Source organism: Sulfitobacter sp. F26169L (assembly GCF_026410285.1).
In the GTDB taxonomy this organism is placed as follows: domain Bacteria; phylum Pseudomonadota; class Alphaproteobacteria; order Rhodobacterales; family Rhodobacteraceae; genus Sulfitobacter.
This window is the reverse complement of sequence record NZ_JAPMLP010000003.1, coordinates 339196-395821: the sequence shown is the minus strand read 5'-3', so window position 1 is coordinate 395821 and position 56626 is coordinate 339196. Positions and strand designations below refer to the sequence as shown.

56 protein-coding genes and 1 tRNA gene (2 of these 57 running past the window's edge) are annotated in these 56626 nt (G+C 57.6%); 33 read left to right on the top strand and 24 right to left on the bottom strand.

Annotated features, from left to right (window positions below; all coding sequences use genetic code 11):
* The 3 genes from OS189_RS08780 to OS189_RS08770 all read right to left on the bottom strand — a co-directional run.
* A protein-coding gene (locus OS189_RS08780; RefSeq protein ID WP_267166917.1) for a TadE/TadG family type IV pilus assembly protein crosses the window boundary here: on the bottom strand, positions 1–183 show its beginning. It extends 357 nt beyond the left edge of the window; only the first 183 of its 540 coding nucleotides appear in the window; it begins with the start codon at positions 181–183; its stop codon lies beyond the left edge, outside the window.
* Positions 180–1727, bottom strand: coding sequence for a pilus assembly protein TadG-related protein (locus OS189_RS08775; RefSeq protein ID WP_267166916.1), 1548 nt, complete (start codon positions 1725–1727; stop codon positions 180–182). The genes OS189_RS08780 and OS189_RS08775 overlap by 4 nt, the downstream gene beginning before the upstream one ends.
* Positions 1728–1998: 271 nt before the next feature.
* A complete protein-coding gene (locus OS189_RS08770; protein WP_267166915.1) occupies positions 1999–2472 on the bottom strand; it encodes a YbaK/EbsC family protein in 474 nt (157 codons plus the stop codon).
* 197 nt (positions 2473–2669) lie between these two features.
* Here OS189_RS08770 and OS189_RS08765 point away from each other — a divergent pair, with 197 nt between their 5' ends.
* The 11 genes from OS189_RS08765 to ribD all read left to right on the top strand — a co-directional run bounded on the left by OS189_RS08765 (position 2670) and on the right by ribD (position 13616).
* Positions 2670–4100: a Glu/Leu/Phe/Val family dehydrogenase gene (locus tag OS189_RS08765; protein ID WP_267167018.1), complete on the top strand. Its 1431-nt coding sequence runs from the start codon at positions 2670–2672 to the stop codon at positions 4098–4100.
* 1 nt (position 4101) lies between these two features.
* Positions 4102–4494 (top strand): SH3 domain-containing protein, encoded by a 393-nt coding sequence (locus OS189_RS08760; RefSeq protein WP_267166914.1) that lies wholly within the window; start codon positions 4102–4104, stop codon positions 4492–4494.
* 64 nt (positions 4495–4558) lie between these two features.
* On the top strand, positions 4559–5305 hold the full coding sequence (locus tag OS189_RS08755) for a bifunctional transcriptional activator/DNA repair enzyme AdaA (RefSeq protein ID WP_323380224.1): 747 nt from the start codon (positions 4559–4561) through the stop codon (positions 5303–5305).
* 417 nt (positions 5306–5722) lie between these two features.
* A complete protein-coding gene (locus tag OS189_RS08750) occupies positions 5723–6058 on the top strand; it encodes an isocitrate lyase/phosphoenolpyruvate mutase family protein (RefSeq protein WP_323380226.1) in 336 nt (111 codons plus the stop codon).
* Between the two features lie 287 nt (positions 6059–6345).
* Positions 6346–6648, top strand: a complete 303-nt coding sequence (locus OS189_RS08745; RefSeq protein WP_267166913.1) for a hypothetical protein — start codon at positions 6346–6348, stop codon at positions 6646–6648.
* Positions 6649–6707: 59 nt separating this feature from the next.
* The gene (gene dnaG / locus OS189_RS08740) at positions 6708–8684 is read left to right on the top strand and encodes a DNA primase (RefSeq protein WP_267166912.1); all 1977 of its coding nucleotides are present in this window, start codon (positions 6708–6710) and stop codon (positions 8682–8684) included.
* 167 nt (positions 8685–8851) lie between these two features.
* The gene (rpoD, locus tag OS189_RS08735) at positions 8852–10840 is read left to right on the top strand and encodes an RNA polymerase sigma factor RpoD (RefSeq protein WP_267166911.1); all 1989 of its coding nucleotides are present in this window, start codon (positions 8852–8854) and stop codon (positions 10838–10840) included.
* Between the two features lie 164 nt (positions 10841–11004).
* Positions 11005–11427, top strand: coding sequence for a hypothetical protein (locus OS189_RS08730; protein WP_267166910.1), 423 nt, complete (start codon positions 11005–11007; stop codon positions 11425–11427).
* A 2-nt stretch (positions 11428–11429) separates the two neighbouring features.
* Positions 11430–11840: a hypothetical protein gene (locus OS189_RS08725; protein WP_267166909.1), complete on the top strand. Its 411-nt coding sequence runs from the start codon at positions 11430–11432 to the stop codon at positions 11838–11840.
* A gap of 211 nt (positions 11841–12051) precedes the next feature.
* Complete coding sequence (nrdR, locus tag OS189_RS08720) at positions 12052–12525, top strand: transcriptional regulator NrdR (protein WP_267166908.1); 474 nt, start codon at positions 12052–12054, stop codon at positions 12523–12525.
* 14 nt (positions 12526–12539) lie between these two features.
* A complete protein-coding gene (gene ribD, locus OS189_RS08715; RefSeq protein WP_267167016.1) occupies positions 12540–13616 on the top strand; it encodes a bifunctional diaminohydroxyphosphoribosylaminopyrimidine deaminase/5-amino-6-(5-phosphoribosylamino)uracil reductase RibD in 1077 nt (358 codons plus the stop codon).
* On the opposite strand, the gene OS189_RS08710 is transcribed toward ribD, so the two are convergent.
* From OS189_RS08710 to OS189_RS08700, 3 genes are all read right to left on the bottom strand, one after another.
* A complete protein-coding gene (locus OS189_RS08710) occupies positions 13613–15643 on the bottom strand; it encodes a capsule polysaccharide biogenesis protein (protein WP_267166907.1) in 2031 nt (676 codons plus the stop codon). The genes ribD and OS189_RS08710 overlap by 4 nt on opposite strands.
* On the bottom strand, positions 15643–16773 hold the full coding sequence (locus OS189_RS08705) for a polysaccharide biosynthesis/export family protein (RefSeq protein WP_267166906.1): 1131 nt from the start codon (positions 16771–16773) through the stop codon (positions 15643–15645). The genes OS189_RS08710 and OS189_RS08705 overlap by 1 nt, the downstream gene beginning before the upstream one ends.
* Before the next feature lie 191 nt (positions 16774–16964).
* Positions 16965–18257, bottom strand: a complete 1293-nt coding sequence (locus OS189_RS08700; protein ID WP_267166905.1) for a capsule polysaccharide biogenesis protein — start codon at positions 18255–18257, stop codon at positions 16965–16967.
* 118 nt (positions 18258–18375) lie between these two features.
* On the opposite strand from OS189_RS08700, the gene OS189_RS08695 reads away from it, so the two are divergent.
* From OS189_RS08695 to OS189_RS08675, 5 genes are all read left to right on the top strand, one after another.
* On the top strand, positions 18376–18966 hold the full coding sequence (locus OS189_RS08695) for a riboflavin synthase (protein ID WP_267166904.1): 591 nt from the start codon (positions 18376–18378) through the stop codon (positions 18964–18966).
* 72 nt (positions 18967–19038) lie between these two features.
* Positions 19039–20160, top strand: coding sequence for a 3,4-dihydroxy-2-butanone-4-phosphate synthase (gene ribB / locus OS189_RS08690; protein ID WP_267166903.1), 1122 nt, complete (start codon positions 19039–19041; stop codon positions 20158–20160).
* Positions 20161–20164: 4 nt separating this feature from the next.
* Complete coding sequence (locus OS189_RS08685; RefSeq protein WP_267166902.1) at positions 20165–20716, top strand: 6,7-dimethyl-8-ribityllumazine synthase; 552 nt, start codon at positions 20165–20167, stop codon at positions 20714–20716.
* Positions 20713–21201 carry a transcription antitermination factor NusB gene (nusB, locus tag OS189_RS08680; protein WP_267166901.1) on the top strand — a complete coding sequence of 163 codons (489 nt, stop codon included), beginning with the start codon at positions 20713–20715 and terminating at the stop codon, positions 21199–21201. Before OS189_RS08685 ends, nusB begins: the two co-directional genes overlap by 4 nt.
* Before the next feature lie 397 nt (positions 21202–21598).
* The gene (locus tag OS189_RS08675; RefSeq protein ID WP_267166900.1) at positions 21599–21808 is read left to right on the top strand and encodes a hypothetical protein; all 210 of its coding nucleotides are present in this window, start codon (positions 21599–21601) and stop codon (positions 21806–21808) included.
* 210 nt (positions 21809–22018) lie between these two features.
* Here OS189_RS08675 and OS189_RS08670 read toward each other — a convergent pair whose 3' ends face one another.
* Together OS189_RS08670 and OS189_RS08665 are read right to left on the bottom strand one after the other, a co-directional pair.
* A complete protein-coding gene (locus OS189_RS08670) occupies positions 22019–22762 on the bottom strand; it encodes a COG3904 family protein (RefSeq protein WP_267166899.1) in 744 nt (247 codons plus the stop codon).
* Positions 22759–24036, bottom strand: a complete 1278-nt coding sequence (locus OS189_RS08665) for a hypothetical protein (RefSeq protein ID WP_267166898.1) — start codon at positions 24034–24036, stop codon at positions 22759–22761. The genes OS189_RS08670 and OS189_RS08665 overlap by 4 nt, the downstream gene beginning before the upstream one ends.
* 108 nt (positions 24037–24144) lie before the next feature.
* Between OS189_RS08665 and OS189_RS08660 the strand changes: the two genes are divergently transcribed.
* Positions 24145–24600 (top strand): MmcB family DNA repair protein, encoded by a 456-nt coding sequence (locus tag OS189_RS08660; protein WP_267166897.1) that lies wholly within the window; start codon positions 24145–24147, stop codon positions 24598–24600.
* Here OS189_RS08660 and OS189_RS08655 read toward each other — a convergent pair.
* The gene (locus tag OS189_RS08655) at positions 24597–24797 is read right to left on the bottom strand and encodes a DUF6324 family protein (protein WP_267166896.1); all 201 of its coding nucleotides are present in this window, start codon (positions 24795–24797) and stop codon (positions 24597–24599) included. The genes OS189_RS08660 and OS189_RS08655 overlap by 4 nt on opposite strands.
* 84 nt (positions 24798–24881) lie before the next feature.
* On the opposite strand from OS189_RS08655, the gene OS189_RS08650 reads away from it, so the two are divergent.
* Both OS189_RS08650 and OS189_RS08645 read left to right on the top strand, forming a co-directional pair.
* Positions 24882–25364, top strand: coding sequence for a GNAT family N-acetyltransferase (locus OS189_RS08650; protein WP_267166895.1), 483 nt, complete (start codon positions 24882–24884; stop codon positions 25362–25364).
* A gap of 103 nt (positions 25365–25467) precedes the next feature.
* Positions 25468–25544, top strand: a tRNA-His gene (locus OS189_RS08645).
* Positions 25545–25666: 122 nt separating this feature from the next.
* Here OS189_RS08645 and OS189_RS08640 read toward each other — a convergent pair.
* Entirely contained in the window at positions 25667–25951 is a 285-nt protein-coding gene (locus OS189_RS08640) for a DUF6476 family protein (protein ID WP_267166894.1), read from the bottom strand.
* Between OS189_RS08640 and OS189_RS08635 the strand changes: the two genes are divergently transcribed.
* Together OS189_RS08635 and rpoH are read left to right on the top strand one after the other, a co-directional pair.
* A complete protein-coding gene (locus OS189_RS08635; RefSeq protein ID WP_267166893.1) occupies positions 25950–26984 on the top strand; it encodes an RluA family pseudouridine synthase in 1035 nt (344 codons plus the stop codon). The genes OS189_RS08640 and OS189_RS08635 overlap by 2 nt on opposite strands.
* A 171-nt stretch (positions 26985–27155) precedes the next feature.
* Positions 27156–28052: an RNA polymerase sigma factor RpoH gene (gene rpoH, locus OS189_RS08630; protein ID WP_267166892.1), complete on the top strand. Its 897-nt coding sequence runs from the start codon at positions 27156–27158 to the stop codon at positions 28050–28052.
* A gap of 136 nt (positions 28053–28188) precedes the next feature.
* Here rpoH and OS189_RS08625 read toward each other — a convergent pair whose 3' ends face one another.
* A complete protein-coding gene (locus OS189_RS08625; RefSeq protein ID WP_267166891.1) occupies positions 28189–29364 on the bottom strand; it encodes a dipeptidase in 1176 nt (391 codons plus the stop codon).
* A gap of 99 nt (positions 29365–29463) precedes the next feature.
* Between OS189_RS08625 and OS189_RS08620 the strand changes: the two genes are divergently transcribed.
* Positions 29464–29733 carry a DksA/TraR family C4-type zinc finger protein gene (locus tag OS189_RS08620; RefSeq protein ID WP_267166890.1) on the top strand — a complete coding sequence of 90 codons (270 nt, stop codon included), beginning with the start codon at positions 29464–29466 and terminating at the stop codon, positions 29731–29733.
* Between the two features lie 154 nt (positions 29734–29887).
* Positions 29888–30310, top strand: coding sequence for a ClbS/DfsB family four-helix bundle protein (locus OS189_RS08615; protein WP_267166889.1), 423 nt, complete (start codon positions 29888–29890; stop codon positions 30308–30310).
* Positions 30311–30313: 3 nt separating this feature from the next.
* Here OS189_RS08615 and OS189_RS08610 read toward each other — a convergent pair whose 3' ends face one another.
* The 7 genes from OS189_RS08610 to OS189_RS08580 form a co-directional block, all read right to left on the bottom strand.
* Positions 30314–30799 carry a GNAT family N-acetyltransferase gene (locus OS189_RS08610; protein ID WP_267166888.1) on the bottom strand — a complete coding sequence of 162 codons (486 nt, stop codon included), beginning with the start codon at positions 30797–30799 and terminating at the stop codon, positions 30314–30316.
* Positions 30796–32637, bottom strand: coding sequence for a M3 family oligoendopeptidase (locus OS189_RS08605; RefSeq protein WP_267166887.1), 1842 nt, complete (start codon positions 32635–32637; stop codon positions 30796–30798). The genes OS189_RS08610 and OS189_RS08605 overlap by 4 nt, the downstream gene beginning before the upstream one ends.
* 90 nt (positions 32638–32727) lie before the next feature.
* On the bottom strand, positions 32728–33603 hold the full coding sequence (locus OS189_RS08600; RefSeq protein WP_267166886.1) for an amidohydrolase family protein: 876 nt from the start codon (positions 33601–33603) through the stop codon (positions 32728–32730).
* Positions 33596–35194 (bottom strand): ATP-dependent DNA ligase, encoded by a 1599-nt coding sequence (locus tag OS189_RS08595; RefSeq protein WP_267166885.1) that lies wholly within the window; start codon positions 35192–35194, stop codon positions 33596–33598. Before OS189_RS08595 ends, OS189_RS08600 begins: the two co-directional genes overlap by 8 nt.
* A complete protein-coding gene (locus tag OS189_RS08590) occupies positions 35191–36216 on the bottom strand; it encodes a ligase-associated DNA damage response exonuclease (RefSeq protein WP_267166884.1) in 1026 nt (341 codons plus the stop codon). The genes OS189_RS08595 and OS189_RS08590 overlap by 4 nt, the downstream gene beginning before the upstream one ends.
* A gap of 38 nt (positions 36217–36254) precedes the next feature.
* Complete coding sequence (locus OS189_RS08585) at positions 36255–37202, bottom strand: alpha/beta fold hydrolase (protein ID WP_267166883.1); 948 nt, start codon at positions 37200–37202, stop codon at positions 36255–36257.
* Between the two features lie 14 nt (positions 37203–37216).
* The gene (locus OS189_RS08580) at positions 37217–37507 is read right to left on the bottom strand and encodes an SCP2 sterol-binding domain-containing protein (RefSeq protein ID WP_267166882.1); all 291 of its coding nucleotides are present in this window, start codon (positions 37505–37507) and stop codon (positions 37217–37219) included.
* 35 nt (positions 37508–37542) lie between these two features.
* On the opposite strand from OS189_RS08580, the gene OS189_RS08575 reads away from it, so the two are divergent.
* From OS189_RS08575 to OS189_RS08555, 5 genes are all read left to right on the top strand, one after another.
* On the top strand, positions 37543–38145 hold the full coding sequence (locus OS189_RS08575) for a tetratricopeptide repeat protein (RefSeq protein WP_416237467.1): 603 nt from the start codon (positions 37543–37545) through the stop codon (positions 38143–38145).
* 18 nt (positions 38146–38163) lie between these two features.
* Entirely contained in the window at positions 38164–41064 is a 2901-nt protein-coding gene (locus tag OS189_RS08570) for a helicase-related protein (RefSeq protein ID WP_267166881.1), read from the top strand.
* The gene (locus tag OS189_RS08565) at positions 41061–41450 is read left to right on the top strand and encodes an RNA-binding S4 domain-containing protein (RefSeq protein WP_267166880.1); all 390 of its coding nucleotides are present in this window, start codon (positions 41061–41063) and stop codon (positions 41448–41450) included. The genes OS189_RS08570 and OS189_RS08565 overlap by 4 nt, the downstream gene beginning before the upstream one ends.
* A gap of 54 nt (positions 41451–41504) precedes the next feature.
* Positions 41505–41840, top strand: a complete 336-nt coding sequence (gene fdxA, locus OS189_RS08560) for a ferredoxin FdxA (RefSeq protein ID WP_267166879.1) — start codon at positions 41505–41507, stop codon at positions 41838–41840.
* A 260-nt stretch (positions 41841–42100) separates the two neighbouring features.
* Positions 42101–42619 (top strand): CarD family transcriptional regulator, encoded by a 519-nt coding sequence (locus tag OS189_RS08555; RefSeq protein WP_267166878.1) that lies wholly within the window; start codon positions 42101–42103, stop codon positions 42617–42619.
* A gap of 41 nt (positions 42620–42660) precedes the next feature.
* Here OS189_RS08555 and cobS read toward each other — a convergent pair whose 3' ends face one another.
* Complete coding sequence (cobS, locus tag OS189_RS08550) at positions 42661–43410, bottom strand: adenosylcobinamide-GDP ribazoletransferase (RefSeq protein WP_267166877.1); 750 nt, start codon at positions 43408–43410, stop codon at positions 42661–42663.
* Positions 43411–43489: 79 nt separating this feature from the next.
* Here cobS and cobT point away from each other — a divergent pair, with 79 nt between their 5' ends.
* Positions 43490–44500 carry a nicotinate-nucleotide--dimethylbenzimidazole phosphoribosyltransferase gene (cobT, locus tag OS189_RS08545; protein WP_267166876.1) on the top strand — a complete coding sequence of 337 codons (1011 nt, stop codon included), beginning with the start codon at positions 43490–43492 and terminating at the stop codon, positions 44498–44500.
* Positions 44501–44579: 79 nt separating this feature from the next.
* On the opposite strand, the gene OS189_RS08540 is transcribed toward cobT, so the two are convergent.
* Together OS189_RS08540 and OS189_RS08535 are read right to left on the bottom strand one after the other, a co-directional pair.
* Complete coding sequence (locus OS189_RS08540) at positions 44580–46484, bottom strand: cation:proton antiporter domain-containing protein (protein ID WP_267166875.1); 1905 nt, start codon at positions 46482–46484, stop codon at positions 44580–44582.
* A 29-nt stretch (positions 46485–46513) separates the two neighbouring features.
* The gene (locus OS189_RS08535) at positions 46514–46969 is read right to left on the bottom strand and encodes an Lrp/AsnC family transcriptional regulator (RefSeq protein ID WP_267166874.1); all 456 of its coding nucleotides are present in this window, start codon (positions 46967–46969) and stop codon (positions 46514–46516) included.
* Positions 46970–47110: 141 nt separating this feature from the next.
* Between OS189_RS08535 and hppD the strand changes: the two genes are divergently transcribed.
* A complete protein-coding gene (hppD, locus tag OS189_RS08530) occupies positions 47111–48205 on the top strand; it encodes a 4-hydroxyphenylpyruvate dioxygenase (RefSeq protein WP_267166873.1) in 1095 nt (364 codons plus the stop codon).
* 112 nt (positions 48206–48317) lie between these two features.
* Here the strand turns inward: hppD and OS189_RS08525 are convergent, their stop codons facing one another.
* Entirely contained in the window at positions 48318–51176 is a 2859-nt protein-coding gene (locus tag OS189_RS08525; RefSeq protein WP_267166872.1) for a hypothetical protein, read from the bottom strand.
* Between the two features lie 152 nt (positions 51177–51328).
* Positions 51329–52609, bottom strand: coding sequence for an O-acetylhomoserine aminocarboxypropyltransferase/cysteine synthase family protein (locus tag OS189_RS08520; RefSeq protein WP_267166871.1), 1281 nt, complete (start codon positions 52607–52609; stop codon positions 51329–51331).
* A gap of 255 nt (positions 52610–52864) precedes the next feature.
* On the opposite strand from OS189_RS08520, the gene OS189_RS08515 reads away from it, so the two are divergent.
* On the top strand, positions 52865–53473 hold the full coding sequence (locus OS189_RS08515; protein ID WP_267166870.1) for a hypothetical protein: 609 nt from the start codon (positions 52865–52867) through the stop codon (positions 53471–53473).
* A 77-nt stretch (positions 53474–53550) separates the two neighbouring features.
* Here the strand turns inward: OS189_RS08515 and OS189_RS08510 are convergent, their stop codons facing one another.
* A complete protein-coding gene (locus tag OS189_RS08510) occupies positions 53551–54555 on the bottom strand; it encodes a GT-B fold glycosyltransferase domain-containing protein (protein WP_267166869.1) in 1005 nt (334 codons plus the stop codon).
* A gap of 116 nt (positions 54556–54671) precedes the next feature.
* Here OS189_RS08510 and OS189_RS08505 point away from each other — a divergent pair, with 116 nt between their 5' ends.
* Both OS189_RS08505 and OS189_RS08500 read left to right on the top strand, forming a co-directional pair.
* Positions 54672–55247 carry a hypothetical protein gene (locus tag OS189_RS08505; RefSeq protein WP_267166868.1) on the top strand — a complete coding sequence of 192 codons (576 nt, stop codon included), beginning with the start codon at positions 54672–54674 and terminating at the stop codon, positions 55245–55247.
* Between the two features lie 256 nt (positions 55248–55503).
* Positions 55504–56626, top strand: partial view of a class I adenylate-forming enzyme family protein gene (locus OS189_RS08500; protein ID WP_267166867.1) — the 5' portion only. The gene runs 335 nt beyond the window's last position; the window shows 1123 of its 1458 coding nt (coding positions 1–1123); the start codon lies at positions 55504–55506; its stop codon lies beyond the right edge, outside the window.

The following is a 56626-nucleotide window of genomic DNA, read 5'->3' as shown; positions in this document are numbered from 1 at the left end:
CCGTGTGGTGACCTCCAGGCCGCGATCCAGTTGGAATTGACGGTTCGAGTAGGTGGTCAGTTCGATACCGAAAAGAAAGGTAACAAACAGGATCGGCAACATTAGAACGAATTCGATTGTGTATACGGATCCGGCCTCTTCTTTGCGGAACCGCTTGAGCGGGTTTTTAAGAAGCGTAATCATTGTGTGAGCCTCAGCTGGTTAATTTGGCGCGCGATTGCTTTGAACGCCTCCTGGATTTCGACGCCCTCAACCCTGAAAAAATGGCTGGGTGATGAAGCGCAATCGCGCATCACGTTTGCTCCGTGGTCTTCAACTTCAAAGCCGATGGACCAGATGACAATATTCTTGGCTTTCGCAGCCGTGCAGACGCTGCTGAGCAGGTTGTCACCCTTGCTGCCCCAGTACTTTGTGTACTTCAGCTCGCTAGAGGGGCGGTTCCAGTACCGGGCGATATAATAATCAAGGTTGTAACGGTTCCAGTGCGACCTGTGGCTGTAGTTTGCGTAGTATCTGCTGGGAATACGGTAGGACGAGGTGTTTTGTCCGTCCGTCATCAGAATTACGGTTTTCAGCGTCTCACGATCTTCAAAAGCGACAGGGCGGTTGGAAAAGACCGGATCGCTATCGCCGTTCGCCGCCATCGCCGCGTTAATCGGTTTGAATGAAGGGTCGAGCAATGCAGCGGCCCATTTCATGCCCAGAAAGATCGAGGTGTTACCGCGTGGCTCCAGCTGACCGATCTTGCGTTTCAGTTCGGTAGTATCCTGACTGAAGGCAACAATGCTTTCGTCGTCGCCATAAAGACAAACGGGATTGGTCAGACTGTTGCGGTAGGTGCTACCACCCCAATAAAAGTGCTGTACTTGATCGTACTGCTGCGACTGGCTGATTGTGGTATCGTTGAAATCGCTGTCATCGAACTCCACACAGTTACTATAGCTGTGCATCCAGTTGATGTTCATTTCGTTCATAATCTCCGGACCGGCACTCACGTTTTCGGAGTAGGGGACGATCGACAGCGATACGAGGTCTTCTGTTTCGGGCCGGATGACCGTGTCCACAAAAACCGATGCGGCATCGCGCAGGTTTTTCATTTTGTTATCACCCCAACCCATTGAGCCGGAGATGTCGAGAACCATGGAGATTTCAACATTGTTGATACGCTCTTCGGCTTCTGCAAAGGCATTCAGTTCGACAAACTTGGTTTCGGTGCTAAAGGTCTGTTCAACCGCAGCGACCAATTCTTCTTCGGTCATATCGGGATTCTGCTGGCGCGCCCGTTCTTTTGCTTCAAGATAGGCATTACCGTTCAGGATAACCTGACCGTCCATTTCCTCACCGATTGTGGCCGCCTCGACCAAGCCGCCGACATCCACCGATACTGTGCGGTAGTTCATGCCGTTATCCACAGTCACAGCCGCGACAAGGTCCGGATAACCGGCTTTTTCAAAGTAATCTTTGACAACTTCCTGGGGGGGGCGCAACTGGTCCAGATCAGCGGCGGCCAGAACAGCAGCATCCGCAGTGTGCTGAATCTTTACGCGGTGAAATTCATGGCTGTTCATGTCCCACGCGATACCGGCCAGAAGCCCCAGCGCAGCAATCAATGCAAGAGACAGAATTGTTACGTTTCCCTCCTCCTTGTACGCAAAATGGCGCAAGAGGGGGGATTTCTTGAAGCCCGCACTAAACGGGATGCAAGTTGTCGAAAATAGTTTTTTCATCATCGTCACCTTTCAAGCCCGGACGAGTCAGAGTGACCGCATCTATGGCTAATTCCAGCGTCTTTTATGCCTGATGAACGTGGCTAAAATGGGGCAGATACCCGCCTTAAAGTCATATTTTAAAGGGATTTTAGATATAATGATTGCAAATCGTAGGCAGTGTTTCTCTGCTGTGAACAGTGGCGGGGTCGCGGCACGTTAAAGACACTTTTCGATGAGGTGAGTCGTAGGTAATGCCGTGGCATCGAGAGCGGACATGATTCCGTTAACGTTATGTTAAGGGATTCGAGAATACGGTGGCGCCGGTCACGGCGAGCAGATCGTTCGGTTCGATCTCGAACACTGTCTCGGGAGCGCCACCGGCACCCCACACGGTTTTATAGGCCAGCAGTGCGTCATCCATGAACGTCGGCATCGGGCACATATGCCCGATCGGAGCAACCCCGCCAATCGCAAAACCCGTTTGTGAACGCACGCGTTTCGGGTCGGCGCGGCCCAGTGGCTCTCCGAAAAGGGCTTCGGCGTTATTAAGGTTTAAGTCATGCTTGCCGCTTACAAGAATCAGCATGAGTTTTCCTGTTCGTTGTCCTTCGAACAACAGTGATTTCACAATCTGGCCAACGTCACAGTTGCAGCTTTCTGCGGCCTGCGCAGCTGTGCGTGCGCTGGTGGGAAGCTTTATAATATCTATTTCAAGCCCTGCGGCCTCTGCTGCCTGCCTGACGCGGGTTATGCTTTTGCCCATCCGGCGCTCCTGTCGTTGGTTCGTGGCATTTGGCACAAAGGTTTCGAACAAGGTCAAGATGCTGCATGTGTAAATGTCGGAAGCCTGTTAAAAAAGTGGCGCTTTGAAATCTGCATGCCTAGGCTACGTACAAGGGGGGACTCCCCGATCCCGAATTGAAAACCATTCTGATTTGACAAGAGGTGAATTTCGCTATGATCCAATCCGCTAACGAACCGACATTTCGCGAAAGCGTTGATCTGATGTTTAACCGTGCGGTAAACCTGATGGACCTCAAACCCGGACTTGTAGAGAAAATTCGCGTTTGCAATGCCACCTATACCGTTCGCTTTGGCGTCAGGCTGCGCGGGGACATCAAGACATTTACCGGTTATCGCTCGGTCCACTCCGAGCATATGGAGCCTGTGAAGGGCGGTATCCGCTTTTCGCTGGGGGTCAATCAGGACGAGGTGGAAGCGTTGGCCGCATTGATGACGTTCAAATGCGCGCTGGTCGAGGCGCCGTTTGGCGGATCAAAAGGGGGGCTGTGTGTCGACCCGAAGGAATATGACGAACACGAGATGGAGCTGATCACCCGCCGTTTCGCCTACGAATTGATAAAACGCGATCTGATCCATCCCAGCCAGAACGTACCCGCGCCCGATATGGGCACCGGTGAGCGTGAGATGGCGTGGATCGCCGATCAGTACAAGCGGATGCACACCACCGATATCAACGGCGCGGCATGTGTGACGGGTAAACCGACCAACGCAGGCGGCATCCAGGGCCGCACAGAGGCGACGGGTCGCGGTGTGCAATATGCACTGCGTGCGTTTTTCCGTGACAGCGAAGGCGTAAAAAAAGCGGGGTTGAGCGGCAATCTTAACGGCAAGCGCGTGATTGTGCAGGGGCTTGGTAACGTCGGCTATCACGCCGCCAAATTCCTGAGTGAAGAAGATGGCGCGCCCGTTATCGGGGTGATCGAGTATAACGGTGCGATCATGAACAAGGATGGCATCGACATTGACGCCCTCAAGCAGCACATCACTGCCGAAGGCACCCCCGAAGGATTTTCCGGCGGCAAATTCGTCAAGGACGGGGCCAGCCTGCTCGAAGAAGATTGCGATATCCTGATCCCCGCCGCGCTGGAGGGAGTGATCAACCTTGAAAACGCAAGAAATGTGACGGCAAAGCTGATCATCGAGGCGGCGAATGGTCCGATCACTGCGGGTGCTGATGATATTCTGCGAGAGAAAGGCACCGTGATCATTCCCGATATGTACGCCAATGCGGGTGGTGTGACCGTCAGTTATTTCGAATGGGTCAAAAACCTTAGCCATATTCGGTTTGGCCGCATGGGGCGACGCCAGGAGGAAAGCCGCCATCAACTGATTGTGGACGAACTGGAGCGCATCAGCCGCGATACCTCCATCAACTGGACCTTGTCGCCGGACTTCAAGGAAAAATACCTCCGCGGCGCTGGTGAGCTTGAGCTTGTGCGTTCGGGGTTGGATGACACCATGCGTATCGCCTATGACTCCATGGCAGAGGTCTGGCACCGCCGTGATGATGTGACCGATCTGCGCACTGCCGCCTACCTAGTCTCGATTGCAAAAGTCGCGGCAAGTTATCAGGCAAAGGGGCTCTGACATGCGTTACGTTCTGACGCTGATTGCCCTGTTGACCGCACCCCCTGTCATGGCAGAGCGGGGGGACTATGGCTACGTTACCCTGAACGGTCTAGCGCGCGATATCTGGCCACAGGTGCCCAATCTCGGGGCGTGGCGGGCCATGGTGTGTAACGTAAACGGACCTGACGGCTTTCTCAGCGTCCGCTCGGGTCCGGGAACTGATTTCAAGGTGGTACGCAGCTTTAACCGGCTGGCGGTCATCGAACTCGACGCGAGCGAGCGGCGCGGACGATGGGTGCGGGTAACGGGCGCATTCCGGCACATGACACCGGAGGGCAGGCCGACCAGCCAACGGAACCTGCCTGTGCAGGGTTGGGTGCATAACGGATACCTCTGCGCCTTCATCGCTTGAAGATTTTTGAATAGACGCCTGATGAGCGGCGGACAGCAACAGGCGATCCGGTTAGATTGCTTGCATGATGTTTGAACTACCGGATGATGAGGTTCTTTATGCGGCGCTGCTTGCGCGGGATGCGGCATGGGACGGACGCGCGTGGGTTGGTGTATCCTCCACAGGTGTATTTTGCCGCCTGACCTGTCCGGCAAGAAAGCCCAAGGCCGAAAACTGTACCTTCTTCGACAGTATCGGGCGCGCGATAGAGGGGGGATATCGCGCTTGCACGCGATGCCATCCGATGGCACCCGCCGCCGAGGGCGAACCTGCGGTCAAAGCTTTGCTCGCCGCGCTGGAGGCCGATCCGGCACGGCGCTGGGCGGAAGGGGATATCGCAGCGCTCGGGTTTGATCTGTCCACCGTGCGGCGTGCGTTCAAGCGGCATTTCGGCATGACGTTTCTTGAAATATTGCGGCTTGCACGGTTGCGCGCAGGCGCGGCAGAGATGGCCGGTGGCAGCCGTGTTATCGAGGCGCAGCTTGAGGCAGGCTACAGCTCGGCTTCGGCATTCCGCGCGGCTTTCGCAGGCTGGACGGGTTTGCCGCCCGGTGCGTTTTGCAAAAACGCGTTGCTGCGCGCTGACTGGATTGAAACGCCGCTTGGCGCGATGGTCGCGGTGTCCTCCGATAGCGCGCTGCATCTGCTGGATTTTAGCGAGCGGCGCGCATTGCCTGCGGAACTGCTGGCGCTGCGGCGGGATGCAAAAGGCTCGCTCGGGTTTGGCCGTTTTGCCCCGACCGATCGTATCGAGCGTGAGATGGCAGCCTGACGGGGTATGGCGGGGGATTGTGGCGCAAACAAAAACTGATCGAACTGGAGCGCGGGTTTGCCGCGCAGAAGCAGAAAGAGGCACCATGACAGGGTATTCATCAGCGCGAAAAGCAACAGTATTTTCAGCGTTAAAAGTAAACGGTGCCGGTTGGTCTGTATAACTGCTGGGACAGGGGATCAGCCGCAGTAATCGTGACCGGCAATTGGGCTGTAGCCGCAGCCCAGGGTTTCGATGACGGCGAGGCACCGCACATGGCGCAGCTTTTGTCGCTGGTGAACCGTATTGCGGCGGCCAATACGCTTCCGGTCATGTGGATTTCGAACGTGCATATGCGCAATGCCTGCGCTGGTCGGCGACAACGCCAAAACCGTGACGCAGTCAGGTGTGATCGGTATGAATTTTTAAGACCGCCATATTCAAGCTGCTGGCCTGTTTTCAACCGAAGATCAATGCGCACGGATTTCCGCCATCCGTGTGGCTGTCGGTGCTGGCTTCTTCATAAACGCCCATACTGATGTGTTTATGCTAGCTGGTGCTGCCGATCATTGCGGTTTAATAGGCGATGTTGTTGCACGGGGGCAGGCCTATGCAGCCGCTGGCGCGTCCGGATTATTTGTGCTGATTATGAACGATATCGCATTGATCAAACAGGTCTGCGCGCAGGTTCCATTGCCGGTAAATGTGATGATGCACGGCACCTTGCCGGATCGCGCGGACCTGCAAACCGCAGGGGTAGCACGGATCAGTTAAGGCCCGTGATCCTATCTTGCCGCGATGCAAGCCGTGGCTGAGGTGGCGTTGTTGTTGGCCAATAAGCCGGCAGCATGAACAGCTCTGCCCCGCTTGTGTCTCTGGCAAAACCTTCAGACGTAAACACAGGTGGGCCTGTGAAAAACGAGCATGACGCGCAAGAAGCGATCCCGAGTGCGGTTTTTCGCTCAGGGGCTGCATTTGCTGTTCACGATTTGGCGACAGGACTGGAAGCAGCGGCAGGCCGGAGATAAGTTGGCAGCAAGTTCGAAAATTTGGAGCGTTATATGATCCGTGTGATGAGTATTGTTGTGTGTGCCGCGCTGGCTGGACCGGCGGTTGCGGCAACGGCCAAGGAAAAAGACTGCACTTACCAGAGTGATGTGGTTGCATCCGTGCAGGCCGCGCGTGTCGCGCGGGTGGGTGAAGGTAAGGTAGCCACCCATGTCGCAGACACCTCTCCTGCGTGGCCTGAGAAATATAACGCAGTGGTTCCGCTGGTGACGCCGTGGATTTACAGCATGAAAATGGCCGAAGTGAAAAAAGCCGATCTGGCAGCGGCGTGGAAAGAGCTGTGCCTGTCCCAATAAACTGTGTCTTGTCACGGTGGCCTTATGGACTCTGACGGCTCGCTGCCCATATTAGAGGTATGAGCCTCCCACCCGGTTTCCTTGATGAATTGCGCACACGCTCCAGCCTGTCACAGGTTGTGGGCCGTAAAGTCATGTGGGATGCGCGCAAGTCCAATCAGGGCAAGGGTGATATGTGGGCGCCGTGCCCGTTTCATCAGGAAAAATCCGCCAGCTTTCACGTCGATGACCGTAAAGGGTTCTATTACTGCTTTGGCTGTCATGCCAAAGGGGACGCGATCTCTTTTGTGCGCGAGACAGAGAATGTGGGCTTTATGGAGGCGGTCGAAATTCTGGCGCGTGAAGCCGGAATGCCGATGCCCGAGCGCGATCCGCGCGCGCAGGAAAAGGCCGACAAGCGCACCGAACTTGCCGATGTAATGGAGCTGGCCGTCAAGTGGTTCCGCTTGCAGTTGCGCACAGGCGGGGCATCCGCTGCGCGTGAGTATCTTGAGCGGCGCGGATTGCGTCAGGATGTCTGCGACCGATGGGAAATCGGGTTCGCGCCCGACAGTTGGCAGGGGTTGTGGGATGCCCTGAAGGGTAAAGACATTCCCGATGAGTTGATCATCGGGGCAGGGCTGGCAAAGCCATCATCCAAGGGCGGCAAGCCGTATGATACCTTTCGAGGCCGGATCATATATCCGATCCGCGATGCGCGGGGCCGCGCAATTGCGTTCGGGGGCCGCGCGATGGACCCCGACGACAAGGCAAAATATTTGAACTCTCCGGAAACGGAATTGTTCGACAAGGGGCGAAGCCTCTATAATGTGAAAAACGCGCGGGTCGCTGCGGGCAAAGGTCAGCCGTTGTTGGTGGCCGAGGGATATATGGATGTAATCGCGCTATCAGAGGCGGGGTTTGGTGCATGTGTTGCCCCGCTGGGAACGGCAATTACCGAAAGCCAGTTGGCGATGCTGTGGCGGATCAGTGACGAGCCGATCATCACTTTGGATGGCGATACCGCAGGCCAGCGTGCGGCACTGCGGTTGATTGATCTGGCGCTGCCGCTGCTGGAGGCAGGGCGTTCGCTGCGCTTTGCCATGATGCCAGAGGGGCAAGATCCCGATGACGTGCTCAAATCCGCAGGACCGGCAGCGGTGCAAAGCCTGCTGGATGCAGCGGTGCCGATGGTGCAATTGCTGTGGCAGCGCGAGGTTGAAGGCAAGGTGTTTGACAGCCCCGAGCGCAAGGCCGCGCTGGATAAATCCCTGCGTGAGAAGATAATGCTGATCAAGGATCCCGGCATCCGCAGTCACTACGGTCAGGCGATCAAGGACATGCGCTGGCAGTTGTTCCGTGCCAAGTCGGGCGGTGGTGGTGGGACACAACCGCGCAGGCAACGGGGCCAGCCATGGGGCAGTAAGGCGCCTCAGGGTCCATCAGCGGGGGCCAAATCCTCCATGCTGGCGACATCAGGTGATGCACGCGCCACCGAACACCTGCGAGAAGCGGTCATTCTTGCCGCCTGCATCAGCTGTCCAGAAGTGGTTGAAGCGTTCGAGCACGGGTTGGAAAGTATGACCTGTATGGACCGTGAACACGACCGCCTCCGCGATCTAATCCTGCGTCACGCCTCAGAGGGGGCGCAAGTGCTCCGCGACCGTATCAGAGATGCAATCGGGCCGGACGGGCTTGAAAACCTGATGTCGCAACGCCATGTCGCCATTACACCGTGTATTCGAAAACCCGGCAATGTAGACATCACCACCATGACAATTGCCGAAGAACTGGCGAAACTGTCGGCGGTGCGTGGATTGATGGATGAGGTGAATGATGCCGCCGATGATCTGAGCGGCGAGGCCGACGAGGGCGTAACATGGCGCTTGGCCGAAGCTGCACGCGCTGCCGAGCTTGCGCAGCGCTCCGGTCAGGAGGATAAGGCGGAATACGTTATCGCTGACAACGGTGCGCGCCTTGATCGTGATCAGGTTGCAAAAAGCCGGAGCATGTTTGATCAGATCGACTTTTCCAAGGGTGGCAAGAAGAGCCACTAAGGGCGGTTTCGGTAGAGTTTTTGCGGTTTTGTGGCGCTTCGGTGACCAAATCACCGCATTTAGTGGAAAGTTGAGGATGCGGGTTTAAGAATCACCATAAACCCCGCATGATTCGAAAAAGCGAATCATTACCAGATGATTCGCATAGGGATGTAGAGGATCTTTTGATGGCTGCTAAAGACACCAACGAAGTCGCCAAGAACGACGATCAGGATTCAGGGCACTCGCTGGATATGAGCCAGGCCGCCGTCAAGAAGATGATCGGTGATGCCCGTGAAAAGGGTTACATTACGTATGACCAGCTGAACACGGTACTCCCACCTGATCAGGTATCTTCGGAACAGATCGAGGACGTGATGTCGATGCTGTCGGAAATGGGCATCAACATAATCGAGGACGAAGAGGCCGAAGAGGAGGAGGCAAAGGGCGGTACGGAGCTTGCCACCACCGAAGGCGCGCGCGAGATCACGCTGGGTTCGGGCACCTCTGAAAAGCTGGACCGCACGGATGATCCGGTGCGCATGTACCTTCGCGAGATGGGCAGCGTCGAATTGCTGTCGCGTGAAGGTGAAATTGCAATCGCCAAGCGGATTGAGGCGGGTCGCAACACAATGATTGCAGGGCTGTGCGAAAGCCCCCTGACATTTCAGGCGATCACAATCTGGCGTGATGAATTGTTGTCAGAAGATATTTTGCTGCGTGATGTCATTGATCTGGAAGCGACATTCGGCACCCAGATGGGCGAGGAAGAGTCGACCACTCCGGTTGTGCCGGTCGGTGGCGCACCTGCGAGCGAGCCCAAGTCAGACAGTCAGGCGGAACTGGACGCGGATGGCAATCCCATCACAACCGAAGACGACGATGACGATGAGGATGAACAGGCCAACATGTCGCTTGCCGCGATGGAAGCCGCGCTGAAGCCGCAAGTGCTGGAAGCGCTGGACCTGATTGCTGATGACTACGTCAAGCTGAGCCAGATGCAGGACAACCGCATTTCGGCCACCCTGAACGAGGACGACTCATTCTCCAGCACCAACGAGGCGACCTATCAAAAGCTGCGCGCAGAGATTGTGTTGCTGGTGAATGATCTGCACCTGCACAACAACCGTATCGAAGCGTTGATTGACCAGCTGTACGGTATTAACCGCCGGATCATGCAGATCGACTCGGCGATGGTAAAGCTGGCGGATCAGGCGCGGATCAACCGCAAGGAGTTTGTGGACGCATATCGCGGGTACGAGCTTGATCCGAACTGGATGGAGCGGATGGGCGAAAAGTCCGGCCGAGGCTGGCAGATGTTCATCGAGCGCTCAAGTGATAAGGTGGACGAACTACGCTCGGATATGGCGCAGGTCGGCCAGTACGTCGGACTTGATATCTCCGAATTCCGCCGGATTGTGCAGCAAGTGCAAAAGGGTGAGAAAGAAGCCCGTCAGGCCAAGAAAGAAATGGTCGAGGCGAACCTGCGTCTGGTGATTTCGATTGCGAAGAAATACACCAACCGTGGCCTGCAATTCCTTGACCTTATTCAGGAAGGTAATATCGGCCTGATGAAGGCCGTGGACAAGTTCGAATACCGCCGCGGCTATAAGTTTTCTACCTACGCCACGTGGTGGATCAGGCAGGCGATCACGCGGAGTATTGCGGATCAGGCCCGCACGATCCGTATTCCGGTGCATATGATCGAAACGATCAACAAACTGGTGCGCACAGGCCGCCAGATGCTGCACGAGATCGGACGTGAGCCGACGCCGGAAGAACTGGCTGAAAAGCTGCAAATGCCGCTTGAGAAGGTGCGCAAGGTGATGAAAATCGCCAAGGAGCCGATCAGCCTTGAAACACCAATCGGTGACGAGGAAGACAGCCAGCTGGGCGATTTCATCGAGGACAAGAATGCCGTGCTGCCGTTGGACAGTGCCATTCAGGAGAACCTCAAGGAAACCACCACACGGGTACTGGCAAGCCTTACCCCCCGCGAAGAGCGGGTGCTGCGGATGCGTTTCGGCATTGGCATGAACACCGACCACACGCTCGAAGAGGTTGGCCAGCAGTTTAGCGTGACCCGCGAACGAATTCGCCAAATCGAGGCGAAAGCGCTGCGCAAGCTGAAACACCCGAGCCGCTCGCGCAAATTGCGCAGTTTCCTCGACCAGTAACTCCGGCAGATTATTGCGAAGCCCCGTCCGATGTATCAATCGGGCGGGGCTTTTCGTTTGTCAGAACACGCCTTGCGTCCGGGAAGCTTGCGCTAATTGCGCCGCTCTGCGTTTGACCTGAGCGTTTCGGTGCCTATCTGTTAGGTGTACCGGAGGAAACATTTATGCGTCGTCTTTTACTTGCTGCCGCTGTTGCTGCTGCACTACCCGCCACGCTGAGCGCGCAGGGCTATCGGGCGGTGAACGATCTGATCGTGATCGGCGTTAACCGCACCACATTCGAAGTCATTGAATCCCGCGGCGAGGGACCACGTGGCATATGGTGTGCCGCCGCCGACTATGCCGAGCGCAGGTTGGGCGCAAAAGGGCGCATCTATATCCGCGAAGGGCGCGGGGCCTCGCGCCGTGTGTCCGGCAGCACATCGGTGGTATTCACCACAGATGAAAACACACTTGCGCAGGGCCCGTCCAGATCCATATCGCTCACAACATCTGTGGTCGGCGTGGGGCTGCCTGTGGCCCATGCGATCCAGTTTTGCCGCCCTGAAGAATTTGAATTAACCAATCATTTGCCAAGAAGGAATTGAGAATGCGAGGATTTATTGCAGGGCTAAGCTTCATGGCGTTGATGGCAGGGCCTGTCGCCGCTCAGGGGTTCAAAGCTGAAAACGGTGTTATTGTCTTGCCCGTTGCTGGCGGGTTTTCGGTGACGGGGGATGCAGGACTGGGCGCGCGTGGCATGTGGTGCGCCGCTGCCGATTACGCGCGCAAGCGTGAAGGCGCCCGCGCTTCCCAACGTCTTTACATCGCGCAGGGGCGCACGGCCGGGCTGGGCCAGCGCGATCCAGTGACATTCACGCTCAGCGCGCAGGGCCTGACGCCGGTTGGCGTAATTGTCCTTGGATCATCGCTTGCCCGTGCGGGCGCCAACCTCAGCGTTGGTCACGCCTATGGCTTTTGCGCAGACAGCAAGCTGGTGCGGGACGGACATCGCCCGTAGGTGGAGAAGTAATCTCATTATCTGCACCTTTCGCCCATTCTCGGGGACAACAATTGGAAGTGGGTTGAAACGCGTCGCAAATAAAACAGACACCGCATCATCTAGCGGTGAAATTCTGGACTACCCAAAACCTATGGGTTCCCCTATACCTGTGGATAAGTGGGGCGGTGATCCCACAAAAGAGGCGGATCAGAAATAAGGGGACAGGCCAATGCGCTGCCCGTTTTGCGGAAATATCGATACCCAAGTAAAAGACAGCCGGCCAGCGGAGGATCATGTTTCGATCCGGCGTCGCCGGTTTTGCCCTGCCTGTGGCGGGCGGTTCACCACCTATGAACGTGTACAGTTGCGCGATCTGGTGGTCATCAAGACCTCCGGCAAGCGTGAGGATTTCGACCGCGACAAGCTGGAGCGTTCTATCCGTATCTCCATGCAGAAACGTCCGATTGAGCCCGAACGTATTGACCAGATGATCAGCGGCATCGTGCGGCGACTGGAAAGTATGGGCGAGACCGATATCGGCTCCAAGCAGATCGGCGAGATCGTGATGGAAGCGCTGGCGCGGATTGATACTGTCGCCTATGTGCGTTTTGCGAGTGTGTACAAAAACTTCCAGCAGGCTGACGATTTTGACAAATTCGTTCAGGAACTGCGCCCAGACACGCCGCCCGACGCCGAAAGTTGAGCGATACACGCTATATGGACCTCGCGCTGTCCTTGGGGCGGCGCGGGTTAGGCACAACGTGGCCCAACCCTGCGGTGGGCTGCGTCATTGTGCGCGCTGGCCATGTTGTCGGGCGTGGGTGGACCGCGCCTTCGGGACGGCCACATGCGGAAACGCAGGCGCTAGCTCAAGCGGGAGAGGCGGCAAAGGGTGCCGATGTCTTCGTAACACTTGAGCCGTGCGCCCATCACGGCCAGACACCGCCCTGTGCGCAGGCGCTGATTGACGCGGGCGTGGCGCGTGTTGTGGTCGCCGTGGGCGACAGTGACGGACGTGTTGCAGGACGCGGATTGGCAATGCTGCGCGACGCGGGCATCGAAGTGGTGACAGGGCCGGGCGAAGCGCAAGCGCGCGCGGACAATATCGGATTTTTCAGCCGTGTAGAGCAGGGCAGACCGATGGTAACGCTGAAACTGGCCAGTTCGTTTGACGGGCGTATTGCCACGGCCACGGGCGAGAGCAAATGGATTACGCAGGCCCCTGCGCGCCGCTTGGTCCATGCAATGCGCAGCCGTCATGATGCAGTGATGGTGGGCGGCGGCACTGTGCGCGCTGATGATCCATCCCTTGATGTGCGCGATTTGGGTGTGGCGCGGCAACCGGCGCGTGTCGTTGTTTCCCGTCATCTGGATATTCCGCTTGGCGGCAAACTGGCGCAGACAGCCACGAAAATTCCGCTGATCCTGTGTCACGGGGCGGATGCACCAGCCGAACTGGTGCAGGTGTGGAAAGGACTGGGCGCTGTGCTGCTGCCTTGCGCGGTGCGCGGCGGACAACTCGACATGGGCGATGTGCTGCACCAACTCGGCGCGCATGGTCTGACGCGTGTTTTCAGCGAAGGCGGATCTGCCATCGCGGCAAGCCTGCTAAAGCTTGATCTGGTGGATTTTCTGGTCGGGTTCACTGCCGGTATGGTGATCGGGGCCGAAGGGGTAGCGGGTATCGGGGCCATGGGCCTTGGCCGACTGACGCAAGCGCCTCGGTTCAATCTGGCAGAGACACAGGCCGTAGGGCCGGACGTGATGCACACCTGGGTACGCAACAGGGTCTAAAGCCTGGGCGGCTTGCGCCACAGGTGCGCCTTGCTTGCAAACAGGCCTTGCAGTTTTGACAATATGCGGTTGCTGCGGCTTGGCGCGGGAACATCCCCTTGGGACAATCGCGCCAGCGCAACCTCGACAGGGCAGGGCAGTTGCGTTTTGGGATCGAAATAGCGCGGATAGTCGATCAACGCCGCATGTACCAACCCCTCTAGCGTAGGCGTGGCGCGGCGGCGTGGTGGCACATCGCACATATCCGTGGTCAGCCCCCAGCCTGCATAAAACGGCGCGCCGTAGGTGGTGACGGGGATACCGCGCAACAGCGCTTCGAACCCCATAAGCGAGGTCATGGTGTGTACTTCGTTAACCTGCGCCAACAATGCGGCAGGATCAGTGCCGCGTATGATGTGATCTGCGGCGGCAGAATTTTTCAGCGCGCCTTCGCGTAGCCCCGCCTCTACATCGGGATGCGGTTTGAACAGGATCACCGCATCGGGATTGGCGCTGCGAACAGCATCCACAAGCGCTTGATTGCTTGAAATGTCCGATGTTCCGGTGAGGATAGAGGCGTCATCCGCCACTTGCCCGCAGACAAGAATACGGTGTCCATCGGTCATTGGCGCAGGGTCTGCGCCAATGTTGTATTTACTCAGCCCCGATCGGATCAGAGTGCGGATTAGACGGGCGGCGCGTGCTTCCTGATCGGGCCGCAAAGTGGCGCGCTTTTCAATCCAGCTTTCCAGACGGGAGGGGCGCGCGGGATCGTAGTAAATTCCCAGATCATCGCTGACCAGTGACAGCGGCGGGGTCAGGGCCGCCCCCAACCCGCGCGAACGCAAGAACCCGTCTTCGATCCGCGTGACGTTTGCGCTGGCAGGCGCTTTCCCGGCCCAGATCATCTGCGGGCGGTCCGAAATGTCGGACGGGCTGTCCTGAAAAGTGACAGGCGTGTAGCGGCCGTAGAATTTCTGCAGATGCGGCCTTTTCCAAAGGCTCATGCCCGATGCGGCCCAGCCGCGGCAGTCCTCACGCCAGCAGCGCGCCTGCGCTTCCAGTGTGTCGATCACAGTTTCCAATGGGCAAAGCGTGTCGTGGTAGGGATCATACCAACGCGGATAGAGGATCATCGCGGCCGCGAACAGTTGCGCGCGGGTCAGGCTGCGCTGACGGCGCTGCACTTCAAAGGCGTCAGCGGTCAGACCCCAGCCTGCGTAATACGGTTGGCCGAATACGCGCGGCTTGTGACCTGCAAAGATTGCTTCGAACCCCAGACCGGAGGAAACGGTGTAGACGCCCAATGCCCCCTCGAACAGGGTGTAGGGGCTGATCGGATCGCTCAGAAACTCAATCCGGTCGCTCAGGTCTTCGTCGCGGAAGTATCCCTTGCGGTGGCCTGCAATGGTTTCGGGGTGGGTTTTAATCAGGATACGCGCGCCGGGATGCTCTTCTTGCGCAAAGTACAGCATTTCCAGAAAACGCGCGCGATCGGCACCCGATGCGGTGACAGAGGCATCGCCAAAGGTTTGATCAATCACTACCACATAGCCGGGGGCGGGGGTAGGAGTATCGAGCGGGATGGCTGCATATTTGCTGAGATGCGCCTCTTGTATACGCGCGATGCAGGCACGGGCACGATCTAACAGGGCGGTGTCATCAAGTGGGTGCGTGGCAAGCAGGACCTCAAGATCAGACGGTTTTGAGGGATCGAAATGCACCACGCGGTGATCAATCACCAGCCCCAGCGGCGGTTCGCTCTCACGACCGGGGAAAAGCGATCGCAGCGGCGCGTCCTCGATACGCACAATCGGGGCATCCCGTGCCGCCGCGACACCTTCACCGCGGTGCGCGGTGGGGGAGTTGCCCCAGACGGCCACTGCATCACCGTCTTGCGTGGGCAGACCGACATGAATCGAGTAGCCCGACAGTTGCAATATGCGCCGGATGCGCCCTTGGGTCAGAAACCCCCCGTTATACACAAAAAGCCGCCGGTCCCTCTCGGAGCCGGCGGCGATGTCATAAGTCTCTGGTCCGAGGGCCATTAGCCGCCTGTAACGGATGTCAGGCTAGAGGCCGAGCTGGCGGTGCCGGTGATCGCGGAGATAACTTTGCTCCACTGTGTAAACGGCGCCTCGGTGACGTATATCGTGTCACTGTCGCGGATGACGAAATCACGGGCCATGAACATGCCGTTCGGCTCGGTCAGATTGAGAACATATACCAGACGTTGCGAGCCTTGCAGATCGTTGCGGCCCAGCACCTGTTCGGCAACCTCTTCGGGTTCGTTGCGCATCACAAATACACCTGTCGGATCGGCGGAGGAGGCAAGGAGGCCGCCCACTTGTGCAATCGCCTCAATCGCGGAGAGGTTCTGACTTTCGAACGGTACGCGCGCCTGTGATCCTGTCGCACCGAGTGCTGTGAAAGAGCGGGTATCCTGCTCTACGAGAATTTTGTCACCGCCACGCAGGGCAATGTCCAGTTCGGGATGCTTGTACAGGTCCTCAAACCAGATTTTGCCGCGTGCTTTGCCACGGATCACAGTGATCTGTGCAATTTCAGGGGCGATGGTGATGCCGCCGGAGCGCGCAAGCATTGTTGCAAGCGAACGGGTGGGGCGCTCGATCGGGTAAACGCCCTGACCGCCAACAGCACCGACAAGGGAAACGGTTGATCCGTCACCGGCTGCGCGGCGCACTTCGACTTGCGGGTCGGGCGTCTGATCGGCCAGTTTGTTGGTGATAATGCGGCGGATCGCTTCGGGTGAATTGCCCGCAGCCTTGATGCGCCCGGCGTAGGGGATGAAGATGAAACCCGCCCCATCGACCTGCACTTCCTCAAGAGTTGCAGGCGCGCCTTCCGAGCCAAGCAGGCTGTCGTCGACGTTTTCATAAATGGTAATGCCCAGAACATCACCCGCGCGGATGGTATCAGAGCCAAGTGTGCCCGCGTTCTTGAACTCGGATGAAAAGCCGAGCGCGGGAACCACTGCGGTGGCACGTGTCACACGGTCGTTCACCGCAACGATAAAGGCATCGCCTTCCCGCTGTACAGAACCTGCAAAGATCTGGCGTTTGTTCGGGCCTACCTGCGGCAATCCGCAGGATGCCAGCACGGAACAAGCCGCAACGATTGCGATGGGATGCGCCCATCGGATGCTCAGGGTTTTCACTGCCCGGTCTCCTCGACCTATTTTCTGCCTCAAATCGCCGATTGTTTCGGCGTATTACGTCCGAGCGTAGCGGAGTTGTGCGACAAAATCTACCAAGGCGACTGTTTTAGATATTTGGAAACCGGAAATGTGTGGCATTGCTGCCGCGATACGGATGAATCTTTGACAGATAGCACAAGGGGTTGTGGCCGTCAGGTCACCAGACGCAACTGCTGGCGCGGGGGGGCCGTGCCGGAATCAAGCGCTTCATAGGGGTCATCCGGCCCTAGCATCATATCGGCGACCTGACGCATCAGTTGTCGGCGGCCACGCGCCGAATAAAACCCGCCGGGCAGCTGGCTTGTCTCCAGCAGGTAGCGGCGGAAACCCTTGTAGGCGCGATTGTCGGGTCGTGCAGCGTTCTGGAAAAACTCCGGCAGTGGTTGTTCCGAGACGAATTCGGGCTTGGCATAGACCGCGCTGCCAAACACCCGCAGGGGAATGCCGCGCCAAAGAACCTGTTGGCCTGCCGTGGAATTAACCGTGACGGCGGTGCGCGCATCATTGAGAAGTTGGGCCAGCTTGCCACCTCGCACAAAATGCACGCGGCTTGCAACGCCATAAGCTTTGGCCAGACGCTTGATCTCGCGACGCACGGGCACGCGGCCATCTTCCAACGGGTGCGCTTTTACAACCAGATGATGATGCTGTGGCGCGCCCTTGGCAAATCCGTCTATAACCAACTCCAGAAAATCGCTCATCGTGGTGAAGGGGGAATGCATCTGGAACGAGCTGTCATGTTCCAGCTGTAATAGGGCAAGATGATAAGGGAAGCCGCCCAAGCGGATGCGCAATGTGGCCAGACGCCGCTCGACAGCTTGGACAGGCATCAGAAACAGGCGTTTCAGGTAGAGCTGAAATTCTTTGGTGACAGGTAAATCACGGTGCGGGCGGAAATTGCGATAGTCACCGTTTCGAAACATCACGAACCAGTGATACAGCGCACCGTAGAAAACGTGCTGGCGCATGTCCCCCCAATGTCCGGGGGGCAAGGGGGCCTCCATGTCGGACTTTTCCAGCGCCTTTTGCATCTGTGCGATCGACATATTCATCAGTCGCGAATTGCCGTTGGCTCCGCCCCGCTCATAGGTCACCCAATATGGGCGCATGTACCCTTCTTCAAAGACGTGAACAGTCAGCCCGCGCGCACGGGCTTCTGCAACAGCTTGGGCGTGAACAGGGCGCGTGTCGCCATACAATACAATGTCGGTGACGGATTTTTCCGTGATCAGGTCGCCAAACGCTGTGCGCCATCCGTCTGCCGTGCCGCGATAGGGGATATAGCTGGCAGGGTGGAACCAGAACGCACGATCCCCTGCATTGAACCCCACACGCCAAACGTCTGCCCCCGCCGCGCGAAGCATCTTGCCCAGCCGGTTGAAAAAGGGTCCGTGCGGCCCCTGAAGGAACAAAAATACCCGTTCATCGGGTGTCTGCGGTGCCATGACGCGCTTTCTGTGGTTGCTCTTCGCGGTATTAGGTCTCAAAACCTTGTCCATATTATGACTTTGGACAAATTATGGTCTAACGTCGGGGCGCTCAATGTAAATCGAGAGGGATTTCATGTTCACGGGGATAATTACCGATATCGGCACCGTATCAACGCTGACGCAAGAAGGCGATCTGCGCGCAAGGATCATTTGCGGCTATGATACAGACACAATCGACATGGGCGCGTCCATCGCCAGTGACGGGGTGTGCCTGACGGTCGTTGATCTGGGTCCGGACTGGTACGAGGTGCAGGTCAGCCGCGAAACCGTTGATTTGACCAATCTGGGCGATTGGCGTGTGGGTCGCCGTGTGAACCTTGAGCGCGCGCTCAAGGTCGGTGACGAACTCGGCGGGCATATCGTGTCGGGCCATGTGGATGGCGTGGCCGAAGTGACAGAGATGCGAGACGAAGGTGACAGCACCCGCGTTACCCTGCGCGCCCCGCGCGCGCTTGCCAAATTCATTGCGCCCAAAGGGTCTGTTGCGTTGAATGGCACGTCATTGACGGTGAACGAGGTTGACGATTGCGATTTCGGTATCAATTTCATTCCCCATACCAAGGTTGCAACCACTTGGGGTGACGTAAAAGTAGGTGATCGCGTGAACCTCGAAATTGATACGCTGGCGCGTTACGTGGCGCGACTGGCCGAGATGCAGCAGTAACGGTGCGGCGGTTGCACTGGTCATGCCCGTGCGGGTGGGCTAGATCATCGGTCAGAAACAGGAGAGCCTCAGATGAGCTTTGAAACACCCGGCCCCGTCGAGGCGGAACTTGCCAACGCGATCTCACCCATCGAAGACATTATTGCTGCGTGCAAAGCAGGCGAGATGTATATTTTGGTCGATCACGAGGATCGTGAAAACGAAGGCGATCTGGTCATTGCCGCAGAATTTGCCGATGCGGATGCGATCAACTTTATGGCGACCCACGGGCGCGGTTTGATCTGCCTGCCGATGACGCAGGCGCGGGTGGATACGTTGGAACTGCCGATGATGGCGACAAACAACTCATCCCGCCATGAAACAGCATTTACAGTCAGCATCGAGGCGCGTGAGGGCGTGACCACAGGTATTTCGGCGGCCGATCGCGCGCTTACTGTTGCAGTTGCGATTGATGATGCCAATGGCGCGGCGGATATCGCCACCCCCGGACACGTGTTTCCGTTGCGTGCGCGTGATGGTGGTGTGCTGGTGCGCGCGGGCCATACGGAGGCGTCTGTTGATATCAGCCGTCTGGCGGGGCTGAAGCCTGCCGGTGTGATTTGCGAGATCATGAAACCTGATGGTACGATGGCCCGATTGCCTGATCTGGTTACGTTCGCCGCCGAGCACAATATGAAAATCGGCACGATCAGCGATTTGATCGCTTACCGCAGCAAGCATGACAATATGCTGGTGCAGCGCGATGACCGGATGGTTACCTCGGCCTATGGCGGTGAATGGCGGATGCGGGTGTTCGAAGACCAGATCTCCGGCACCGACCATGTTGTGCTGAGCAAGGGAGACATCGGCGACGGCGCACCTGTGCTGACGCGCACCCACGCTCTGAACGCGCTGGAAGACGTTCTTGGCATCGGCTCTGCCGCGCCGGATGAATTGCCGCGCGCGATGGAGATCATCGCAGAGGAAGCGCGTGGTGCTGTTCTGCTGTTCCGTGAACCCAACCCGCGGTTGCGTCTGGACAAAGAGGATGATGCACCGCGCACGATCAAACGCACAGGACTGGGCGCGCAAATCCTTGCTACGCTGAATGTGCATGAGCTGGTGTTGCTGACAGACAATCCACAGACGAAATACACGGGGTTGGAAGCCTATAACCTCGAAATCGTGGGCACCAGACCCATCACCAAGGAGTAGCACAATGGCCGCAACCGAAGAACACACTGTTCTGCCTGCCCCGACCTTTGACAAGCCGGTAAAAGTGCTGATCGTTGTGTCGCCCTATTACAGCGATATTGCCGCCGGTTTGCTGAGCGGCGCCAAGGCCGCGCTGGAGGATGCAGGCGCAACCTATGACGTTGTCGAAATGCCCGGAGCCTTGGAAATTCCAACGGCCATCGGTATCTCGGACCGGCGCAGCAATTTTGACGGTTATGTCGCGCTGGGCTGTGTTATTCGCGGCGAGACGACCCATTACGAGACAGTTTGCAATGACAGCTCGCGCGCATTGCAGTTGCTGGGGCTGCAAGGGCTGTGCATCGGCAATGGCATCCTGACTGTTGAAAATAAAACACAGGCCGTAGTTCGCAGTGATCCCGAAGGGCAGAACAAAGGTGGCGGCGCTGCGCTGGCGGCCTTGCATCTTATCGCGCTCGCCCGTAAGTGGACGTCCACACCCGCGGGCATCGGGTTCAAGCCAAAAGGCGAGGACACTCTGATGGCCGGAGATCTGGACGGAAATACCACCGCATGAGCACCCCATCGCGCACCGACAACATGACCGGCAACATGAAACGCAAGATGCGCTCCGCGTCGCGTCTGTATGCGGTGCAGGCGCTGTTCCAGATGGAACATTCCAACCTGACGCTGGACAAGGTGCGCATCGAATTCCTCGATCACCGCTTTGGCGAGTTGCTCGATGGGGAGGAGATGCTGGACGGGGACGAGGCGCACTTTACGCGGGTGCTTGAGGATGCGGTGAACCATCAGGCTGCAATTGACCAGATGACAGACCGCGCCTTAGTGGCAAAATGGCCCATCGCGCGCATCGATCCAACATTGCGCGCGCTGTTCCGTGCCGCAGGGGCCGAACTGAAAGACCCATCAACACCGCCGAAAGTTGTGATATCGGAATACCTTGATCTTGCTGCTGCGTTCTTTCCGGATGGAAAAGAAGCGCGATTCGTAAACGCAGTTCTGGATCACATGGCCCGCGAGACGCGCCCCGAAGGGTTCTGATCACACCCTGCCCAGTGTTCCAGTCTGCGAAAAAAGCGTTACCGTGAAATGTCGCCGGTCGTAGATAGTGGATTTATTGCAACAATCCGATTGGGCATTCCCTAACGTCAGGCAGGGCAGTGCTTTCGAGCTTGTGTTTGGTTTTGTCAAAAATGTAAACCTGTTAACCTTTTGTTAACTGGGTGATAATTTCAAAAATATCTTGATCGGTCGTGATGATGAGGTCGCGTCACGCGAAAGTGTGGAAAAGATCAGCTTGGTGACGCGCAGACCCAAAATTCTCGCATTAAGTGAAAATTCGTTGATTCTGTTCCGTCACCTACTACTACTTTTGGTTGATAGGCGCTGCCATTGCCATTGGCATCAGAGGAATACGGTAGTTATGTTTTTTGTACGAGTGATACTATTTTTTATGTCGCGTAAGGCTGACGATGCGTTGGTGCCAACAGTGCGGCACCGCGCTGATAAAGCGCAGACAGACTACCCTACGTCGCCCCGTCACAACGAAATTGCCCCGACTCATATGCCTGATCTTGCGCAGGCCGAGGGCGGTGTAACCCGTGAGGAAATTATCAAGCTGTTCGGGGGTGCATTGCGCGTCCGCTAGCGCAATGTGGGTGTGGCGGGACCGCCGTTGCCGGTCAGTTGTATTCCCGAGGACCTGTATGTACAGGTGGGCGCCAGATAAATTAACCAGGGCTAAAACAGAGCCAGCTCCCTCGGATTTGCTTAAGGCCACTGGAATGTAACGTCTATCGAACAGGGCAGAGCCCGCCACCCCTCATAGGTAGGGCTGCGGCAGGCCCAGAACAAGGGCCTACTGCGCCGCTTTCTCAATAAATCGGTAACGCTCCAGTTCTTCGGGCAGCAATACATAGATTTCGTTGGGCGGCGTGACGAGTGCGTGTTGCATGACGAGCGGATCAATCCCCATCTGGTCCAGATAACGCATCACTTGCCCTTGACCTCGCTGGATGTCCTCTACGGCGGCAAACGCAGGTAATATCGTGCTTTTTCCGAAATAATGTTGATGCACGCCGACAAAGGCATCGTTTGGCACTGTGCGCGTTACACCCGCGGCCAGCAGGTAGGGGCAGGCGGAATAACAAATATCGCCGCTGCGCATTTCGGTTTCCAGACCCGCCAGCCGCAAAGCGCGGCCCAGTTCCAGCGCGTCCTGCACCGACCCGCCCGGCGAATTCAGGATCACGCGGTCGGGGGCTTCGCGCAGGTCTTCGATTTGTTTGCTGATCCGCACGGCGTCGCCGTTTTCAATTGCGCCTTCCAGCAAAACGGCAGCCCCGCCGGAAACCACGGTCAGGGTCAACCGCTCGGGCAGGGGCGTGTCGCTGCCCGGAACAGCGCGTTTGGGGGAAAAGCGGCGGGTCTGGTCGCCGGGGCGGACAGGCTCTGTCAGCGCGGGGGCTTTGGGGCCCATGCGCGGCAGGCTGAAGCCGTTTTGCAGATCACCGACAAACAGCAACGCGGCCAGCAGCAACTGGAATGCCAGCACACCCACCAGAACGCGGCCAATGGGGTTTCGTTTGGGCTGCACGTTCATTCGGCTGCGGTCTTTGTTGGTAATGGCGTGGGGGGCGTCACCACTACTTCGGCTTTCATGGCACTATCCATTTCCTTCATTACGGCCACGGCAGCGCGCAGTTCTGCCAGTGTCAGGCGGTCTTCGACCTCAGTGCCTTCGCGGCCTGAGCGAATGGCTCCTTGGGTAATGGCGAGGATAAACACCAGAACCGCAGGCAGCAGATCAATGGCGATGGCACCGGCCCAAGAGGGAATGAAATTGCGCGCATAAAGGATCACCGCATCAGCGGAAGAGATTGGCGTATAGGTCGTTTCAGGGGGCGCGGGCATCGCCTGCACCGCTTGGGCGGCGCGTGCCAAAGTTTGGGCGCGCTGCGACAACACCTCCAGCACCGACGTGATGGTTGCCGCCTGATCGCCGCGCGTTTCGGCAGACCGCCCGTCCAGTTCGGGCAAAACAACAGAGGCCGACAAATCCTGCGCCGCGCGCTCTACCAGCGAGGCAACCGACAACTGCCGCATCTGCGTAATCAGGCCCGCCAGACGCACCGCCTGTTCGGAAAACTCGACTGATCGCGCCTCGACCGGGCCGGCTTCAACCGTAAGGGCGCGCATCCGACTCAGAATCGCGTTGCCTTCGGAAAACGCCGATTGCACCAGTGGCGTTTGCGAGGCAATCTGCGCCTCAAGCCCTGCCAACTCGCTTGATTTTTGCCGCAGCACTCGAAACACGGCACCGCGCCCCGCAAGACCGGACAGATTGCCGGTGGCTTCCTGCTCGCTCAAGTCTTCGAAAGACTGACGCACACGGGCAACATCGCGTTCAAGCCCCTGGGCGGATAGCGCGACTTCGTGCGCGCGCTCAAGCGATACCTGATAATCCTGAACGGTTTCGGCCAGATGCTGCTCGACGGCGGCAGACCCTGCCAATGCCGCAGCGTTCAGCCAACTGGACATAGCGATAATCGCAATCGAGCCGAGCGCCATCGTGCCCATCAGCGCAACCCGCGCCCTTGCGCCACGCACGGCGGGGAACAGGCGCAGCATGTAGGACCAGAACACAAATATCCCCACCGATACCGCCACCGAATAGGCAATCGCGGCAAAAGCTGTCATCGCGCCGTTGTCGTCCAGCAGCGAGGACACGCCGAGATAAGTATATATCCCCGACGCCACCGCCAGCACCCCCAGCGCAGAGCCGGAGAACGTATCAAGCCAACTCAGGTGATCTTCCAGTTCGCGGGCATAGCGAACGCCGCGGGCACGTTTGGACGGGTCTTCGAGATCGCTCATGCGGGTATCCTTGGATTGGTTAGCGTTAAAGATAGGCAGCTGAGGGCAAAAGGCCAAGATGGCGCAGAAAGGGTTGTGTATGTTCACTATATGTTCATAATTTGGTGTATGAACGAAGCACCCGTTATCCTCCAGCCCGGCCAGCTTTTGCAGCGCGGCGTGTCACGGCATCTGGCAAGCTACGGCTTTGCGTGTGTGGAGGAACTGGTGCCGGCACGTGGTTTGCGTGTGGATGTGATCGCGTTGGGGCCAAAGGGCGAAATCTGGATTGTTGAGTGTAAATCAAGCCGTGCCGATTTTACCTCTGACAGCAAATGGCATGGCTATCTGGAGTGGGCGGACCGTTTCTTTTTTGCGGTAGATGAGCATTTCCCAACAGAGCTTCTGCCGGATGATCAGGGGCTGATTATTGCCGATGGATACACCGCCGAGATTTTGCGCATGGCGCCGGAAACCAAGCTGGCACCGGCGCGGCGCAAGGTTATGGTGCAAAAGTTTGCCGTGACGGCGGCGCGGCGGTTGCAGCTGATGCGTGATCCCGACATGCACCCCGAATGGGATTAGCGGCGTTTCTTGCCGCCCATCTGCGCGGCGGCTTTCGCAGCGGCCACAATTTCCTCGGCAATTTCGCGTGCTTCGTCAGGGGTGAAATCCATCGGAATTTCAACGCCTGCACCTTCGACAAACAGACGCACCATGCCCAGATCTGTCGGAGCGATTTGCAGGTCGGCCTCGATATCACGTTCGTCGTTAATGCCCATGGTCTGTTCCTTCGGATTTTCAGGTGCGTATCGCTACCGCTGTGTGTCTTGAAAAGCAAGCGGTTGTGCGGTTAGCATCCTTGGATGACACAAATTGATCTTCATCCGTTTACACCCGCTGACCGCGATTGGACAGTTGCTGTGCATATCGAGACTTACGAGCAGGGGGAGGGGTTTGACGCGACTTTTGGCCGGACCGTGGCGCAGATTTTGGATGATTTCAGTGCCAATCAGGATTTCGCGTGCGAGCGAGGGTGGGTTGCGTGGCGCGGTGACGCCCGACTGGGCACAATCTTCTGTATGCGACTGAATGAGCAGACGGCAAAGCTCCGCCTGTTTCAACTGGTGGCACAGGCGCGGGGCCACGGATTGGGGCGGTGTTTGCTGGAGGAATGTACCGGATTCGCACGTGCAAAGGGCTATCGCGAAATGCAGCTGGCAACGCACAAAAGCCATGAAGCGGCTGTTGCGCTCTATCAGCGCAACGGGTGGCAGGTTACAGAAGAAAAGCCTGTCGTTGCCTATGGTCTGCCGCTGGTTGAGCAAACCATGCGCCTGAAGCTTTGAACGATTGGCGGACGGCAATCGACGCCCATAGGCACAAACCTTCAAAAAACTGTAACGATAGGAGTTGACGCGCGCGGCTGCGCAATCTAATCAACGGCGCAGTGCCGGGGTAGCTCAATTGGTTAGAGCGCGTGGTTGTGGTCCACGAGGCAGTTGGTTCGAAACCATCCCCCGGTACCACTTACAACAAATTCAAAAATTTCCTGTAAGATTTGGGCGATAGCCTTTTTGAACAAAAGGCGTGGTCCGGTTGGATTTGTCGGAAATTGCCGTTCAGGCCTTTTGCAGAACTGTCGCCGAACTCAATCCACAATCACTGTCTGTTTTATTTTGCCCGTCATCCGGTCAAAAATCAAAATCTCGTTCCGGTCCGTCACAATCGCGTACCAATCCGGTCCTTGAGTGAATGCGGTGGCCGTTGCGCCGTCAGGCAGGGTGATTTGCGCGGGTAAATCGGGGGCTTTGCTGCCGAGGCGGGTGACAAGCAGGCCGATAACGATTACCACGCCAAAAATCATCACTGTCGTTAGCACCGTCACCATCCGCCGCAAAAAGCGCAGGTTTGCCGGCTCAGAAAGTTCATCCATGTCGCACCGCCGTATTACATTCATTCTGGGCGAAACGCCGCCTCCGCGTCTTGATAAGGCGCTTGCGCGAGATGTGCCAGAGGATGCATCGCTATCGCGTACCCGTCTGGCGAAACTGATCGAGCAGGGCGCTGTCTATGTGAACGGGGAAATAATGCGTGATCCGCGCGCTGTCGTGGGCGAGGGCGCCAAGGTCGACATCGATGTGGAAGAAGCGCAGGACAGCCATATCCTGCCCGAAGATATTGCGCTGGATGTCGTGTACGAAGATGACGACCTGATTGTGGTGAACAAACCTGCGGGTATGGTGGTGCATCCGGCACCCGGATCGCCATCGGGGACATTGGTTAACGCGCTGCTGGCGCACTGCGGCGATGATTTGTCTGGTGTGGGGGGCATGAAACGGCCCGGAATTGTACACCGGATCGATAAGGAAACATCGGGGCTGCTGGTGGTGGCAAAGTCGGACGCGGCGCACCACGGACTCGCCAAGCAATTCGAAGCGCATACTGTCGAGCGGTATTATCGCGCGCTTGTTTACGGTGTGCCTGATGCCAATGATCCGCGTTTGCGCGGAGTGAAGGGCGCAAACTTCGAATCAGGTAACATCCTCAAGCTGACAACACAGCTTGCCCGCCACAAGACGGACCGGCAACGGCAGGCGGTGCTATTTCAGGGTGGGCGTCATGCTGTCACGCGCGCGCGTACGGTCGCGCGCTTCGGCACGCCTCCGGTATTGGCGCTGATGGAGTGCTGGCTGGAGACCGGGCGCACCCACCAGATCAGGGTGCACATGGCCCATGCGGGGCACGGGCTGGTCGGTGATCCGACTTACGGAGGCAAACGCAAACTGGCGCGCACAGCGCTGCCAGAGCCGCTGGCCCAGGCAGTGAAGGATTTTCCACGTCAGGCGTTGCATGCGGCAGTTTTGGGGTTTGTCCATCCTGTTAGCGGGGATGCCATCCGCTTTGAGGCGCCGTTGCCGCCAGATATGGCCAGACTTCTGGATGCGTTGGAGCCGACCCGCGCCTGAAGCGGGTGTCACAATCTGCACAAAGCGGTGATGTGCCGTTTTGAAGCATACCAAGTTTACCTCTGGTGTGGGAGTACTAGCTTAACGGTAACGCATGATCTTGTATCTGGAACATTGCACACCCATATGGATGTTAAGCTCTGTTACATGAGCGCAGGGAAAGGACAAATAATGGCTAACTATGCAAATCTGCCGGCCCCGACGCCGGAGGGCGGTTTGAACCGCTATATGCAGGAGATACGCAAATTTCCCCTGCTTGAACCGGAAGAGGAATATATGCTCGCCAAGCGCTGGGTCGAGCAGGAAGATACTGAAGCTGCGCACAAAATGGTCACCTCGCACCTGCGTCTGGCGGCCAAAATCGCTATGGGGTATCGCGGCTATGGTCTGCCGCAGGCCGAGGTCATCTCCGAGGCGAATGTCGGCTTGATGCAGGCTGTCAAACGATTTGACCCTGAAAAGGGTTTCCGCCTTGCCACCTATGCAATGTGGTGGATTCGCGCATCTATTCAGGAATATGTGCTGCGGTCGTGGTCAATGGTGAAACTTGGCACAACGTCGGGTCAGAAGAAGCTGTTTTTCAACCTGCGTAAGGCCAAGAACAAGATCGGCGCGTTGGAAGAGGGCGATTTGCGCCCTGAAAACGTGAAAACCATCGCGACGCAGCTGGGCGTGACCGAAAAAGAAGTCATTTCGATGAATCGGCGGATGTCGGGGGGGGATGCTTCGCTGAACGCCACTGTCGGCTCCGAAGGTGAAGGCACCATGGAGTGGCAGGACTGGTTGGAGGATGACAACGCGGATCAGGCCGGAGACTATGAGGCCCGTGACGAACTGGAAACCCGCCGCGAGATGCTGGCCGAAGCGATGGATGTGCTGAATGAACGCGAAAAGGACATTCTGGTCCAGCGCAGATTGTCGGACGAGACGGTCACACTGGAGGATTTGAGCGGACAATATGACGTGAGCCGCGAACGGATTCGACAGATTGAAGTGCGTGCGTTTGAAAAGCTGCAAAAGCGTATGCGTGAACTGGCACAGGAAAAAGGCATGGTGACCGCGGAATAGCGCAATGACCAATAGTCTGATTGAAAGCCGCTCCCGATCGGGGGCGGCTTTTCGGATTCAATGGGGTCCGGGGGCCAGCCCCCGATTTCGCAAATGCGAAATCTCCCCCGGGATATTTAGGGCCAAAAGAAACAGGTTATTTCAGGCGTGCGCGCAGCACCCGGAGCATGTTTTCGCCCATCACTTTGCGAATTTGGGTTTCAGTGAGGTCGATGTCCATCAGGGCGTTGGTCAGTGCGGCGAGTTCGGATGTGTCAAATTCGGTGCCGACCGATCCGTCGAAATCTGAACCGAGAGCAACGTGATCTTCGCCAACAAGTTCGATTGCGGCTTTGATCATTTTTGCAATGCCGCGCGGGGTGCTGTCGCCGCAGGTGACTTCATCCCAGTAGCCCATGCCGATGACACCGCCTGTGGCTGCGATCCTTTTCATAAGGGGATCGGGATAGTTGCGTTTGACATCGCAGTGGGCTTGTACACCCGTGTGGCTGACGATGAGGGGGATATCGGTGAGGGCCATCACGTCTTCTGCGACTTGCGGGCTGGAGTGGGCGATGTCCAGGATCAGATCACGCGCGGCAACTTCTTGCACCACCTGCTTGCCGAAGTCGGTCAGGCCCTGATTTGAGGTGCCGTGCAGCGAGCCACCCAGCGCATTGTCGAAAAAGTGCTGGAGCGCGATGACGCGGTAGCCGGCGGCGACGATGCGGTCAAGATTTCCTATGTCACTTTCCAGTGGATGTGCGCCCTCGATGCCGAGTATCCCGCCGGTGATTTCGGTGCCGTTTGCGCGTGCTGCAAGAACTTCTTCCAGATCGGCGCGGGTTTTAATGATCTTCAAGCGGCCGTTTGAAGCTGCCTCTACATCGTGCAACTTTTTAGCCTGGTGTTCGGCGCGGGCCAGCAGGCTGGTCCAGGTGGCGATTGGCCAGCGTTGGCCGAAGGCAAGTGCGGTAATGTTGTCAAATGCCTCGGCGGAATTTTCTTCGTAGTTCTGACCGGCAGGCGATTTTGTCACAGCGGAGAATACCTGTAGCGCGACGTTGCCTTCGATCAGGCGCGGGATATCGACCTGACCACGGTTGCCGCGTACGCTGAGGTCGCGGGACCATAGCAGGGGATCGGCGTGAAGATCACCGATGATCAGGGTTTTGTGGAGGGCTGCAGCGGCATCACTGACGGGATAGGGGCCGCCAGTACCCACCGGATTTGATGATTTTTCCACCATGGCCGGAACAAATGCCCAGAATATGATCAACGCGAAGGCGGCCAGCAGGACAAGCGTGAGGATAGTGTTTCTGAGCAAGCGCATGGTGGATCTCCCTTTATGGTACTCCAACACTTGTCGGGTAAACTTGGCAAGAGGGGGCGGGATGCTTAAGTTGGAGGGTGAGTAATGATGGAGAGCGATATGGCTGGAGGTTGGGCGCGTGATGGCGCGGTAGCAGAGCAGATTGAAGCATCGATCAATGATGAACTGGCACGTTTGAAGTCACGGCGCGCACCTGTCGGGGAAAGCCTGACCCATTGTGCGGAGTGTGAAGAACCGATCCCGCAGGCGCGGCGTGATGCCTTGCCGGGGGTCAAGCTGTGCATCGACTGTGTGCAGGAGCGGGACGCCGGGTTTAAGGCGCGGGGCGGGATGAACCGGCGGGGCAGCAAGGACAGCCAGCTGAAGTAGGATCGCGGTAGGCCGGGCACTGGAGTATCGAAGCTAGCAGCGACCCGTTCTTCTGTGCCCGAGAGGTGTGCGCATGACAATCCCTGCGACCAAGACAGAGCTGCTGAATGCGATCACCGGATCGTTCGACAAGCTGATGGTCGATTTGTAGCGGGTGCCGGACAGCCGGAGCCGTGAGACTACGTTGCAAGGCCATGCTAGAGGGACAAGTATGAGTGCCGCCGATCTGGCGGGCTGGAACGAGCTGGTTTTGAAATGGCTTGAACTGGATGATCAGGGCTGCGCCGTTGATTTCCCTGAAACCGGTTTCAAGTGGAACGAGTTGCGCAGACTAGCCCGCAAATTTTATGCGGATTACGAAACGCTCGGCTATGCTGGGTTGGGGCGCAGGTTGAAAACGGCCAATGCCGATATTGCCCGAACGGTGTCACAGCGCAGCGGTGAAGAGTTGTACGGTGCGCCTTGGTACGGGAAGTGGACGAAGGGGCGGATGATACAGTTCAATACATCTTCGCCCTACACAAATGCGCGGGGCAGGATCCGCAAATGGCTGAAGGCGCAAGATGTGAAACGGTGAGATTCAGGGGCATGTTGAAGGCGGGCAGGGCAGATGCATGATATGCTGTGGCCCTGCGCTTCCCTTGGTCCAGATGCCGCCTGTATCAATAAATCCGCCCTTGAGGTAACAGCGGATGGCTGCCGGATTGGCTTTGTTCACGGTTAGATAGACATCGCGCGCAGGGTAGTGATGCGAAAGATACTGCGGCAGCAGTCTGACCGCTTGGCTGGCAATCCCGCGTCCTTGGCAAGTGCGATCGATCATAAAAGCGCGCAGTCCCAGTGAGCCGGCTGTAGCGAAGGGGTATTCAATCGAATAGGCAGTGTCGATTTTGAAAAAGCCGACGGGATGATCCCGCTCTAGAATCGCATGAAGATCTATGTTCTCTTCATTTTTTTCAAATGCTTCTGCCACGGTGCCGGAAAATTTGATCTGCTCGGGCGCCACTTGTATGTGGGCAACCCGAGGCAGATCGTCTTTGTGCAGTCTTTCAAGACGCAGTGTCACTCTTCCATGGCTTCCAGCTCGTCAATGAAGCCGGAAATCATCGACAGGCCCTTGTCCCAGAATGCGGGGTCGGATGCATCAAGGCCGAAGGGGGCGAGCAGCTCTTTGTGGTGCTTGGAACCGCCTGCGCGCAGCATATCGAAGTATTTGTCCTCGAAACCGGGCTTGCCTTCTTCGTAAACCGCATAGAGCGCGTTCACGAGGCCATCACCGAAGGCATAGGCGTAAACGTAGAAGGGGGAGTGGATGAAGTGGGGGATGTAGGCCCAGAAAGTTTCATACCCCTCCATGAACTCGAAATTCGGACCCAAGCTTTCGGCCTGAACGGACATCCACAGGGCGTTGATGTCATCGGGCGTCAGTTCTCCGCCACGGCGGGCCGCGTGAAGCTTGCATTCGAAATCATAGAACGCGATCTGGCGGACAACGGTGTTGATCATGTCCTCGACTTTGCCAGCCAGCAGGATGCGCCGCTCGGATTTGGTTTTGGCGCCTTCCAGCATTTTGCGGAATGTCAGCATTTCTCCGAATACAGACGCGGTTTCTGCCAGTGTCAGCGGCGTAGAGGATAGCATTTCACCCTGACCGGCGGCCAGAACCTGATGCACGCCGTGCCCCAATTCATGCGCGAGGGTCATTACATCGCGCGGTTTGCCGAGGTAGTTCAGCATCACGTAGGGGTGAACATCTGTCACTGTGGGGTGGGCAAAGGCACCGGGCGCTTTGCCCGGCTTTACGCCTGCGTCGATCCAGCCCTTGCGAAAGAACGGCTCGGCCAGTTCGCCCATACGCGGATCAAACGCGGAATAGGCGTCCATGACGGTTTTTTCGGCGGTGGGCCAATCGACGGTTTTGGGGTCTTCCATAGGCAGGGGGGCGTTGCGGTCCCAGACCTGCATCTTGTCCAACCCCAGCCATTTCTGCTTTAGCGCATAATATCGGTGCGACAGTTTAGGGTAAGCGTTTACCACGGCATTACGCAGGGCCTCCACCACTTCCGGTTCTACCTGATTGCTCAGATGGCGGGCGGTCTGGGCGGTTTCCATGCCGCGCCAGCGGTCCATGATTTCCTTTTCCTTGGCTTGCGTGTTGTGGATACGCGCAAAAGTTTTGACGTTTTCGCCAAACACCTCGGCCAATTCGCGTGCGCCTGCTTCGCGGTTGTCGCGGTCGGGGTCGGTCAACAGGTTCAGCGTGCCCTCAATGCCCAGCGTTTCACCGTTCACGTCGAATTTCAGGCCCGCAATTGTTTCGTCGAACAGCCGCTCCCATGCGTCACCGACAACGCCTAGATCGTGCAGAAACTTCTCCATCTCGTCGCTGAGCTGGTATGGCTTCATCGCGCGGATACGGTCAAAAACGGGTTTGTAGCGCGCAAGATCGGCGTTTTTGTTCAGCAGATCGTCCAGATGTTCGTCGTCCAGCGTGTTCAGTTCCAGTGTGAAGAACACCAGCGGCGTGGTGAAATTGGTCACCTTTTCCTGCACATCCGACATGAACTTTGCGCGGCCCGCATCTGTGGTCAGCTGGTAGTAGCGCAGACCGGCGAAAGACATGATGCGCCCTGCGATCTGGTTGATCTTTTCGTTGCGCAAAACACATTCGAGCAGGCCGGCGGCGTCCAGCGTTGCCAGTTTCCCCTCGTAATCGGCAGCGAAGCTGGCGCAGGATTGCTCCAGCCAGTCAAGATCCCGTTTCAGTTCGGGCGCGTCCTCGCCTGTATACAGGTCATCAAGGTTCCATTCCGGCAAATCGCCGAAAGGTGTGTCAGAAGCCGCTGCTGCGTTTGCATCCCGTAGTGGACGGGGGGCGTTAGGAAGGGAAGAAATGTCAAACATGGAAAAGTCCTTTGATCGTTTGCAGCATAGGTAGGGATGCATGCACGCATGGGCAAGCGGCAGTGCCGTTTCGTCAAGAGCGGTTGGCGGTTAAAATCTGTATAATGCGCGCGGATTGTCGCACAAAATGCGCTGGCGCAGCGTGTCTGATGTAACCACGCGGTCGAATGCGTCAAGCAATGCGGCGCCTGAGGGCATCTGTGCGCCGTTCAGCATGACATGCGGCCAGTCAGACCCCCAGAGACATGCTTGGGGGTTGGCGTCGATCAATCGGGCCACCAGCGCATCGGCCTCTGCGTAGGGTGCGTTGCACAGCCGGTAGAGGCCGGACAGCTTTACATGCGCATATCCATCCGCGAGCAAGGCGCACAGTGTCTCTACGCCTTCGCCAGAGGGGTCAAGGCCGGCAGAGGGCCACGCGACATGATCAAATACGACCGGACAAGGAAGCGCGCGCACGTCAGCGGCGATGTCGTGCATATGTTGATCCATGTGGCACAGCATCTGGATATGCATGCCCCGCTCGGCCAGTGCGGGGGCCATTGCGCGCGCGCCAGCCCAATCGAGAACGCCGCCGTGGACGTAGTTCAGCCGGACGGCATCCATTCCCCAGCTTGCAAATTCATCGATCTGCGCCTCTGTCGCGCCATCGGGTAGCAGACCGACACCGCGCGCACGGCCGCCCAGACGCTTCAGCGCCTCGCGAGTGACGCTGTTGTCGGTGCCGTAAAAGATTGAATGTACCAGAACAACGCGGCTGAATCCCAATGTGTCCATCTGCTCGTCCAGCAGGGCAAGCCAGCCGTCCAGCGTGGGGCCGGGCGCGGGGTTTTCGACGCGTCCTTCCCAAAGGAGAAATTCGTCGCGCCCTGCAAGCATATGGACATGGGTGTCTATGGCCCCTTCGGGCGCGCGGCGCAGTGGTGCGCGGGGTTCGGGGGGCATTGTCGCGTCTGGTTTACCCATAAATGCGCAACATCTCGTTCAGGTCATCCAATGTATTGGCCTCTTCCAGTGGTTTATCCTTGCGCCAGCGTAACATGCGCGGAAAGCGCAACGCTACGCCTGATTTGTGCCTCGGTGAGGCCTGTATCCCTTCGAATGCGATTTCAAACACATGATGCGGGGTAACCTGCCGCACCGGCCCGAACCGCTGCAAGGTATTCTTGCGCACCCACGCGGTAATTTCACGGAACTCTTTATCCGTCAGGCCTGAATACGCCTTGGTGAAAGGCACCAGCGCATCACCATCACGCACCGCAAAGGTGTAATCGGTAAACAGATTTGCACGCCGCCCCGAGCCGGACTGCGCATAGATCATCACCGCGTCGATGGATAGCGGTGCAAGTTTCCACTTCCACCAATCGCCCTTTTTGCGCCCGGCCAGATAGGGGCTGTCACTGCGTTTCAGCATCAATCCTTCCGCATGGGCGTCGCGCGCGCCATCGCGGTAGCGGTGCAAATCACTCAAATTGTCAAACGGCAGTTGCGGCGAGAGCTTTACAGGGGCATCCGGGGGAAGGCTGGCGCAGGCCTGCTCCAGCACTGCGCGGCGCTCTGCAAAGGGCTGGTGGCGGATATCATTGCCCTGCCATTCCAGGAGGTCATAAGCATGAATGATAACAGGCGCTTCGCTCAGCAGCTTTTTCGGTACGGTTTTGCGCCCGATGCGCGGTTGCAAGCTGTTGAAACTGGACGGATGATCGGCCCCCGCGTGCCAGACGAGTAGCTCCCCATCCAGAACCGTGCCTTCGGGCAGGTAATCAGCCGCGCGCCCCAGTTCGGGAAAGCGGTCTGTCATCAGTTCCTCCCCCCGCGACCAGACAAAATGCTCCCCGCCGCGCAAGATAAGCTGTCCACGGATGCCGTCCCATTTCCACTCAGCGCGCCAGTCGGCGGGATTCTCCAGCGCCTCTGGCCCGTCCTCCAGCGCATAGGCAAGGTAAAACGGGTAGGGGCGCGACGCATCCGCACTGGCGTCGTCGGCTTCGATCAGAGTGTGCCAAGTGGTATCGTCGGGGTGCCAGTTGCCCATTAGGCGGTGGGCAAGCTCGGCCTCGTCGCGATCTGTCGCGCGGGCCAGCGCACGGGTCATCAGTTTTTGGCTGACGCCAACGCGCATCCCGCCTGTGATCAGCTTGTTAAAAATGAACCGCTCGGTTCCACCAAGGCGCGCCCATGCGTCCAGCACAAATGCTTTTTTTGCCGCTTCGTCAGCTTTGTATACCTCGCGCAAATCGTTGATCCATTGCGACAGCGGGCGGTTATCTGTTGTCGGGTTGGGGGGCAGAACCAGCGAGATCGTTTCGGCCAGATCACCGACAATCGGATAACATTCCTCAAACAGCCAAAGCGGAATTCCAGCAACCTCGGCGGCCCATTCGCGCAGACGCGTGGTGGTCACGGCACGTTTCGGGCGGCGGCCCGAAAACAGCGCGATGGTCCATATTTTGTCCACATCATCTGCTTGATTAAAGTAGTCCGCCAATGCATTGATTTTTATGGTAGTCTTGGTGCTTTGATCGATAGCGTTGAAGAGTGCGGCAAAGGCTTTCATGCAGCTTCTCCGCTGTCGTCGGAGGCATCAAGGTTCTCTCCTTCAAACTGGGTCGGAATGACTTGGGCATTCCAGCCGCTATCATTCAGATATCGCGTGAAGATATCTGTGTAACCATGCGTTACATATATGTTTTCTGCTTCGGTGTTTTTGATCGCCCATAGTAGTCCGTCCCAATCAGCGTGATCTGAGATTACAAAGCCACGATCACCCGCACGGCGGCGGCGGATTCCGCGTATTGCCATCCACCCCGAAGCAAAACCGCTTTCTTGCGCGCCGAATTTTTTCGACCATGCAGAGCCAAGTGCGGAGGGAGGAGCAATGACCATCGCGCGCGGGTGGGCTTTTGCGGTCACGTCTTTGTCCGCCAGCGTTGTCTCCGGCAGCGTGATGCCTTGCGCACGCATGACAGCATTGGTGTTTTCAACTGCTGTATGGCACAGGATCGGCCCGATGGAGGGATCAAGCATCGTTATCAGGCGCTGGGCTTTGCCCAGTGAATATGCCCCCAGCAAAGCCGTCTTTCCTGCGTCCGCACAGGTCCGCCACCATGCGTTCAATTCGTCCGCGATCGCTTTTTGTGGTTCCCAATGAAAGACCGGCAGACCAAAGGTGCTTTCCGTGATAAAATGGTGGCAGCGCACTGGCTCGAAAGGGGTGCTGAGGCCGTCATCAATGACTTTGTAATCGCCGGAGGCTACCCAGACCTGTCCGGCCACCTCGACCCTGATTTGCGCCGATCCGGGAACATGGCCTGCGGGGTGAAACGACACGTTGGCGTTGCCGATCATGCGTTCTTCGCCGTAAGCCATGCCTTCGGCAGTAATTTCGCCCAAACGGTGGCGCATTACCGGCAGCGCATCATGTGTCGCCAGATACCGCCCCATGCCCCAGCGCGCGTGATCGGAGTGACCATGCGTGATAAGCGCGCGGTCAACTCGACGCCACGGGTCAATATAGAAATCACCGGCGGGGCAATAGATGCCCTCTGGTGTAAATGTCAGAACGGGGTGTTGGCTCATTTACAGCAATCTAGCCGTAAATTTCCACAGGGCCAGTATTAGCCTGTAGTTGTGTTCAGGAATAGTTCGGAAATTTCGTCAAAAACATGTGTGCGGATGTCCGGAATTTCCATCAGGACTTCATGCTCGCCCCCTTCAATGGTGCGGTACTGGCCGCCTTTCCAGTTTTCCATGCGCGTGTTGATGCGGGGCACGTCCACGATCCGTTCGTTGCTGCCGACAAATGTGATGCAGGGCAGGTTTGGCGCAGCGCGCTGCGCAAGATGCGCGGTTTCCGCCAATGCCTCGCGCAGCCAGATATAGCTGGGTCCGCCCAATTGCAGATCGGGGTGGGCTGTGATTTGATCACGCATCATATCGTACATTTCAACGTCGGTGGTCAGCATATTGTCATCAAACGGGGCGGTCAGCACATAAGGTTCGCGGGTGGTGCCGTAGGGCAGGCGATGCCCTTGTCCGATCTTCGGCATGAACGTGCTGAGCATTGCGGCAGGCAGGCGCATACGCGGGCTGATGTGAATACCCCACATCGGGCCGGTAAAAGCGGCCGCCTGAACGGCCAGCCCCTCCATCACAGCGCGCAAACCAATGCTGCCGCCCATTGAATGGGCCACAAGGAAATAGGGTCGTGGCAAGTTCAACGTGCGCGCCGCACGCATCACGGTTGCCACGTCTTTCTGATAATCGGGAAAGTGATCTACATGACCTGTCAGGCGGTCATCCAGCATCCGGTCAGCCAGTCCCTGACCGCGCCAGTCAACGGCAATAGAAGCAAGGCCGCGCGCTGCAAATTCTTCGGCCGCGACCCCGTATTTTTCAATATATTCCGTCCGTCCGGGAAATATAAGCACCGTTCCGCGCGCACCTTGCGGTGACCAGACCCCCAACCGGATTTTCTTTCCATCCGATGTCTCGGCCCAGTAGGCCGCTGCCGGATCAGGTCCGGGATGGATATCCTTATAAAGGGGGGCTGGCGAAAGCGTCATATGTTCAGGTCAGGTCAGGCCAGGGCAGAGGCCAGCTTCATCGCCATGCCCATGTCGCCATCAACCTTCAGCTTGCCGGTCATAAAGGCGGATGTCGGGTTTGTTTCTCCGTCCATCATCGCTTGGAAAGTTTCTGGATCGGCGCTGAGCGTTACATCGGCTTCGTCATTGCCTTCACGCACACCACTGTCGTCGACCATCACAGTGCCTTCGCCTTCGATATCGAATTTCACGGTCCCGCCGATATCGACACCTTCCATTTTTTCCGACAGAACTTTTACCGCTTCGTTGATCACTTCGCTCATTTTCAGCCCTTTTTTGGCAAATGGCGGCAAGCCCTATGGAAATTGGCCCCCCACCTGTTACATTCACTGTTGTTATGGTCAGATACATCGTCAACCTCAAACATACCGTTGCGGCACTTAGTGCTGTTATGTTGCTTTGCAGCCCCGCAATCGCGCAGGATGATGCGCAGATTGCCGCGTTGTTAGAGGCGCTGCGCACGGCCACACCCGAGCAGGCCGAGAACGCCGAGCGCGATGTCGAACGCGCCTGGTCGAGATCGGGGTCTGCCGCGATGGATCTTCTGCTCAAACGGGGGCGCGCGGCGCTGGCGGCGGGTGAGATTACAACCGCGATAGAGCATTTTACCGCGCTGACCGATCATGCGCCGGATTTTGCCGAAGGGTTCCACGCCCGTGCCACTGCGTATTACCGCGCTGACCTCTATGGTCCTGCGCTGGATGATCTTGAAACCGCGCTGGCGCTGAATCCCGATAATTTCAATGCGATTTTCGGTCTGGGGGTGTTGTTCGAAACGTTTGGTGACAACCGCCGCGCGGCCACACTTTTCCGCCGTGTACTGGCGTTGAACCCGCACCATGAAAACGCCGGAAAGGCGCTTGAACAACTGAAAACAAGCGGCATCGGGCGCACTCTCTGATCAGGTTAGGAATTTGCGGTGAACACGCAAGGCAGGGTTGTGGCCGTTCTGGGCCCCACCAATACGGGAAAGACTACCTATGCGATCGAACGGATGCTGGGCCACCGGACGGGCATTATCGGCCTGCCGCTGCGCCTGCTCGCGCGGGAGGTCTATGACCGCATCGTTGCCGCGCGCGGCCCGTCTGTGGTGGCGCTGGTCACCGGAGAGGAGCGGATCGTTCCGCCGCGGACGCAATACTGGGTCTGCACGGTCGAGGCGATGCCTGAGGGGATGGGCGCGGATTTTGTGGCGATCGACGAAATCCAGCTGTGCGCCGATCCGGAGCGGGGGCATGTGTTTACAGACCGCCTTTTGCGCACGCGGGGCCTGCATGAAACTCTGTTCATGGGGTCCGACACGATGCGAGGCACCATCGCTTCGCTCGTTCCCGAGGCGCAGTTCATCCACCGCGACCGGATGTCCGAATTAATCTACGCAGGTCAGAAAAAGATAAGCCGAATGCGTCCCCGCAGTGCAATCGTCGGGTTTTCGGTTGAAAATGTATATGCTATCGCAGAGCTGCTGCGCCGCCAGAAGGGCGGTGCGGCGGTGGTGATGGGCGCGCTGAGCCCGCGCACGCGCAACGCACAGGTGGATATGTACCAGAACGGCGAGGTCGATTATCTGGTGGCCACAGATGCCATCGGGATGGGCCTCAATCTGGATGTGGATCACGTCGCGTTTTCGAGCCTGAGCAAATTTGACGGGCGGCGGATGCGTCCGCTGGCCCCGAACGAGCTGGCCCAGATTGCAGGGCGCGCCGGACGCGGCATGAAGAACGGTACATTCGGGGTGACGGGGGACGTGCCGCCGCTGGACGACGGCGTCGCCCGCGCGATTATGGACCACCAGTTCACGCCGCAAAAAAAGATCAACTGGCGGAACCCCAAGCTGCAGTTCGGCACCATCAACAGTCTTGTCACCTCGCTTGAGGTCGGCCCGGATCATGAACGGCTGGTCAAGGCGCGGGAGGCTGACGATTTGCGGGCGTTGAAAACCGTGGGTGATGACGCGGAGGTTGCCGCGCGGTGTACGGACGGGCAATCGGTCAGGCTTTTGTGGGATGTTTGCCGTATCCCCGACTTTCGTGGTATCAGCAATGCAGAGCACGCGAACCTGTTGGAGATCATTTTCAACCATCTGCACCAGCGCGGCAATTTGCCCGATGACTGGTTGGCACGGCAGATCAAGATCATTGACCGCACCGACGGGGACATTGATACGCTCTCTAAACGGTTGGCGTTTATCCGCACATGGACATACGTTACCCAGCGCAAAGGCTGGACAAATGACGAAACCCATTGGCGCGGCGAAGCGCGTGTCGTAGAAGACAGACTGTCAGATGCATTACACGAGCGTTTGACCCAAAGATTTGTAGATCGGCGTACCTCGGTTTTGTTGCGCCGGCTGGGACAGAAGGAAGCCATGGTGGCCGAAGTTAATAGCGATACCGGTGAAGTGACCGTTGAAGGCGAATTTGTAGGCAAGCTGGACGGTTTCCGTTTCCGTGCTGACAAAGGGGCCGGAACGGCTGAAACGAAGACGATCAAAACGGCAGCGTTGCAAGCGCTGGCGCCGCAGTTCCATCTGCGCGCGGATCGTTTTTACAACGCGCCGGATACGGAGATTGATTTCACCGAACAGGGGGGCCTCATGTGGGGCAGCGCTGCGGTGGGCAAGTTGGTCGCGGGACCAGACGGCTTGAAGCCGCAGGTCGAGGTGTTTGTGGATGATGTTGCAGGGCCGGAGGTTGCGCAGAAGGTGCAACGCCGCTTGCAGCACTTTATCGACCGCAAGGTCGCCAGCCTGTTCGAGCCGCTGATTGCGCTGCAAAAAGACGAAGCACTGACAGGGCTGGCCCGTGGCTTTGCCTTCCGTCTGGTCGAGAATTTCGGCGTGCTGCCGCGCGCCGACGTTGTGGACGAGGTCAAATCGCTGGATCAGGATGCCCGTGGCGCGCTGCGTAAACATGGTATCCGGTTCGGCCAGTTCACGATCTTTATGCCGCTGTTGCTCAAACCCGCGCCAACCCGTCTGCGTTTGGTCCTGTGGTCCCTGACAAAAGGTCTGTCCGAGTTCCCCGAATCGCCCCCACCGGGATTGGTTACAATTCCTGTTGAAGCAGGTGCGCCCTTAGGGGCCGACACGATGTCGGGATACCGCAATGCAGGTACCCGCGCGATCCGCATCGACATGCTGGAACGGTTGGCGGATATGCTACGTAGCGAAGATTCGCGCGGCGGTTTCGAGGCAAAACCTGATATGCTCTCCATTTCCGGCACCACGCTGGAACAATTTGCCGATCTTATGCAGGGCTTGGGTTATAAGGCCGAAAAAGGCGAACGCGCCAAGGTGAAGACCGTTACCGAAGTCATGCCGGAAGCTGAAAAGGATGTTCCTGCTGATACGCCGGTGATGGATGCGAATGCCCCGGCGGAAGGGGCTATTGTTGAAAATCCTGCACCACCTGCGCCTGCTGATGTTCCCGAAAATACCGATCAAATCCTTGATGATGGCATCGCGCCTATCGCGGCAGAGCCAGTTGCGCAAGGCGAGGTTCCGGCCGAAATTCCGGCGATGTCAGAGACAGAAACGCCGCAAGGCACTGCACCCGACGCGCAAATCGCCGGTGCAGAGATGGAGACATTCTATACCTTCACATGGGCCCGTGCCCCGCGCCGCCAGCCTGCTGGTGGTGATCGCCCCAAAGGCAAGGGCAAGCCGAACCCGCGTGGTAAAAAAGGCCAGCGCGACAGCGATAAGGGCAAGGCTGCCAAAAGCCAGAACTTCTCGGCACGCCCGCCCAAGAAGGAAAAGCAGATTGACCCCGACAACCCGTTTGCTGCGGCTCTGATGGGCCTCAAAAAAGACAAGTGAGCGCGCAAGCGGCGGAAAAGCTGCGGCTGGACAAATGGCTGTGGTACGCGCGCTTTTTCAAAACACGATCTCTGGCGGCAACAATTGTCGCCGGAGGGGCGGTGCGCATCAACGGCACACCTGCGTCCAAACGCAGCACCACAATCACTGCCGGTGACGTTCTGACCTTTGCCAAGGACGATCATATCCGCGTGATCCGCGTCGAGGCCTGTGGCGTGCGCCGTGGTCCGGCCCCCGAAGCCCAAGCACTATATACCGATCTGGATCCACCTGCGCGCAAGCCCAAGGATATTGTTCCACACAATCCGGCATTTGAGGGAAAAGGACGTCCCACAAAACGCGACCGCCGCCAGCTTGATCTTTCTAAGGCGCGCCACCTTGAATGATCGGCCCCGCTGAATTAGCTAAGCCACGAGCTAATCTGCCAAAGGCATTCTCCCATGACCTATATCGTTAACGACGCCTGTATCGCCTGCAAATATACCGACTGCGTAGAAGTCTGTCCGGTGGATTGCTTTTACGAGGGCGAAAATATGCTGGTGATCCATCCGGACGAATGTATTGATTGTGGTGTTTGCGAGCCTGAATGCCCCGCCGATGCGATCCGCCCCGATACAGAGCCGGACATGGAAAAGTGGGTAGAGTTCAACCGTAAGTACTCCGAGATGTGGCCGGTGATCATTACCAAAAAAGATCCGCTGCCCACCGCCGATGAAATGGACGGGAAGCCGGGCAAGATTGATCTGTTTTCCGAAGCGCCGGGGGAAGGCGGGTAAGCCGCCCCACGCGATTCGCAGCCGGTGACCCCAAACCCGCCTCAGCGTTGCTTTACAGGCGTTCGAGCGCCCTTTAAAGGGGTGCGTTTTTGTGGTATAGTATTGTCAATGACATCTATATTTACACCCTTGAGCGCCGGACTGCCACGGCACATCTGATCACCCGAATTTTTGCGCATATCCTTCAGGCGTTCGTCTGAAAGGTGTGCGTTTGTTGTGCGCAGTCTTTGTGACGGCGCCACCTAAGGAGTACATGACCCATGACCAAATCGAAGAAGCTTGATTTCCGCCCCAACGAATTTGTCGTTTATCCCGCCCATGGCGTCGGCCAGATCGTCAGCGTTGAGGAGCAGGAGATCGCAGGGATCACGCTGGAACTTTTTGTGATCGCATTTGAAAAAGACAAAATGACCCTGCGTGTACCCACACATAAGGCAACGGAAATCGGTATGCGTGCACTCAGCTCGCCTGACGTGATCGCCCACGCGATGAAAACCCTCAAGGGCAAGGCCAAGGTGAAGCGTGCCATGTGGTCACGCCGCGCGCAGGAATACGAGCAAAAGATCAACTCCGGCGATCTGATTGCCATTGCCGAAGTCGTCCGTGACCTGCACCGCACCGACGACCAGCGCGAACAATCCTATTCAGAACGCCAATTGTACGAAGCTGCACTTGAGCGTTTGACGCGCGAAGTTGCCGCCGTTGCAGGGGGGGATGAACTGGCTGCGGGCAAGCAGATCGGCGATGTCCTCGACAGCCGCATCGCTCCGGCGGCCTAAAGTATCGAACGGCGTCTGGTTATTTCAGGCGCCGTTTCCTTTTATACCATCACAGCGCAGGTAAGCAAAATGGCTGTCTCGCTCAATTGCTGAACCGCGCCCAGCACATCGCCCGTCTGCCCGCCGATCTTGCGCCTTGCTACGGCGGTGAGGATTATACCCACCAGAAATGCCGCAAGTATTGCCATCAAGGCGATCATACCCAAACTCAAAAAGGCGATCAGCCCGCCAATCCCCAAACCAGCCACGACAGGAACGATATCGGGCCGCCCGACGCTGCGCGACAACCCATCCGTGCGGGCGTAGGGCAGGGCGTGCATCACCGCAGGCATCATCGCGCGCGATAGCGCCGCAGCAGCTAGCAGCACAGGCCAGCCGCTATCCAGCACGACAGCAAGCGCACTGATCCGCAATAGCGTGACCAGCAGCAGTGCCAGAACGCCATAGGTGCCGATCTGGCTGTCACGCATGATCTCCAGACGCCGCGCAGGGGTGGTGCCACCCCAGAACCCGTCAAATACATCGGCTAACCCGTCTTCGTGCATTGCGCCGGTCAGCAGCATCACTGCGCCCAACGCCAGCACCGACGCAATGAAGACTGGCAGACCGGCCCAAAGGGCCACGTACGCAGTCACCGCCCCTGCAGCGCCCAGCCCCAAGCCGACCACCGGATAGGCCCAAACGGCACGCGCGCCTTGCGAAAAGGCGCGTGGCGGCAAATGCGGCAGCGGCAGACGGGTCAACAACACCGCCGCAAGCCACACCTGGCCGGCGTAGTCATTTTTATCCATGCAACGCCCCTTTCAACGCTTGTGAGCAGCACCTTATTGGGTAAACAGGCAACACCGGTCTGGCAATGAGGGTTTTGCAATGGCAGCGTTTTCCGATCTCGACGACTTTCGGGCGATTCTCGCCGAGCAACCGGCACCGGATGCAGCAGCATTTGCAGATGCAGGCGCGCGCAACGGGCAACTGACCAAACCGCCCCGCGCGCTGGGCCGTCTGGAGGAGATTGCGCAGTGGTACGCCGGATGGCGCGGCGATTCGCGTCCCAGTATCAATGCTCCACAGATTATCGTCTTTGCAGGCAATCACGGCGTCGCGGCCCTTGGTGTCTCTGCTTTTCCCGCAGAGGTGACAGAACAGATGGTGTTGAATTTTCAACACGGCGGTGCTGCCATCAACCAGCTAGCGCGCGCGGCGGGTGCGAAACTGGATGTTCACGCCCTGCACCTCGACCAACCGACAAATGATTTCACCCAAGGTCCGGCCATGTCCGAAACTGAGATCATCAGTGCCCTTGCATCGGGCTGGGATGCGGTGAGTGAGGAAGTCGATTTGCTGGTTGTAGGGGAAATGGGCATCGGTAACACCACTCCCGCAGCCGCTTTGGCGGCCGCCCTGATGGGGGGGGAAGCTGGCGATTGGACAGGTCGTGGTACGGGCATTGATGATGCAGGATTTGCAAACAAGGTCCGCGTTGTGGAACAAGGGCTTGCCCTTCACAAAGGGCATGGTGACGGTCTGGAGATGCTCCGCCGCCTTGGCGGACGTGAACTCGCCGCGATGGCAGGGGCCATCACCCGCGCGCGCGCCCTGCGAATACCTGTAATCCTCGACGGCTTTATCTGCACAGCCGCCGCCGCCTGCCTCGAACAAACAGAGCGCGGCGCGCTTGATCATTGCATAGCAGGTCATCTCAGCAGCGAAGGGGCACACCAGCGCCTGCTGGACGCATTGGGCAAAACGCCCGTTCTGTCACTTGATTTGCGGCTTGGCGAAGCTTCCGGTGCCGCGCTGGCGATCCACATTGTCAAAGCGGCGCTTGAATGTCACAGCGGCATGGCAACTTTTGCCGAAGCAGGCGTAAGCGATAGCTGATCCTCTATTTCTTTTGGCCCCAAATATCCCGGGGCGCGCTTGCCCCACGGGGGCAAGCGCGGGGCAGAGCCCCATTATCTTAGGCGCGCTTGTCGTCCTCTTCTGTGCGGTTCAGAAATGCAGTTTCCAGATCCTTCTCCAGTTCCTTAGCGCGGGCCACATAGGCCTTGTTCTCGCCCGGTGCGATATCGGGCCGCCACAGGTCGGCCAACTCGCGTATGGACATACGGTCGTGGTGATAGAACAGGCGCTGGGCCTCTGCGGCCTCATACTCCGACAGTCCGAGGTTCTCCAGCACGTAACGCCCTGCGCGCAACGAACTGTCAAACATCTCACGTACGATATCATTCGCACCAGATTGGTACAGGTGATAGACATCCATGCGGTCATGGGCGCGCACAACAATATGAAGATCAGGGCGCTGTGCACGGGCATATTTCACCAGTTCACGTGCAGCCTTGCGATCATCCAGCGCAACCATAAGCACCCGCGCATCTGCCAATCCTGCTTTTCGCAAAATATCGGGGCGGGTGGGGTCACCCAGAAATGCCTTGAAGCCAAAGCGGCGCATGACTGCGATGGTGTCGGGGTTGTGATCCAGAACCACCGTTTCAAACCCCGATGCCTGAACCAGACGGTTCACAATCTGTCCGAACCGCCCGACACCTGCGATAATGACAGGACCTTCTGAATCAATCTCGTCATCGGGCATGCGTACGCTGTCATCGCTGCTGCGTTTCGAAATCAGTTCGAACAGAATGAACAACAGCGGCGTAATCAACATCGTCAGCGCGATGATCAACAGCAGCGTTTCTGCGACATTGTCCGGCATGACGCCGGTCGCAACGGAAAAGCTGACCAACACAAAACCGAACTCGCCCGCCTGCGCCAGACCAAGGGCAAACAGCCACTGATCCCGCCCTCGCAGCTTGAACAGCTTGCCCAACGCAAAGAGAATGACACCTTTGACCAGAATAACCAGCAAGGCCATTCCCAGAATGATCACAAAATCCGAGGCCAGAAGGGCGAAATTGATACCTGCACCGACGGTAATGAAAAACAGGCCCAACAGCAGACCCTTGAACGGCTCAAGGTCGGTTTCAAGTTCGTGACGGAATTCGGAGCTGGCCAGCACCACACCGGCAAGGAACGCCCCCAGCGCAGGCGACAGTCCGACCAGCACCATGATAAACGAAATCCCGACCACAATCAGCAGCGCAAGTGCGGTGTACATTTCGCGCAGTTTTGCAGAATGGATATAGCGGAAAACCGGACGGGTAAAAAACACGCCGGTAATGATTATGCCTGCGATCGCGCCGATTGTGACTAGAGTAACGCCCCATGCAGGCAAACTGTCGATAAAATTGAATGCAGCATTGACAGCGCCACCACCGTGATCCGTGTTGTGGTCATCAGCTTTTACGCCTTCTACCACGATCGAACCATCGGGCGATACTGTTGCTATTGGTAGCGTGACCGCAAGCAAAGGCAAAAACGCCAGCATCGGAATGACAGCGATATCCTGTGATAGCAGAACCGAAAACACCGAACGTCCGCCAGCAGTCTGCATAAGACCCTTTTCCGAAAGGGTTTGTAGAACAATCGCGGTCGAGCTGAGCGACAGCGTTAGACCGATGGCAAAGGAAACGCCCCAAGGTTGGCCATAGGCCATTGCAATGCCCATCAATGCCAATGTGCTGACCACAATCTGCAGGCCACCGAGGCCAAGCAACTTGTGGCGCATGTCCCACAGCGCGCGGGGCTCCAGCTCCAGTCCGATCAGGAAAAGCATCATCACCACGCCGAATTCGGCGAAATGTTGCAGATCCTTCGTTTCGGCCCCGACCAGTCCAAATACAGGCCCGATCAGAATACCGGCAGCAAGATATCCCAGAACCGATCCCAGCCCGAGGCGGGCTGCGATGGGTACAGCGATCACGGCTGCGGCGAGGTAAATTGTGGCTTGAAACAGAAATCCGTCCATGGGTGTCCTTCAAGGGCGCGCGCGCGGCGCTAGGTGGGTAGGGGGCTATCGCGTTTGAGTTGGTCCATTACGATCTGGCTTTGAACACGGGCTACCGCCTTATGGGGCAGCAAGACTTCGTGAATCAACCTGTTAAGGGCAGGCAAGTCCTCACAGTAAACGCGCAGCAGGTAATCCGCATCCCCTGTCATCGTCCAGGCGCTTACAATTTCACCCCGATTGGCGATTAGGCGCGCAAAGCTGGCAGAGTGTTCCGGCCCGTGTGTGCCCAGATGAACCTGAACAAAGCCTTGCACAGCCAACCCCAGCCGTCGCGGATCAAGGCGCGCGGTATAGCCTTCGATGATCGCCTCTGCCTCTAGCCTCTGGCGGCGGCGGCCGGCCTGAGAGGGGGAGAGGTTAAGCATCTCTCCCAACTGGTGGGCGGTGAGGTGGGCATTCTTTTGCAGCGCGGCAAGCAGACGTTTGTCAATTTCATCCAACATTGTGCGGTCTTTTTCCTTCAATACAGATTTCTGTGCGTAGTTTACGCATACCTGCCGTTGTAAATACAGGATTTTGCGCAAACTTCTTATCGTCAAGGGCGTATACTACGCCGCAATCACACCAATCCGGAGGATATCACCATGGGACCATTCCCGCACGACGCGCCGAAATCCGAAATCACCGCTGAAAATCCGGCTGGTACAGACGGTTTCGAATTTGTTGAATATGCCTCTCCCAACCCTGAAGAACTGCGCGAAGTCTTTCGCAAGATGGGCTATAGTCATGTGGCAAACCACAAGACCAAGGCTATCGAGCTATGGCAACAGGGTGATATCACCTATGTTTTGAACCACGATCCCGACAGCTTTGCCGCGAATTTTGTTGAATTGCACGGGCCCTGTGCGCCGTCGATGGGGTGGCGTGTGGTGGATGCGCAAAAGGCATTGGCCCATGCGGTGGCGAACGGTGCCGAAGAATACACAGGCGATGGCAAGGTGTTGGATGTGCCTGCCATTATGGGCATCGGTGGATCGCTATTGTATTTTGTGGATCAGTATTACGATACCTCGCCCTATAACTGGGAATATGACTGGATCGCGAAATCCAAGCCCGAGGGGGTCGGCTTTTACTATCTCGATCACCTGACGCATAACGTGTTCAAGGGAAACATGGACAAATGGTTCAAATTCTACGGTGATTTGTTCAGTTTCCGTGAAATCCGGTTTTTTGATATCGAGGGCAAGTTTACAGGCCTGTTTTCGCGCGCGCTTACCTCTCCTTGTGGACGGATCCGTATTCCGTTGAACGAAGATCGCGGCGAGACAGGGCAGATCGTTTCCTATCTGAAAAAGTATAACGGCGAGGGTATCCAGCATATCGCGGTGGGCGCGCGCAATATTTATGACGCAACTGATGCAATTGCCGACAACGGCCTGAAATTCATGCCACCACCACCGGAAACGTACTATGAGCTAAGCAAAACCCGTGTCGTCGGCCACGAAGAACCGCTGGACCGTATGAAAAAGCACGGCATTCTGATTGACGGCGAAGGTGTGGTCGACGGTGGAGAGACACGGATATTGCTGCAAATTTTTTCCAAAACCGTGATTGGCCCAATCTTTTTCGAATTTATCGAACGTAAAGGCGACGATGGATTCGGCGAGGGGAATTTCAAGGCACTGTTCGAGAGCATCGAGCAGGAGCAGATCGACAGTGGCGAGTTGACGGGCAACTAGCTACACCGCTCTAAACGCAGACAGACAGTATAAATAATATAAATAATGCGCGGAGCAGGAGCTTCGCGCATTTGGTTTTGGAATGTCGGAGTGTTACCGCGCTTAGGCGCCTTTAAGGCATCTTCAAGACGACGTTGCGACCACCTTTGGAGTAGCGCAACTCGGAGTTGCTTATCGCGGAAACACGACCACCGTCGATCCGGTCGCCGACCCGCACCTTCTGATAACGCCCGTTGGACAGACGAACCAATGCGCGCCGGCTGGAGGGTTTGCCGTAAACGCCAATCAAATTAACCCTGCGCAGGTTAATAGCGTTTTTCACGGTGGCGCTGCGCGCAACCGATGCTTTGGACGGGATGCTCGGTGAAACACTGCGCGGGGCTACGGAGGCTGCCGCGGCAACCCTTGTTTCCTGTGGCTGCGCGCGTTCGGCGCGTTTCACAACACGGGCAAAATTGCGGGGCCGTGTATCGGGGCGTTTGGATTGTGATGTGGCATATTTGGTTGCGTTCTGAATAACGGTTGCATTCGCCGCTATTGTTGGCTGTGGCACTGCAAGAGCAGCAGCCGCTGCTGCGGTGGCGGCTTGTGCAGCTGCAGCTGCGCGTGCTTCCTCTGCCTCTTTGGCCCTTTCGGCCTCTTCGTCCGCTTGCCGCGCACGGTCCTGAATCGAGCGCGGACGCAATGCGGGGCGGTAGGCTGCAAGCTCGGAACGGGTCACGCCGCCCAGCTGGGCCCGCTCTGAACGTTCGGCAAGACCGAGGGGGCGGTTTTTCGGCCGGAACTTAAGCAGCGGAGAAGGGGCCGCGGCGGGAATAGCTGCATCGGGCTGGTTGGCAAAGCGGGTCAGCGTGTCTGGCGGTTTGCGCGGCGGACTGGCAGCGATCAGCGTGTAGCCTTCCGGTGTGACAACCCCATCGGGCGTGGGGATAATCAGGCCCCCCGCGTCCAGTTGTGTAGTTTGCCCGAATGGTGGTGGCGATACCATTGCAACCAGTTGTGTATCAGTCTCGAAACCGCCGGGGGCGGGCAGGGCAAGGGCATCGTTGGCGGTGCTTACCGCGTCAAGGCTGCTGCGATACACCGGGTCGGACACGGTGGCCGGCTGCGTCAGGGGCGTTTCCGGCGCAAGCGGCCAGATGCCCGTAACAGCGTAACGCGCTGCGGCTTCCTGCTCTGTAATCACGGGTAGTTGTGGTTCGGGGCGCGGATTTTGCATCGCATCAAGAACTGCTGTGTCTTCGGCAGACAGGACCGGATCAAGCGCCGCGATCTGAACGCTGTCACCAGTGGTTTGCGCAGTTTCATCCTGTCCATCCGGCGTGCGGATGATTTCGGGGTCAATCTGATTTTCGGGTGCGGATGCTGTTGCGCGGCCTTTGTCGCCCCGCATCAGACCTGCAATTCCCTCATCCAGAAATACAGCAGCCCACGCGGCAACACCGGCAAGGAACACCAAAAGGATCACCGTCATGATCAGGCCAAGAAATCGCGGCTTGCCGCCAACGTGTTCCGCACGCGCACCGAACACGGTCATCCGCTCGGCTTCGCTATGGGCGGAGGCAACGCGGGCAGTGGGGGCGGGCAACGGCGCGGCCGCACCGGTGCGCGGTTTGCGGCGGCTCAGGAAACCCGCGATCTTGGACGTGGGCGGTGTGGTTTCGTCGGCAATCGCAGCTGGCTGCTGGGTGAGAGAGCTGCTGTCGGGCGCGGGTGTGGGGGACGTCGCCCGCTGCGCACCACCAAGCGGTTTTGCTGTCGAAGGTCCTGTTGCCGCTGGGGCGGCGGCGGGCGCGCGCCTGCTGGAAAAGGTTGTTGTCGGTGCTGCGGTAGATGGCGCCGGTTCGGTCGGTTTCTTATGTGCGGTCGCGATTGTAGGCTTGCTTGGCGCTACCACCGCGGCAGCAGCGGCCATCGCGCGCGCGCGCGCCGAATCGGGCGTGTCGGCCTGAGCCGGGCTTTGCTGTGGTGCAGTAGTTGAGGCTGGCGGCGTCGGGTCTTTCAACGGCGCGGGTTTGGCCACCGCAGGCGTTGCATCGGTGGCAGGATCCGCAGCAGCTGTGGCGGGTTTTTCTGCTGGCACCGGAGTGTTGGTTTTGGCTGGTTCAGCAGGCTCAACCGATGGCAAGTCCAGCGGCAATTCCGCTTCGCGCTCCGGTTTTGCCGCAGAGGGGGCCGCTGTGGCGACCGGCTCCGCATCTGCGGTTTTTTGCTCAACGGGTGCCGGTGTCGCCGGTTTTGGCGAAGGTGCATCCTGAGGCGGCGCTGGCTGTGCTGGTGCTTGTGGGCGTTCCGGCTCGGGTGCGGGGGCTTGATCTACCGCCGGCTCCGGCTTTGGCGTCGGCTCGGGCTGCGGAGGGGGGGGCTTCGCCACCGGTTCTTCCTGAACGTCCGGTTCCGGCGCTGTCTCCGATTCCGGCGAATTGGACCCTACAATTACCACTGCGATCCCGTCAGACTCTACAGTCTCGTCCGGTGCAAGCAGATCGGCAGCACCGGCTGCAGGACCAAAGAACGGCTCTCCCAGATAGGGGACATCACCGGGCATGGCGACAAAACTGACCGGATGGAAGCGATGTTCGGTTGCAAACGCTTCTGCCTCTACAAGCGTTTCCTGCGCCACCGCCGCGATGTGAGTTTTGGCGCCATCCAGACTGATATCATAGGCCAGTTCCGACACCGCATAGGGTGTGGCATCGTGCAGCGCATTTTCGGCGGCCCTGCGCCGTGCAGCTTCTGACAGACCGATCGTTTCAATTGTCAGGTATTTAATCTGGCTGTCGGGAATGATCAGTTTCGACCGCACACCTCCCGGTTCGAGGCTTGCAGCGGTTTTCCGCAGAACAGCAAGCTCTCCGGCCAGATCTTCGGAGGTGACCGAAACCTCGCCCACCTCACGCCAGCCACCTGCCGCGCGGTGCAACAGCTTTATGCCTTCAAAAGACAGGGATAGTGCAAAATTAGGCTTCATGCGCCGCCTCTATCACGGGTCTGGTTAACCAACAACTTCGTATGAAAACAGGTTACCGCACAGAGGCGCGCAAGAAAAGGTCCGCAAGCGGATTTCGGCACACTGCCTTGGCAGCCTTGGCGCAGCACATTGGCTGCGCCAAGGCCGTAGCGTCAGGATGTTGCCTGTTTCAGCGCCTGATCCAGATCAGCGATCAGGTCGTCGGGGTCTTCGGTGCCGATGGAAACGCGTACCACACTGGGTCCTGCGCCCGCTGCTTCCTGCTGTTCTTCAGTCAGCTGGCGGTGTGTGGTAGATGCAGAGTGGATGATCAGCGAGCGGGTATCGCCAAGGTTTGCTACATGGCTGAACACCTCAAGCGCATTCACCAGTTTAACGCAGGCATCGTATCCGCCTTTGACTGCGAAAGTGAACAAGCCGCCAGCGCCCTTGGGGCAGACCTTTTTCACGCGCTCGAAATAGGGGGATGATTCGAGGCCCGCGTAAGTGACGTATTCAATGCGGTCATCCGCTTCCAACCACTTGGCAATTTTCTCTGCGTTCGCCACATGGCGGTCCATCCGAAGGCTCAGCGTTTCTGTGCCCATCAGCGTGTAGTGCGCCGCTTGCGGGTTCAGGGTCATTCCCAGATCACGCAGGCCGATGGCGATACCGTGGAAGGTGAAAGCCAGATTGCCGAACGTTTCGTGGAACTTCAGGCCGTGGTAGGCAGGTTCCGGCGCGCTGAGGGATGGGAACTTGTCGGTTGCGGACCAGTCGAAGTTGCCGCTGTCCACAACGCAGCCGCCCATCACCGTACCGTTACCGGTAAGGTATTTGGTGGTCGAGTGGACAACCAGCGTCGCGCCCAGATCGATCGGGCGGCACAGGTAGGGCGTGGCCGTGGTGTTGTCGATGATCAGCGGGATTTGTGCCTCATCGGCAACATCCGCAATGGCGCGCACATCCATGATATAACCGCCTGGGTTGGCGATTGCTTCCCCGAAGATCGCGCGGGTGTCATCGTCGATCGCCGCTTTGACAGCATCCAGATCGTCAAAGTCGACAAACTTCACTTCCCAGCCGAAGCGTTTGATCGTGTGGCTGAACTGCGTGACCGTTCCGCCGTATAGACGGGTCGACGCAACGATATTGCGCCCCGGCATCATCAGCGGAAACAGCGCCATAATCTGGGCGGCGTGTCCGGACGAGCAGCACACAGCACCAACACCGCCTTCAAGCGTGGCGATACGTTCCTGCAAAACGGCGACGGTAGGGTTTGTCAGGCGGGAGTAGATGAAGCCGACCTCTTGCAGGTTGAACAGCGCCGCCGCGTGGTCGGCATCGCGGAACACATAAGCGGTGGTCTGGTAAATTGGTGTCTGGCGCGCGCCGGTTGATGGGTCGGGGCGGGCGCCTGCATGGATTTGCAGCGTGTCAAAACCGTGTGACATAGATGTCTCCTTGGGATGATGGTTGCGCGTAGCGTTACGGGATCAACCCGACACAGACAAGTGAGCAGGCGCGGGTAGGGAAAAGGTTTTGCCTGTGCGCCCGCAGGGCGGAAAAATGTTTCCGCGCAGATTGGAAAATTGGGAGGGTGGTCTTGCGGGTCGTCCTGTGATGTGAGGTGTCATACACTACATGTATGTTGACAGGCCGGAAGGTTTAACATACATAGCAAGTATGATTTGAGACAGGAGGCAATAATGGCCAAGATAGAAAAAATCACGAAAGACAAGGCAGCCAAATCCGACAAGGCCGGGTTGGCAGAGAAAAAAGCGGGCGGTCGTGCGCGCAAGCTGGAAAAAATCGAAAAGGCTTCCACGGTGACTTTCTCACTGGAATTGCCGGTTCGCAAATTCATGGATGCGCAAGCTAAAGCTGCGGGCATGAACCTGACGCATTACATGCAGAAACTCGTGGAAACCCATGTAATCGAAGCAGGTTCCGCGGATGAGCCGCTTGCGCGCCGTCTGGCAGCCAAGCGTCAGGTCATTGACCAAGCCGTTGCGCTGGCAACCAAGCTGGATGCAGCTGGCAAGTTTGACGAGCACTTTATTATGACTGTCGTAGATGAAGCAGGCAAAGACGCTGGTTTCAAAGCCCAGTACGAGATTGCATTGGGCGAGGATGGCGAGGGCAACGAGGCGAAGGTAAAGCGCGCGCGTGTGTCATTGAACCAGCAGATCGGCCGTGTGATCAAGAAGTCCGTCGGCGCGCGTAGCAAGCGCAATGAACACGGCCAGATTGCCCGTGCTCAGGCCGCAAACGCATTTGTCGCTACCTACACATTGCTAGAAAAACCGGCTGCGTAAACACGATCAGGTAAGGCAGCTTAGAGATGACAGAGGGGCCGGCCGGGGGTCGGCCCCATCTTATTAATGCGCCATTGTTAGCGCATCCAGTATCCGTTGGATTTGAGTTGGTTGCGGATCGCTTGTTCTTTGCGGGGCAGGTTGTTGCGGTCAAACAGGGCGCGCGCTTTGGTGCCGCGGGACTGATAGATCATCCGCTTGATCGGGTCGTAGGTTTTCAGCACCTTCTTGATTTTATTGGGGGATGTCACATGCTCCAGCACAGCGACGACATGATCGTTTTCGCGCGCATAAAGAAGGGGCAGCAGGCGATAGTGACAACTGACCGCACCGTCCAGATATCCTTCGGGCAGGGCATCACGTCCGCCCCCCAACGCGTGAATAACCAAAGGCAGGGCAACTTGATCCAGCCACGGGTCAAAGCTTTGGGCGCATAGCTCCACCGGTGGGGTATCACGGATGGCAAGCGCATACTCAAGGAATAGCTTTCCAAACTCGTGCGGGCAGCGATAATAGAAAAATCCGGCGTTAAAATAGAGATAATGGCGCCAGTATTCCTCAGGGTAATCGGGATCGAGCGAGCTCTCGAAATCCAGCCCGAATTTGTCGTAAAGCGATTTCCACAGACCTGTATAGCCCGGTCCGTAAAGTTGTGGGGTGGGCCATGTCCCCTCGCGCCGCAGGGACGCGCTGGGGCGGTTGAAATCAAACGGAACGCTGGCTAGATCGCCGGTGATCAGGGTATCTGTGTCGAAAAAGACAAACGGCTCCCCCTCTGGCAGGGCTTGCAGCATTTCGATTTTGTTGCCGAATGGATATTTTTCACCGAAATGCCTGTTTTCGAAAGGGACAATCTCTGCGCCCATGTCGGTGAGTGCATCACGGACCGGCTGGTTGCGGATGGTCGGGTCCTTGCTCCACAATGGTCCGGCCTGCGGTTCAGCGACTAGAACACGACCTTTGAAATCGGGGCTCATCGCGCGCAAGGATGCCACAAAAATCACCGCTTCGTACGCCAGGCGGCCATGCTGGCCAACGATAACCACGTTGAATGATTGTTTTGCATCTTCTGTGCGTGCCATACTTAACCCCGATTGCTCCCGCGTGCCACGGAATGCGCTTTTTCGCATCAGTATACGGCGGGGGAGGTGTTTTGAAAGCAGACATTTTTCATTCTGCATGACCGGAGTATTTGGATATGTTCGATTTTGTCTTTGCGCTGCTTGCCATCGCGGCAGCCAGCAATCCATCCCCACAAACTAGCGAAGGATCCGGAGAGACAGCGGCCGCCAGCAGTGTCGTCATCGGGAACGGTGTGCAGATCGGTGCAGGCGTGATTTCGGAGGGATTGCCCTACAGTTCCGAGATCGACACTTCGGTTATACCTCAGACGCTTGTGGCCGATCTCCAAAATCCTGAGGGGAAGTTTACAACCGCGACGGAGGTCAAGCCGATCCTGACCGCAACCAAGGCCAATTGGGTTGCAGTGCGTGAATATGGGGAAAACGATCTGGTCTATGTCACGCATTTATGGAGCTGGCGCTGCGGGCTGGGGGCGATGGCGATCGCAATCAATGACGCACCATTGCAAGATATGCCATTACCGGCGTGCCACACAGAATTCGCGACCCCCAACGCCATTTTGGAGCAGGACGGATTGCCATATCTAACATACCCGCAAGGCAGCGTAGAGCGTATCAGAGTGCAAATTGTCTATGACGATCTGACCGCTGAAACAGCAACTTATTCCAGAGGTGATGTTCTAATACCCTGAGCGGTTTAGAATTTAGGGTTGAAGCAGGTGCGCAACACTATTGGCAACGGTAGGTGAGGTGCCGCCGTTCACTTCAAGTGATTACTTTACCGGGGTTCCGCGCCAGTCAGAAAGCCAGATTTTTTTCGGTGAGCTAACGAAAATATGTCCACACTATTTTAATGAACCTTCATTTGGTATCTAGTGCGAATTGTAACAATGAACGTGGCAGAGAGATAAAAATTTGACAGCACAAGATGTTCGCCCCGCTTGGAAGATGAAGGTTGATACAGTTGCGGCGGCCTTTGTTGCTGCCGTTCAAAGCGCGCCTGACGCGCTTTATTGCAAGAGTGCGGTGGGCCAGCTGACTTATGCGCAGGCTGCAGGTGCTGTGCTGGGGTTGGCAGACGAGTTGCGCCCCGCAGTGCAAGGAAAGACAGTCGCGCTGGTTTTGCCTAATTCCAACGCCTTTCTGATCGCCTATTTCGCGACCCTTTTTGCGGGTGGCACACCAGCGCTCATCAACTACGGCCACCCCGAAGCGACGCTTGCCAAGCTTCTCGGTGATCTGGATGCGGCGATAACCCTGTCCGACCGCGACCATGACAGTTGTAATACCCGCATACTGGGGGACGCTGACTTGAGCGATCTCATTAAACCGGTTGATTTGGCGACGCTGAATGCGCCCGGCTCGGCAGGTGATGTTGCGGCTATCCTCTTTTCCGGTGGCACTACAGGGTTGCCCAAACAAGTTCCCCACAGCAATGCGGCGATCGTTGCTACCATGGAGCGCGGCGATTGGGGCTGGCGCACGCGCGACAACGAGGTCTGGCTGCCGGTCGCGCCTTTTACCCATATTTACGGGTTTCTGATGGGGCTAACTAACCCGATCATTCGGGCGGGTGCTGTGGTAATCCCGCAGCGGTTTCAGCCGGACCTGATTGTCGACATGCTTGCGGATGAGGGCGTGACGATCTTCGGCGGCGGCCCGCCTGCGATCTACCAAGGCGTCATGTCTTCCCCTAATTTTGCCGGGGCGCGCTTTCCCAAGCTTCGGATTTGTCCGGGGGGAGGGGCACCTTTCCCTATGGATGTGCACCGCCGCTGGAAAGATGCCACGGGCCTCGCAATTTTTGAAGGCTACGGCATGACGGAGATCGCGCCAATCTCGATTAATACCGAGGCGCATGGCGTTGAACCCGGTTCTGCGGGCAAGGCTGTTCCTGATACTGTGATCGAAATCGTCGATCTTGAAACAGGCGACAACGTGCTGCCCAATGGCGAGTCAGGCGAGATCAGGGTTAAGGGTCCGCATATGATGACAGGCTACACCTGTAACGCGGATGAAACTGCGATCACGCTAAGGCATGGTTTTGTCTATACCGGTGATATCGGCACGC

Excerpts from the sequence above, each read along its gene's own strand:
- OS189_RS08725 (WP_267166909.1), top strand. The coding sequence starts at position 11,430 with ATGCGAGGATTTATTGCAGGGCTAAGCTTCATGGCGTTGATGGCAGGG.
- OS189_RS08620 (WP_267166890.1), top strand. The coding sequence starts at position 29,464 with ATGGCTGGAGGTTGGGCGCGTGATGGCGCGGTAGCAGAGCAGATTGAA.
- OS189_RS08660 (WP_267166897.1), top strand. The coding sequence starts at position 24,145 with ATGAACGAAGCACCCGTTATCCTCCAGCCCGGCCAGCTTTTGCAGCGC.
- OS189_RS08520 (WP_267166871.1), bottom strand. The coding sequence starts at position 52,609 with ATGTCACACGGTTTTGACACGCTGCAAATCCATGCAGGCGCCCGCCCC.
- OS189_RS08770 (WP_267166915.1), bottom strand. The coding sequence starts at position 2,472 with ATGGGCAAAAGCATAACCCGCGTCAGGCAGGCAGCAGAGGCCGCAGGG.
- OS189_RS08775 (WP_267166916.1), bottom strand. The coding sequence starts at position 1,727 with ATGAAAAAACTATTTTCGACAACTTGCATCCCGTTTAGTGCGGGCTTC.
- OS189_RS08600 (WP_267166886.1), bottom strand. The coding sequence starts at position 33,603 with ATGGGTAAACCAGACGCGACAATGCCCCCCGAACCCCGCGCACCACTG.
- dnaG (WP_267166912.1), top strand. The coding sequence starts at position 6,708 with ATGAGCCTCCCACCCGGTTTCCTTGATGAATTGCGCACACGCTCCAGC.
- OS189_RS08665 (WP_267166898.1), bottom strand. The coding sequence starts at position 24,036 with ATGAGCGATCTCGAAGACCCGTCCAAACGTGCCCGCGGCGTTCGCTAT.
- OS189_RS08585 (WP_267166883.1), bottom strand. The coding sequence starts at position 37,202 with ATGACGCTTTCGCCAGCCCCCCTTTATAAGGATATCCATCCCGGACCT.
- OS189_RS08650 (WP_267166895.1), top strand. The coding sequence starts at position 24,882 with ATGACACAAATTGATCTTCATCCGTTTACACCCGCTGACCGCGATTGG.
- cobS (WP_267166877.1), bottom strand. The coding sequence starts at position 43,410 with ATGGATAAAAATGACTACGCCGGCCAGGTGTGGCTTGCGGCGGTGTTG.
- OS189_RS08710 (WP_267166907.1), bottom strand. The coding sequence starts at position 15,643 with ATGGCCCTCGGACCAGAGACTTATGACATCGCCGCCGGCTCCGAGAGG.
- OS189_RS08555 (WP_267166878.1), top strand. The coding sequence starts at position 42,101 with ATGACCAAATCGAAGAAGCTTGATTTCCGCCCCAACGAATTTGTCGTT.
- hppD (WP_267166873.1), top strand. The coding sequence starts at position 47,111 with ATGGGACCATTCCCGCACGACGCGCCGAAATCCGAAATCACCGCTGAA.
- OS189_RS08685 (WP_267166902.1), top strand. The coding sequence starts at position 20,165 with ATGGCCGCAACCGAAGAACACACTGTTCTGCCTGCCCCGACCTTTGAC.
- ribD (WP_267167016.1), top strand. The coding sequence starts at position 12,540 with ATGGACCTCGCGCTGTCCTTGGGGCGGCGCGGGTTAGGCACAACGTGG.
- OS189_RS08640 (WP_267166894.1), bottom strand. The coding sequence starts at position 25,951 with ATGGATGAACTTTCTGAGCCGGCAAACCTGCGCTTTTTGCGGCGGATG.
- OS189_RS08515 (WP_267166870.1), top strand. The coding sequence starts at position 52,865 with ATGGCCAAGATAGAAAAAATCACGAAAGACAAGGCAGCCAAATCCGAC.
- OS189_RS08760 (WP_267166914.1), top strand. The coding sequence starts at position 4,102 with ATGCGTTACGTTCTGACGCTGATTGCCCTGTTGACCGCACCCCCTGTC.
- rpoH (WP_267166892.1), top strand. The coding sequence starts at position 27,156 with ATGGCTAACTATGCAAATCTGCCGGCCCCGACGCCGGAGGGCGGTTTG.
- OS189_RS08535 (WP_267166874.1), bottom strand. The coding sequence starts at position 46,969 with ATGTTGGATGAAATTGACAAACGTCTGCTTGCCGCGCTGCAAAAGAAT.
- fdxA (WP_267166879.1), top strand. The coding sequence starts at position 41,505 with ATGACCTATATCGTTAACGACGCCTGTATCGCCTGCAAATATACCGAC.
- OS189_RS08575 (WP_416237467.1), top strand. The coding sequence starts at position 37,543 with ATGGAAATTGGCCCCCCACCTGTTACATTCACTGTTGTTATGGTCAGA.
- OS189_RS08700 (WP_267166905.1), bottom strand. The coding sequence starts at position 18,257 with ATGGCACCGCAGACACCCGATGAACGGGTATTTTTGTTCCTTCAGGGG.
- OS189_RS08525 (WP_267166872.1), bottom strand. The coding sequence starts at position 51,176 with ATGAAGCCTAATTTTGCACTATCCCTGTCTTTTGAAGGCATAAAGCTG.
- OS189_RS08655 (WP_267166896.1), bottom strand. The coding sequence starts at position 24,797 with ATGGGCATTAACGACGAACGTGATATCGAGGCCGACCTGCAAATCGCT.
- OS189_RS08695 (WP_267166904.1), top strand. The coding sequence starts at position 18,376 with ATGTTCACGGGGATAATTACCGATATCGGCACCGTATCAACGCTGACG.
- OS189_RS08580 (WP_267166882.1), bottom strand. The coding sequence starts at position 37,507 with ATGAGCGAAGTGATCAACGAAGCGGTAAAAGTTCTGTCGGAAAAAATG.
- OS189_RS08625 (WP_267166891.1), bottom strand. The coding sequence starts at position 29,364 with ATGCGCTTGCTCAGAAACACTATCCTCACGCTTGTCCTGCTGGCCGCC.
- OS189_RS08755 (WP_323380224.1), top strand. The coding sequence starts at position 4,559 with ATGATGTTTGAACTACCGGATGATGAGGTTCTTTATGCGGCGCTGCTT.
- OS189_RS08590 (WP_267166884.1), bottom strand. The coding sequence starts at position 36,216 with ATGAGCCAACACCCCGTTCTGACATTTACACCAGAGGGCATCTATTGC.
- OS189_RS08605 (WP_267166887.1), bottom strand. The coding sequence starts at position 32,637 with ATGTTTGACATTTCTTCCCTTCCTAACGCCCCCCGTCCACTACGGGAT.
- ribB (WP_267166903.1), top strand. The coding sequence starts at position 19,039 with ATGAGCTTTGAAACACCCGGCCCCGTCGAGGCGGAACTTGCCAACGCG.
- rpoD (WP_267166911.1), top strand. The coding sequence starts at position 8,852 with ATGGCTGCTAAAGACACCAACGAAGTCGCCAAGAACGACGATCAGGAT.
- cobT (WP_267166876.1), top strand. The coding sequence starts at position 43,490 with ATGGCAGCGTTTTCCGATCTCGACGACTTTCGGGCGATTCTCGCCGAG.
- nrdR (WP_267166908.1), top strand. The coding sequence starts at position 12,052 with ATGCGCTGCCCGTTTTGCGGAAATATCGATACCCAAGTAAAAGACAGC.
- OS189_RS08540 (WP_267166875.1), bottom strand. The coding sequence starts at position 46,484 with ATGGACGGATTTCTGTTTCAAGCCACAATTTACCTCGCCGCAGCCGTG.
- OS189_RS08505 (WP_267166868.1), top strand. The coding sequence starts at position 54,672 with ATGTTCGATTTTGTCTTTGCGCTGCTTGCCATCGCGGCAGCCAGCAAT.
- OS189_RS08745 (WP_267166913.1), top strand. The coding sequence starts at position 6,346 with ATGATCCGTGTGATGAGTATTGTTGTGTGTGCCGCGCTGGCTGGACCG.
- OS189_RS08730 (WP_267166910.1), top strand. The coding sequence starts at position 11,005 with ATGCGTCGTCTTTTACTTGCTGCCGCTGTTGCTGCTGCACTACCCGCC.
- OS189_RS08670 (WP_267166899.1), bottom strand. The coding sequence starts at position 22,762 with ATGAACGTGCAGCCCAAACGAAACCCCATTGGCCGCGTTCTGGTGGGT.
- OS189_RS08595 (WP_267166885.1), bottom strand. The coding sequence starts at position 35,194 with ATGAAAGCCTTTGCCGCACTCTTCAACGCTATCGATCAAAGCACCAAG.
- OS189_RS08635 (WP_267166893.1), top strand. The coding sequence starts at position 25,950 with ATGTCGCACCGCCGTATTACATTCATTCTGGGCGAAACGCCGCCTCCG.
- nusB (WP_267166901.1), top strand. The coding sequence starts at position 20,713 with ATGAGCACCCCATCGCGCACCGACAACATGACCGGCAACATGAAACGC.
- OS189_RS08510 (WP_267166869.1), bottom strand. The coding sequence starts at position 54,555 with ATGGCACGCACAGAAGATGCAAAACAATCATTCAACGTGGTTATCGTT.